The organism is Shewanella seohaensis, assembly GCF_023283775.1.
Classification (GTDB): Bacteria; Pseudomonadota; Gammaproteobacteria; order Enterobacterales; family Shewanellaceae; genus Shewanella; species Shewanella seohaensis.
In genome coordinates this window covers 1-57,671 of sequence record NZ_JAKILE010000018.1, presented here as the reverse complement: position 1 = coordinate 57,671, position 57,671 = coordinate 1, and the positions used below count along the sequence as shown (strand labels likewise).

Genomic DNA, 57,671 nt, shown 5'->3' with positions numbered 1-57,671 from the left:
AATGGATATCGTATAAGGTGTTTTAAATCAATTTGTTGAAGTGTTGTTTTGTTGTATCCAATGTCTGGTTTTGGACAGTGTAAGGCTAACACTTTGTCTTTATTGTTTATAATTTTGCGTAATATCGAAGCTATTTTAGCCAGTATTTATGAATTAATAGCGGAAGCGGCTAGCTTGTTACCTCCAGTGAGCTATTTATCACCCCAAAATGCTGGCTTTTTTGTGTTTAAAAAATGCGTAAAACGAAAATGTTATAGCAATATGCCGTTTTATATATTGAGAAAATAACACGATAAGTGCCGAGAGGGCTTTGAACAAAATCAGTAAAGAAAAGCTAAAAAAACGCTGATAAAACTCGTAGATAAAAGCGGCTTAGTGTTAAGCCGCTTTTGGTTGGATTACTCAAAGTTGGATATCTAGTGGCTCAAAGTGTTACTGATAGCCCAAGCTTGGATCCAATGAGACTAAGACTTGAGTCTGAGTGAGAGATCGAGGGCGCGAACGTGCTTTGTGAGTGCGCCGACGGAGATATAGTCAACCCCAGTTTTAGCAAATTCTGCCAAGGTATCTAAGGTGACATTGCCAGAAACTTCCAGCTTGGCGCCGCTGCCTTTAGCCTTGTATTGATTATTGAGTTCGACGGCTTCAACCATCATGGTGATGTCAAAGTTATCTAACATGATGATATCTGTGCCTGAATCAAGCGCTAATGCGAGCTCTTCTAGCGATTCAACTTCAACTTCTACGGGTTTATTGGGGTGCAAGCTGCGCGCAGCATCCACTGCTTGGCGAATGCCACCGCAGGCCATAATGTGATTTTCTTTAATTAAGAAGGCATCAAACAAACCGATTCGATGGTTTTTACCGCCGCCACAGGTGACCGCGTATTTTTGAGCTGTGCGAAGTCCTGGGATGGTTTTGCGAGTATCGAGTAAGCGTGTGTGAGTGCCCGCTAACTTATCCACATAATGTTTTGTCAGTGTCGCCACTCCTGACAAGGTCTGAATAAAGTTCATCGCAGTGCGCTCGCCCGTAAGGATAGTGCGGGCAGGGCCTGATAGTTCACATAACACTTGGTTTGGTAGCACGAGATCGCCATCATCAACATGCCAGTGCAGTGCGACTTCGCCACCTAATTGATTGAAGACTTGTTCGGCCCAAGCTTTTCCGCAAAAAACTCCTTCTTCGCGGGTGATTAAGGTCGCTTCGGCATATTTATCAGCAGGAATAAGTTGGGCGGTAATATCGCCGTAGGCAATGGCTTTGCTGTGCTCATTGATCTCTGTTCCACCAAGGTCTTCATTGAGGGCGGTTTTTACGGCGTGGCGAATATCGTTCTCTAGCATGATTGGGTCCTTGCATTCTTGCATGCCACAGATGGCGTGCTTGAAATTGCTTGCTTGCATTTAGGGCTAAGATTACCACCTAGTGCGGGTGATAAAAAGGCACAGGGAGTGGGCCGATTGAGATTATCGTGCTAACTGATGATGGTTTGGGGCTTGGCTGGTTATTTCACCTTTGTCATTGAATTGCATATATTCAGTCACTTAATGCTGATAGAGTAGTGGCATTATGCCTGTAATATAGGAAGAGCTTATGTGCTTTGATGCCGGATGGTTTTCCTCGGCTCGACGCTGTGAGTCACCGCATTTTAACCGTCGCCCATTTGGGGAAATTAGCCTGTTGGTGATCCACAATATCAGCCTGCCTGCGGGATGCTTTGGACTTCCCTATATTGATCAATTATTTCAAGGGTGTTTAGATACTGAGGCCGATGAAAGTTTCGCCGATTTAGCGGGGCTGCAAGTGTCAGCACATTTTTTAATTCGCCGCGATGGTGAATGTGTGCAGTATGTCAGTTGCGAAGATAGAGCCTGGCACGCAGGCGTATCTCGTTATGGAGAAAGGGAAAATTGTAATGATTTCTCTATCGGTATCGAGCTTGAAGGCACAGATACTGAGCCCTATACTGCGGCCCAATATCTGCGGCTTACAGAGTTGACTCTAGCCTTATTGGCGCAGTATCCGGCATTAACAGCGCAGCGGATTGTAGGGCATTGTGATATTGCACCGATGCGCAAGACGGATCCTGGACCAAGCTTCGACTGGGAAAGGTATTTAACCGCGTTAGGCTAGCAGCAAAGAGGAGTAAGCGAAGGGGAGGTTTCTCATCACCCTAAGCGTTTCCGGCTTTTTTACAAGGAGTATTACCGATGGCATTATTTTCATTACTGGTCGCCATTCTTGTGGAACGATTGAAGTTCCTTCCCGCTTCGTGGCAATGCGATCGCGTGCTGCAATCCTATCAATCAACTTTCTTTGGTGACAAAGCCTCGTTAACCAATACCAGTATGTTGCTCGCCTTAGTGTTGCCAGCCTTGGTTGTGCATGTTTTGGGTTGGGTTGCCTCTGGCATGTTCTGGGGGCTGTTAACTCTTGCCCTGTGGGTGGTGGTGGCAATTATTTGCTTTAATCATCAAAAACAGCGCGATAGCTTTAAAAAGTATATGCAGGCGGCGTGTCGCTCCGACGTGCAAGCCTGTTACCACTATGCCGCCGAATTAGATTGCAGCGAGTGTTTAGATGCGGTCTCTGAAAAAGACTTAGGCGCCAAGGTTGGGCAGAGTGTTGCCTGGATTAACTATCGTTATTACGGCGCAGTGGCATTATGTTTTATCTTCCTAGGCCCAGTTGGCGCTGTCTTATATTGCACTGCGCGTTTTTATGCCGAAGAGAATGTGCGTAAATCCCTTAACCTACCGCTTATCGAAGATATTATGTTTGTCCTAGATTGGATCCCGAGCCGGGTATTTTCCTTTGGCTATGCGCTCAGCGGTCAGTTTAGTGAGGGGCTCTCGGCTTGGCGTGACCATGCCTTAAACATCAATGCGAGTGCCAGAAGGGTTGTGACAGAAACGGCGTTAGCCTCCCAGCCGCTGCCAGAGGAGTCGAGTGCACCAGTTTGTGTACAATCGACCTTAGCATTATTAGTCTTAAGTAAACGCAACTTTACTCTGATGGTTGCTGTGTTGTCGCTGTTGACCATTTTTGGTCTAGTGACCTAACCCATCTTCATTATTTAGGGTTAGGGCGTGTTGACGTTTCGAGATTAGATTTTGTTCGTTTTGGCAAGCACGTGCTCGCGAAACGAGGAATGAAGTGTAGTTATTCTACTCAAATGACGAGCGACAAAGAGCAAGGGCTTGCCAGGCGAACCCTTCGGGCAGCATTTGGCTGGCGTTTCTACTGCGTTATCGTCCGTTTATGTAGAATAATTACACTGCACGGACTTTGCCTTGCATAACAGCCAGCCAAATTGCTGCAAAAACAACCCTGAAACGTCAACACGCCCGAATTAATCAGGAATTGGTTTGCGAGTGCGGCCAATTCCTTTTTTGTTTTTGGACGCGGGTAAAACGTCCTTCTGACGAGTTCACAAAATGGGATTCTCAGACTGTTTTTTCGAATGACTTTCGGTGAAAATGCCGTTTACTCAGAGGCTTATTTGGCATCAGCTATTCAATGTCAAATGGTCTGACCCCATAGTGATATTTTTAGGCTATGCTCTCACATCGTGAGCGGTTTTGAATGGGATCACCTTTTAAGGTCGATTTTCAATCTAGACATCAAAAGTGCGATTTGATAAAGTGCGCTCACTCATAAAAATTGGTAAGACCAATTTACAACGGAGCTGAGCGCCTAATGGCCTATAGTAAAATTAATCAGCCAAAAATTTCTGATGTGATCATGGCGCAACTCGAGCAGATGATCCTCGAAGGCAGTTTACAGCCGGGTCAGAAATTACCGCCGGAGCGCGAACTGGCCATCCAGTTTGAAGTGTCTCGCCCTTCACTGCGTGAAGCCATCCAAAAGCTTGAGGCGAAAGGGCTATTAATGCGCCGTCAAGGCGGCGGTACTTATGTCAAAGAACAACTCTGGCAGAGCCTTGCCGATCCTATCGTTGAATTAATGACTGCCGATCCAGAAAGCCAATACGACTTGCTGGAATTCCGTCATGCTACCGAAGGCATGATGGCCTATTTTGCCGCATTACGTGGCACAGACGCCGATATGCAGAATATCAAGCGTATGATCCTTGAGGTGGAAGCCGCCACCAATATCGAACAACAAGCCGCTGCCATTGTGCGTTTCTATCGCGCCGTCGCCGAAGCGTCACACAATGTGGCTATGTTGCATCTCGTACTCAGTTTAACCCCTGTGCTGCATAAGAATGTGGCGCAAAACCTGGAGCTTTTAAGCCGCCGCGAAGAAGCCTCCACTATGGCCAACGATCACAGACGTGCTCTGCTCGCTGCTATCGTTCGTCGTGATCCTGAAGCCGCCAGAGAAGCCTCGAATGAACATTTAAGTTACATCGAAGAGGTGATGTTATCTGTGCGGGAAGAAGATAGCCGGTTGCAGCGAAGTTTGCGCCGTTTAAAGAGTGGCGCTTAAGTTCCCGACTTTAGCACTCGCTAAAGCGGAATATGCCGCAAACACCATTCATCATCATGTATATAGAGAAGGACAGTGTCATGTCTGAAGATATGCTACAAGACTTAGATCCGTTAGAGACTCAGGAATGGGTTGACGCCCTGCAAGCTGTATTAGAACAGGAAGGCCCTGAACGCGCCCATTTCTTATTAGAGAAACTGATCGATAAAGCCCGTCGCAATGGCACGCACTTGCCTTACACTGCGACCACGGCCTATTTGAACACCATTCCAGCGGGTCAAGAGCCGCACATGCCAGGCAACCAAGAGATGGAACGTCGCATTCGCGCCATCATCCGTTGGAACGCCTTAGCTATGGTTCTGCGTGGTTCTAAGAAAGATTTAGAGTTAGGCGGCCATATTTCGAGTTTCGCGTCGAGCGCAACCATTTATGACGTGTGCTTCAACCACTTCTTCCGCGCGCCAAACGAGAAAGACGGCGGCGACTTAGTGTATTTCCAAGGCCATATCGCTCCTGGTATTTACGCGCGTTCATTCTTGGAAGGCCGTTTAACTGAAGATCAACTGGCTAACTTCCGTCAAGAAGTGGATGGCAAAGGTTTATCTTCTTATCCGCACCCTAAGTTGATGCCTGACTACTGGCAATTCCCAACGGTTTCTATGGGTCTGGGTCCAATCCAAGCGATTTACCAAGCGCGCTTCTTAAAATACCTGACTGACCGTGGTCTGAAAGATTGTTCTGATCAAACCGTTTACTGCTTCTTAGGTGACGGTGAGTGTGACGAGCCAGAAGCCTTAGGTGCGATTGGTTTAGCTGCCCGTGAAGAATTAGACAACTTAGTCTTCATCATCAACTGTAACCTGCAACGTCTGGACGGCCCAGTACGCGGTAACGGTAAGATCATCCAAGAACTGGAAGGCGAATTCCGCGGCGCTGGCTGGGAAGTGGTGAAAGTGATTTGGGGTCGTTATTGGGATCCATTATTGGCCCGCGATACCAGCGGTAAGTTACTGCAGTTAATGGAAGAAACCGTTGACGGTGAATACCAAAACTGTAAAGCCAAAGGTGGCGCTTATACTCGCGAACACTTCTTCGGCAAATACCCGGAAACCGCCGAAATGGTAGCGAACATGTCAGATGATGACATTTGGCGCTTAAACCGTGGTGGTCATGACCCAGTTAAAGTGTACGCAGCATTAGACCATGCGCGTAAGACTAAAGGTCGTCCAACTGTGATCCTAGCGAAAACCGTTAAAGGTTATGGTCTAGGTGATGCGGGTGAAGGTAAAAACATCGCACACAACGTGAAGAAAATGGGTATCGAGTCTATCCGTTACTTCCGCGATCGTTTCAATATCCCCATTCCAGACGATCAATTAGAAGATCTGCCGTTCTACCACCCAGGTCCAGATTCGGAAGAAGTGAAGTACATGATGAGCCGTCGTGCCGAGCTGCATGGCAGCGTGCCACAACGTCGTGAGAAGTTCAGCGAAGAGCTGGAAATTCCATCACTGAAGATTTTCGACTCGATTCTGCAGGGTTCTAACGGCCGTGAAATTTCGTCAACGATGGCGTTTGTTCGCGTACTGACAGCACTGTTAAAAGACAAGAAAATTGGCAAAAACATTGTGCCAATTATTCCTGATGAAGCGCGTACCTTCGGTATGGAAGGTCTGTTCCGTCAAGTGGGTATTTATGCTCACGAAGGCCAAAAATACGTTCCGCAAGACTCTGACCAAGTGGCTTACTACCGTGAAGATAAGTCAGGCCAAGTACTGCAGGAAGGTATTAACGAATTAGGTGCTATGTCATCTTGGGTATCGGCAGCGACCAGCTACTCAGTGAACGATGTGCCAATGATCCCATTCTACATCTACTACTCAATGTTCGGTTTCCAACGTATTGGCGACATGGCTTGGGCAGCAGGTGATATGCGTGCACGCGGCTTCTTAGTCGGTGGTACGTCTGGCCGTACAACCTTAAACGGCGAAGGTCTACAGCATCAGGACGGTCACAGCCACGTACTGGCTAACACCATTCCTAACTGTATTACCTACGATCCAACTTACGGTTATGAAATTGCTGTTGTGGTACAAGATGGTATTCGTCGTATGTACGGCGAGAACCAAGAAGATATCTTCTACTACCTGACCACAATGAACGAAAACTACGAGCAGCCAGCCATGCCAGAAGGCGCAGAAGTTGGCATCGTTAAAGGTATCTACAAGTTAGAAACCGTTGCCGGATCGGGTAAAGGCAAAGTTCAGTTAATGAGCTGTGGCACCATTCTTGAGCAAACCCGCAAAGCGGCTCAAGCGCTGGCAAAAGACTTCGGTATCACTGCCGACGTATTCAGCGTAACCAGCTTCAACGAACTGACTCGCGATGGTCAAGCGGTTGAGCGTTGGAACATGCTGCACCCAACTGAAACGCCAAAACAAGCGTATATCAGCCAAGTGATCTCCAGTGATGCGCCTGCAATCGCAGCGACTGACTACATGAAGATCTACGGCGAGCAGTTACGTGCATATATGCCAACCGATTACAAAGTGTTAGGTACTGACGGTTTCGGTCGTTCAGACAGCCGTGACAACCTGCGTCACCACTTCGAAGTGGACGCTAAGTTCATCGTTATCGCGGCACTGAAGTCACTGGTTGATCGTAAAGAGCTGCCTGTTGATGTGTTAGCGAATGCCATCAAGGAATATGGCATCGACGCTGACAAGATCAATCCACAGTACGCGTAAGAGGCAATAAAAATGGCTGAATTAAAAGAAGTTTTTGTTCCTGATATCGGCGGCGATGAAGTACAGGTTATCGAAATCTGTGCTTCTGTGGGCGATACCTTAGCAGCGGAAGAGTCGATTCTGACCGTTGAAAGCGACAAGGCGACCATGGACATTCCTGCGCCTTTCGCGGGTGTGTTAGCCGAATTGAAAGTGGCCGTCGGTGACAAAGTCAGCGAAGGTACTTTAATTGCGATGATGCAAGCAGCGGGCACGGCTAATGTTCAAGCTGCGCCAGTTGCTCAAGCTGCCGCTCCTGCGCCAGCCCCAGCAGCACCTGCTCCAGTACAAGCGGCTCCAGCCCCTGTGGCTGCCGCGCCAGCGACGGGCGCAACCCAAGTGGTTGAAGTCACTGTGCCGGATATTGGTGGTGACACCGATGTGTCTGTTATCGAAGTCTTAGTTGCCGCTGGCGATAAGATTGAGGTTGACGCTGGCCTTATCACGCTTGAAACCGACAAAGCGACCATGGACGTACCATCGCCATTCGCGGGTGTGGTAAAAGAAGTGAAAGTGGCTGTGGGTGACAAGGTTTCTCAAGGCTCATTAGTGATCATGCTCGAAGTGGGCGGCGTGGCACCTGCTGCAGCGCCACAAGCGAGCGCACCAGCAGCCTCTGCACCTGTCGCTCAAGCGGCTCCTGCTGCGCCAGTTGCTCCAGTCGCCGCTGCAGCACCAGTGGTTGCGGTTAAAGAAATCCAAGTGCCTGATATTGGCGATGCGAGCAATGTCGATGTGATCGAAGTGCTCGTGTCTGTGGGCGATGACATTACAGTTGATCAAGGTTTAATTACCCTTGAAACCGACAAAGCGACCATGGAAGTACCAGCGCCATTCGCCGGTAAACTGTTGTCGTTAACCGTTAAAGTGGGTGACAAGGTTTCTCAAGGCAGCGTGATTGCGACGATTGAAACTGTGACTGCTGGTGCAGCTCCTGCACCTCAAGCAGCAGCGCCAGCACCAGTTGCCCAAGAAGCGGCACCAGCGCCTGTTGCAGCAGCTCCTAGCCGTCCACCAGTTCCACATCACCCAAGTGCGGGTGCGCCAGTGGCAACCGGTGTGGTTCATGCATCTCCTGCGGTTCGCCGTTTGGCCCGTGAATTTGGTGTGGACCTCACTCAAGTGACGGGTTCTGGCCGTAAAGGTCGCATCATGAAGGAAGACGTACAGGCGTATGTGAAGTACGAACTGTCTCGTCCTAAGGCGACAGCAGCAACTTCAGTTGCAGCGGGTAACGGTGGTGGTCTGCAAGTGATTGCTGCACCGAAAGTGGATTTCAGCAAGTTTGGTGAAGTGGAAGAGATTCCATTGAGCCGCATCCAGAAGATCTCTGGTCCAAACCTGCACCGTAACTGGGTAACCATTCCTCACGTGACTCAGTTCGATGAAGCTGATATCACCGAAATGGAAGAGTTCCGTAAGCAGCAGAACGACGCGGCGGCGAAGAAAAAAGCCGATTATAAGATCACTCCGCTGGTCTTTATGATGAAAGCCGTGGCGAAAACGCTGCAACAGTTCCCAGTGTTCAACTCAAGCTTAAGCAGCGACGGTGAATCACTGATCCAGAAGAAGTACTACCACATCGGTGTGGCGGTTGATACGCCAAACGGTCTAGTGGTACCTGTGGTACGTGACGTGGATAAGAAAGGGATCATCGAGTTATCTCGTGAGCTGGCCGATATTTCTGTCCGTGCCCGCGATGGTAAGCTCAAATCTGCCGATATGCAGGGCAGCTGCTTCACTATTTCAAGCCTAGGTGGCATTGGTGGTACTGCGTTTACCCCAATCGTTAACTACCCAGACGTGGCGATTTTAGGTGTGTCTAAATCTGAAATTAAGCCTAAATGGAATGGTAAAGAGTTCGAGCCTAAATTGATGTTGCCACTGTCGCTATCATACGATCACCGCGTGATCGATGGTGCTATGGCTGCACGCTTTAGCGTGACCCTGTCAGGAATTCTGTCCGATATTCGTACTTTGATTCTGTAAACAAATAAGGCTGCTCATCTAGAGTGGCCTTTTGTTTATTGTGATCAGTATCAAACACAGGTTAAAATGCGCCCACCTTACGCGCTGGCGCATTTTCGGTTGGCAGGATTACTCTCCTCCAACGGATTGAATGAGAATTAGAGGAAAACATGAGTAACGAAATCAAAACTCAGGTAGTGGTATTAGGTGCAGGTCCTGCGGGATATTCTGCTGCCTTCCGTGCGGCTGACTTAGGTCTGGAAACCGTTATCGTTGAACGTTTTAGCACTTTAGGTGGCGTGTGTCTGAACGTGGGTTGTATCCCATCTAAAGCCCTGTTACACGTTGCTAAAGTCATCGAAGAAGCCAAAGCCGTTGCTGCACACGGTGTTGTGTTCGGCGAGCCAACAATCGATTTAGACAAGTTACGCAGCTTCAAGCAAAAAGTGATCAGCCAGTTGACTGGTGGCTTAGGCGGCATGTCTAAAATGCGTAAAGTAAACGTTGTTAATGGCTTCGGTAAATTTACTGGCCCTAACAGCTTAGAAGTGACCGCTGAAGACGGTACTGTGACTGTCGTTAAGTTTGACCAAGCGATCATCGCAGCGGGTTCTCGCCCAATCAAACTGCCATTCATTCCCCATGAAGACCCACGTATTTGGGATTCGACCGACGCATTAGAACTGAAAGAAGTTCCTGGCAAACTGCTGGTAATGGGCGGCGGTATCATCGGTTTAGAAATGGGTACTGTTTACTCTTCTCTGGGCAGTGAAATCGATGTGGTTGAAATGTTCGACCAAGTGATCCCAGCGGCTGACAAAGACGTTGTTCGCGTATTCACTAAGCAAATCAAGAAGAAATTCAACCTGATCCTCGAAACTAAAGTGACCGCGGTTGAAGCCCGTGAAGACGGTATCTACGTTTCGATGGAAGGTAAGAGCGCGCCAGCTGAGCCAGTACGTTACGATGCAGTGTTAGTGGCTATCGGCCGTACGCCAAATGGCAAGCTGATCGACGCTGAAAAAGCGGGCGTTAAGATCGATGAGCGTGGTTTCATCAACGTAGACAAGCAATTACGTACAAACGTACCGCACATCTACGCAATCGGTGACATCGTTGGTCAACCAATGTTGGCTCACAAAGGCGTGCACGAAGGCCACGTAGCGGCCGAAGTGATCGCGGGTATGAAGCACTACTTCGATCCAAAAGTCATCCCATCAATCGCTTACACAGACCCTGAAGTGGCCTGGGTTGGTCTGACTGAGAAAGAAGCTAAAGAGCAAGGTATTGCTTACGAAACAGCGACTTTCCCATGGGCAGCCTCTGGCCGTGCAATCGCTTCAGATTGCAGCGAAGGTATGACTAAGCTGATTTTCGATAAAGACACTCACCGCGTTATCGGTGGTGCTATCGTGGGTGTGAACGGTGGCGAACTGTTAGGTGAAATCGGTCTGGCAATCGAAATGGGTTGTGATGCTGAAGATTTAGCATTAACCATCCACGCTCACCCAACGCTGCACGAGTCAGTGGGTCTAGCGGCTGAAATCTACGAAGGTTCTATTACTGACTTGCCAAATCCAAAGGCAAAGAAAAAGTAATTTAGCCGAGCTACAAAAAGCGCCTTAAGGGCGCTTTTTTATTGTCTTGCGAAAATTGTAACGCTAATGTGAATAAGCGGGTGAATTGAGGCTTTTGAACTGCTACAGTACAACTATGGTATGAAGTAAGTCGTCAAATGCAAACAAGAATAACTAAAACACTTCTGGCATGTTTCATCCTTTTTGTCTCTGGTCTGAACATGGTTTGGGCTGGTGGATTTGTGCAACGTGTTTTCACCGACCGAGATGGATTAGCCGCCACCAGTATCCGTGGCTTGACCTTAGATGACCATGGTTTTGTCTGGGCGGCGACCGAGCAAGGCTTATATCGCGTGAGTAATTCTAAAGTCAGACGCATAGACAAAACGGGGAGCGAGTCCCGTCTTGCGGATGATTTCCTTAATTCAGTGGTCAACGTAGGGCAAGACAAGCTGCTGGTCAGCACCAACGCGGCGCTGTATCTCTACGATATCCGTGGCAATCAATTTACGCTGTTTGGCTCACCCGATTTGTTCCCGCACTTTCGCGGTGGCGCCATGGTGTCTGCGGCGCGTATGGATGCCCAGCGTTGGCTATTGCTGATTGATAATGGTCAGATTTATCAGTATTCCCCTGCGACTTCTGAACTCACTCTGGTGACTCAACTGGCGGTTAATCGCGATCTGCCTTGGCGCAAGTTATTGGTGCTCCCCAATGAGCAAATCCTGCTGGCTGGGCAATTTGATTTATTGCTGCTGGATAAGTCAGGTAAAACCCTCAGTAAATACCCATGGACTGAGTCTATGGGAAGCATTCTCGATATGCTTGAGGATACGAAACACCGCGTATGGTTGGCGACGAGCCGTGGCGTGTATCGTTTCGAGCCAAGCACACAGCAACTTGAGGCCGTGCCTGAATTACCCGATTGGAGCACTGTGATTGTTGAAGACCCTAAAGGCTCGCTATGGTTTGCCAGTCGTTTTGGCCTATTGAAATGGTCGCCAGAGACTCACCAGATTGAGAATTATCAGGAGGAGCTGAAAAAGCAGGCCAATATGGAAATCCTCAAGGCCATGCTGTTCGATGATTCGGGTTTGATGTGGGTGGGTGGCTCTGGCGATGGCTTGGCGCTGCTGGCATCGCGTCCCGATTTTATCTTAGAGACCTATACCGCGGATAAACCCTACGCGTTGGACGATGCCATGATTTGGTCGGTGTTTGCGGCACCTGAAGGACTCTGGCTTGGCTCATCCAATGTGGTGTTTATTGCCAAGGATACACAGCAAACCATAGATATCCCGATTGAAGGTTTGCTGTCCCACGAGAGCATTTACGATATCAGCCCATTTGCCGAGCACTACTTGCTGATCTCAAGCACCAGCGGCCTGTTTGTGGTTGATAGGACAAGCTTTAAGGGCGAGAGTTTTGCAAAGTGGATCAATGGCCAAGATGAATTTAAAAACAAGCTGGTTTATCGCACTTATGTCGATCCACTGTTAAAGGGGCGGGTGTGGATCGCCAGTTCTACTGGCCTGTATTTCTGGGATCCCGGCTTAAAGGCACCGCAGGCCTTTGACATCGACAAGCCTGCAAAACTTGCTAAAGATGCCGTGGAACCCAAGCGTCCGGCGATTAGAACCTTGTATCGCGCCTCCGACGGTAAGCTGTGGATCGGTGGTAAACGGGTTTTTGGCTATCTGGATGAGGCTAATGAGTTCCACGATCAGCGAAGCCTATTCAATGGCTTGAGTGCCATGCCCACCGTTAGCCATATCGAAGAAATGTCACCTGGAGTGATGTGGTTTGGCTCCTACGAAAAGGGCTTATTTGAGTATCACCTCAACAGCAGTGAACTGGTTTCGCTGACTGCGCTATGGCAAGTGAATTGCAGCTCAGTGTTTTTTATCCAAAAGACGCCTAAAGCTAATCTGGTGGCCTGCGCCGATTCACTGATCCGCCAAGATGTAGCAACCGGCCATATCGCCATGTTTAACCAACTCGATGGGCTGATTTCCGATGAAATGAATGAAGGAGCTTACTTCTATTCGCCCGAGTTTGGTCTATATCTTGGCACCCCGGAAGGGGTCATGCATTTGGATGTGGATAAGCTGGTCAACCGGATCACCGATGACCATGTGATGCTCGAGTCTGTGTCTGTCTATTACGATAACAGCACCGAAGTTTCCCTATTACCCCAGCCCATGATGGTAATTAAACCCGATGCCAACATGGTGAGTTTACAGATCACTAACCTCGATTATCTCGATGATTCGCCGATTCAATTTAAATATCGACTGCGCTACCAAGGGGAAGAAGATAACTATGTACTGCTGCAAGGCGAGTCGCAGATAAACCTCGCTGGACTGGCGGCGGGCGAGTATGGGCTGGAGATTTTAAGTCAGGTGAATGGGATCTGGTCGGATAAACCCTTCGCTTATCCCTTCTATGTTGAGCAGCATTGGTGGTTGACTCAGGGCTTTAAGGGCATCTTGCTACTGATTTTTTCGATCATCGCATTGAGTCTGGCCTGGTATCGTCAGCGTCAAGTTAGGACCTTTATGACGATGAACCAAGCGCTGACCGAGAGTGACGACCGTTTGCGTCAGTCCCTGCGTGGGAGCGATTCCGATCTCTGGGAATGGCATAGAGATACCCAGAGCTTTTACCTCGATAACCGTGGCGCCGTGTTGGGTAACCATGCTAATGAGATTGTGGTTACCCTCGAGACTCTCCCCGTCCACCCTGAGGATAGGGATAAAGCCTTAGGTCAGTGGAATAGTATGTTAGCGGGTGAAGTCGACCGCTTTGAGGCGGAATATCGTTATCAACGCCGCAGTGGTAATTGGGGCTGGTTAAGAGTGAGGGGCCGCCCTGTGTCGCGTAATCGCACTACCCACGAGATTGAACGGGTAGCGGGGATTTATAGCGACATTACCCTGCAGCGTCAGCTAGAGGATGAAATTAATCTTCTCGCCCAAGCCTTTGAGAACACCTCAGAAGGGGTGTTGATCTTGGATGTGGATGAAAATATTCGGGTGGCGAACCATGCGGCGCAGCAAATTATTGGCTCTGAGCAGCATGACCTCGTGGGACAATCATTTTCTCAATTCGTGCAAATGAAGGATGGTCTCTCGACCGAAGTGCATCAGTTGCTCGGCCAAGACAATTCATGGACGGGTGAGCGTGAGTTAGTGGGGCAGAATGGGCTGGTTTGCCCCGTATGGCTTAACGTCTCGGTGATGCAGTCGACGAGTGATAGCTCAGTACACTATGTAATTGTCTTTTCGGATATTACCGAGCGAAAACGTACCGAGGCGGACCTGAGACGATTGGCGAATTATGATGTGTTAACTGGGCTGCCAAACCGCTCACTGTTTTCGAGCAGGTTATTGCAATCGATTCAGACCGCGCAGCAGAGTGGTGAAAAGCTGGCGCTTTTATTCCTCGATCTCGACCGCTTTAAACATGTAAACGACTCCTACGGCCACAGCATGGGCGATGCCTTGCTGGTCGAAGCCTCCAACCGCTTGCAGTCTTGCATCGGCAGTGAGCATTTGCTGTGTCGTTTTGGCGGCGATGAGTTTGTGATCCTGCTGAGAAATGCCAATAACTTAAATGAGATAAACCACATTGCCGAGCGGTTACTCGCGCAAATTGTGGCGCCATTTAAATTGTTTGGTCGCGAGTTTTATATCTCCACCAGTATCGGTATCAGTATTTGGCCCGACGATGCGGTGCAGCCCGAAGCCTTTATTAAAAATGCTGATCTTGCCATGTACCACGCTAAAGAAGAGGGGCGTGGCAACTTTAAATATTATTCGTCGGAGCGTAATGCCCAAGCCTTATACCATTTACGCTTGGAAGCTGATTTACGTAAGGCCATCGAGCGGGAAGAGTTTGAACTCTATTATCAGCCGCAGATTGATATTTTGCGGGGCGATAAATTTATTGGGATGGAAGCCTTAATTCGTTGGCGTCATCCGAAGGAAGGTTATATCCGTCCCGATATTTTTATTAAGGTCGCCGAAGCCTGTGGTTTAGTGGTTGAAATCGACCGCTGGGTATTCCGCCGAGCCTGCTTGGACGGCGCTAAATGGGTGAAACATTGCAACACTCCGTTTAAATTGTCGGTGAATATTTCGGCGGTGCATTTCCGTCAACCTGACTTTATTGATGGGTTAAAGAAAATTTTGGCCGATACACAAATGCCGACCTCATCCCTCGGGTTAGAAATCACCGAAGGGGTGCTAATGAAGGAAGTGCAAGCGGCGAAAACCCATCTGACTCAGCTTAAAGAGTTGGGAATTGAAGTGGCCATCGATGACTTCGGTACTGGGTATTCTTCGTTAGCTTACTTACGTCATTTTGATGTGAATACCTTGAAGATTGATCGCTCCTTCTTAATTGATATCGCCACCAACTCTGCGGATCAGGCCATTGTCAGCAGTATTATTGAGTTGGCCCGCAACTTGAAATTAACCGTGGTGGCCGAAGGGGTCGAAACCGTTGAGCAATTGGAGCAGGTCTTTAGCCGCGGCTGTTACATTGTGCAGGGCTATTACTTTGCCAAACCTATGTCTGTGGTCGAGTTCGAGCGATATTTACTGAAAAAGAGCGTGCTTGGCTCTTAAGAGATTGTGTATTTCATCGGGCCCGTGGGTATTTTTACTTGCGGGCCCTTTGTTGTTATTTTGAGCTGCGTTTGCCGTATTTAGCCTGTGGTTTAACTCAAGGATAAGATGATGCGGTTTATTTTGTATCCCTTAATCACTCATCGGTTCAGATAAAATATCGCTGACGGTTAAATCAATAAATTTGTTAAGATAAGTTGAATTTTTTATCCAATAAAAAGTAGCCCACTATGATGCGTCGAATATTCGCCTCTGTCTTTTTATGTTTACTGTTAACGCCCTTGTATGCGGCAGAACGGCCTAAAGTCGGACTGGTGCTCAGTGGTGGTGGCGCTAAAGGTGCTGCCCATGTTGGCGTGCTTAAAATCCTAGAAGAACATCATATCCCCGTGGACTATATCGCCGGCACCAGTATCGGGGCCTATGTCGCCGGCATGTACTCTTTGGGTTACAGCGCCAGTGAAGTCGAAGCCATTATGATGGGGGTCGATTGGGATAGTGGTTATTCGGATACCATTCCGCGTAACGTCTTGAGTTACCGCGATAAACAGTTACGTGATCGTTACAATATTCCGCTCAATATCGGTTATACCGAGGGCGAAGTCCGTGCACCGAGTGGCTTGCTGCGCGGGCAAACCATGTCGCAGCTATTACGCCAATCCACGGATCTGGTGCAGCAATTTGGTGATTTTGATACGTTGGCCATTCCCTATCGAGCGGTGGCAACGGATTTAGAAACCAGTTTACCCGTCGTCATCGACCACGGCAGCTTAGTCAAAGCCATGCAGGCATCTGCAACTGTGCCTGGGGCGCTGCAGCCAACACTGATTGATGGCAAGTTATTAGTCGACGGCGGGATTGCCAACAATATGCCCGTGGACGTAGTTAAGGCTATGGGCGCCGATATAGTGATTGCCGTGGATATCGGCTCGCCACTGGTGACCAAAGACAAGCTCGACAGCACGATTGCGGTGCTCGATCAGTTATCGAACTTCTTGACCAATGCCAGTACCGAAAAGCAAAAACAGCTGCTTAGCGAGAAAGACGTATTGATCCGTCCCGCCATCGATGCCTTAAGCACCACGGACTTTACCATCATGCCTCTGGCGTTGACGCTGGGCAAAGAGGCTGCCAATGGTCAGCTGGATAAATTACAAAGCATGAGTGTCAGCGCCGAGGAATATGCGGCCTATGTTGAGGCCAAGAAGGCCAAAGGTAAGCAGTTGATGGCGGATGTGGCGCATCCAATCCAAGAAATTGTGTTCGATAATCAGTCGAAGGTGAGCCTTAACTTATTGAAGGAAACCTTAGATCTCAAAGCCGGCCAAGCCGTGACTAAGGATGAATTGAACGATGCCTTAAAACGCATCTATTCCCTCAATAAGTTTGAGCGCGTGGATGCCGAGTTTGTGGAGTCAGAAGAAGGCCGAGTGCTGACGGTGACCACCCGAGCTAAATCTTGGGGACCAAATTACTTCCAACTCGGGTTTAACTGGGAAGACGACTTTAGCACCGAATCGGCCATCAGTTTCGATATGGCCTATACCATGACCGACTTAACCTTTAACGGCGGCGAGTGGCGTAACGAAGTCAAATTAGGTTTTGAAAAACTGTTTGCGACCGAGTTTTATCAACCCTTGGATAGGGATCAAGATTTTTATAGTCGTGCCCGTTATCAATACGATGTCCATAACTGGGATTTATACGATAACAATAACCGCGCCCTGATCTTCGACAAAAAGACCCACACGGTTGAACTGGGGATTGGCTATAACTATGTGTTACAAGGTTTTGTCGAACTAGGGTTAGTGGCCGAAAAGGGCGTTATTGTTAACGATGCTTGGTTGATTAAGGATTTCGATTTTAAATCCTATGGTGCTTACTTAAGAGCGGGTTATGACAGTTTAGACAGTATCAGCTTCCCGACATCGGGTAACCGTATCACCTTAAACGTCTATGTGCGTAACGAAGATTTTGATGATCTCGTCGATAACAATGAGAACGAATATAGCGTGCAGATTGAGGCTGATTGGAAAGGGGCGCTCAGTGTCGGTAATCATGCCTTTGTCGGCAAAGCCTCAGTGGCTACCAACAATAATGATGGCTTTAACACGCTACATTTGTCGGATTTAGGGGGGTTCTTAAATCTGTCGGGCTATCACAAGGACTCACTCACTGGCGCCCACAAGCTCTTTGGTGCCTTTGTTTATCAGTATGATCTTGGCCGTGATGCGCTGGGGATGACGGATTACCCACTCTATTTGGGTTTAAGCTTAGAGGCGGGGAATGTCTGGTTTGAGCGAGATGAAGTCTCACTCTCGGATCTGATTTACGCCTCAAGTTTATACATAGGCACAGATACCTCGATGGGGCCCGCGGCACTGGGCTTTGGTATTACCGATATGGGGGATAAATCCCTGTATTTATTCATCGGTAAGGCGTTCTAGTTAACGCAAGGGCATGACGAAGGTCATGCCCTTTGTTTTATGTGCTGTCCTATGAGCATTTATCTTGCCTTGCACTTGGCAGCCGCTTGATGTGTTTGGCAGCTGGCGATAAGTGTCATAACCTTTTACAAAATCTTGCTACAGCCAGACAGGGCAAAATGCTAAGGTTTTGCGGGAAAAAATAACAACTTTAAACGGAAGCTGAGGAAAACAATGAAGAAGATTAGCACACTGGCGCTGGGGATTGCCCTGAGCCTAGGTTTAGCCGCTTGCAGCAGCGAGCCTAAAACTGAAGTCGCCGCGGTTTCTGGCATTGAATTACAAAACTTTGATGCCTCAGTTCGCCATCAAGACGATTTCTACTACAGCGTGAACGGCAAATGGTTAGCGAATACGCCCATTCCAGCCGACAAATCTAACTATGGCGCATTCTCTGTGCTGTACGATCAAAGCCAAGATGCATTGAAGAAAATCATCGATGCCGCCGCTGCGCAAAAAGATGCAGCCCCTGGCTCGAATAATCAAAAAATCGGTGACTTTAACGCCAGCTTTATGAACACCGATTTGCTCGAAACTTTAGGTGTGACCCCGCTTAATCCACTATTGGCCGATATCGCAGCGGTGAAAACCCATGGCGAATTACCTGCAGTAATGGGCAAATTATTGACCAGCGGCTCAGGCATTCCCTTTGGTTTTTACGTGAACAACGACGCTAAAAACTCTACCCAATATGCGGTGTATTTAAGCCAGTCAGGCTTAACCCTGCCAGACCGTGATTACTACTTAAAAGATGACGCTAAGTTTGTCGCTAACCGCCAAGCGATGGCGAAATATGTGACCGATATTCTGACCGAAGCGGGCTACAAGAATGCCAAACGCGCGGCGAAAAACGTGGCCGACATCGAGATGATGATCGCTAAGAGTCAGTGGAGCCGTGTTGAATCTCGCGATGCGAACAAGGCTTACAACAAGCTGAGCCGTGCTGAGCTGCAAAAGCTGACCGGCAAGTTTGATATCGATGCCTTTGCGACCAGTGCGGGCCTTGGCGATAAAGTGACTGACATCATCGTGCGTCAGCCATCTTATTTCGAAAAATTAGGCGCTAACTTTGATGCCTTCCCCGTTTCTGCTTGGCAGGATTACTTAACGTTCCACTTAGTGGATAGCTATGCCGAGTTGCTCAGCAAAAACTTTGTTGACCTAAACTTTGCCTTCAAGAGCAAAACTTTGATGGGTATCGAAGAGCAACAACCACGCTGGAAAAAGGCTGTGGATGGCGCCGACCAAGTGATTGGCGAGTTAGTGGGTGAAGAGTATGTGAAGCAATACTTCAAGCCAGAAGCCAAAGCCCGCATGGAAACCATGATCAAAAACCTGATCAAGGGCTTTGAAGTCAGCATCAATGAACTCGAGTGGATGACGCCTGAAACTAAGGTCGCCGCACAGGAAAAACTGTCTAAATTTACCTATAAAATCGGCTATCCAGACAAATGGAAAGACTACACTGCGCTAGAGATCAAGCCTGATGAGCTGGTGGGCAACTATATGCGTTACGCCCAGTTTGAATATCAAGACATGATCAACAAGCTTGGTAAGCCTATCGATCGTACCGAGTGGCATATGACGCCACAAACAGTGAACGCCTATTACAGCCCTGTAAGTAATGAAATCGTGTTCCCAGCCGCGATTCTGCAGCCACCATTCTTCAATATGGATGCCGATGATGCGGTGAACTACGGTGGTATCGGTGCGGTGATTGGCCACGAAATCAGCCATGGTTTCGACGACCAAGGCGCTAAGTACGATGGCGATGGCAACCTGCGTGACTGGTGGTCGGATAAAGACCGTGAAGAGTTCCAAAAACGTGGTAAGCAACTGTCTGCGCAGTATTCTGGCTATGAAGCCCTGCCAGGTAAGTTTGTAAACGGTGATTTAACCTTAGGCGAAAACATCGGTGACTTAGGCGGTTTAACGGTAGCGGCGCGTGCCTACGCGATGAGCTTAAATGGTAAGCCTGCACCTGTGCTGGATGGTTTAACGGGCGAGCAGCGTTTCTTCGTTGGTTGGTCACAGGTATGGCGCCGCAATTACCGTGATGAAGAGTTAGGTCGTCGTCTGTTGACTGACCCGCATTCACCTAGCCACTATCGCGCTATGGGTACGCCTCGCAATATCGAAGCCTTCTACAAAGCCTTCGAGATGAAAGAGGGCGACAAGATGTACTTAAAACCAGATGAGCGCGTTAAAATCTGGTAATCCATAGGATGAAAACGAAAAAGCCAGACGGATGTCTGGCTTTTTTATTTGCGTCAATTGTTGCTGTGATTAGCCCAAGATAGCCGGTAAATCTAACAAGCTGTCGGCTTGGTGATGGGCGATAACCCATTTGGCCTGCCCGCGTTGCTCCGGTGCGGGAATGGCGACGGTCTGCATATTGGCGGCGCGGGCGGCGATAAGACCATTGAATGAGTCTTCAATCGCGAGGCAGTAACGCGGATCGACTCCTAATGCGGCGGCGCAATTTAAGTAAACCTCGGGATGGGGCTTGCCATAGGTGAGAGCCTCTGCCGATTCGACTGACATAAATTGCCCTTCAAGCTTAAGCCTTGATAGTACTGCATTAATCAAAGCAGTTGGTGAGGAGGTGGCTAGGCCTATCTTTAAGCCTTTAGCTTGACAGTAATCAATGGCTTGTTGAACGCCTTGCATGGCTTCGCCCGTTCGCAGGATTTCCTCTGCGACTTTATCGACGATGGCGATGCTGACCTTGGCATTGTCGTAATCGGCCCAAGGTGCTTTGTGATACCAATAGTCGACACATTGGTCGATACGTAAACCTGTGGTTTGTTGAATCGTTTCGATAGTGACGGGCACGCCAAGTGCCGATAAGACTTCATACTCAACCCGTTGCCAAAGGGGTTCAGAATCGATTAACACACCATCCATATCAAAAATAACAGCTTGAATACTAAGGGATGTCATTACTACTCCAAGGGATGGGAAGGATTTCTAAGCGCTATGCTCTGGGAACTTGAGTGTATGGTTAAGCTCGGCATCTTCAAAGTCTAAAAGCACAAAGTTTAAAAATATTTACGCTTAACCTGAGGTTGTGAGCAAAAAAATATTCGTTCGATTTTAAATTGATTAACTTATGTTAACTATTTGTCGCTTATGGTTTTTTGTCTGTTTTCAAACTATTGTCTAATTTCCCTTGTTTTATTCTTGCCGTAAGTTGAGCTGCACCTCCGGATTTAGCCCTTATTTCGTCTTTCGCCGAGTGTGACCTGATTCATACTTTTGCAAAGCTGTAGTATACTGCTGGCCGGAAATACGGGTCGATCATGTCGGACTGTCAGCTTCAATTGAGAAGACGTGCAGTTTCGTTGTTAGAGCGCCAAACAAAGAGGAATGTTGCCGTGCTAGAAGCATATCGTAAACACGTCGCAGAACGTGCTGCAGAGGGCGTAGTCCCTAAGCCATTAGATGCACATCAAGTGGCTGAACTGGTTAAATTGGTTCAAAATCCCCCCGCTGGTGAAGAAGCCGTTATTCTTGACCTGCTAGAAAATCGAATTCCCCCCGGTGTTGACGAAGCCGCTTACGTAAAAGCCGCTTTCTTAGATGCGGTTGCCAAAGGCACTGCAACTTCACCTATCCTGTCTGCCGAACGTGCGACTGAGTTATTAGGCACTATGCAAGGTGGCTATAACATCGAGCCGCTGATCGCTCAGCTAGATAACCCAGCTCTGGCGCCTTTAGCCGCTAAAGCCTTATCTCACACGCTGCTGATGTTTGATTCTTTCCACGATGTGGTTGAGAAAATGGAAGCGGGTAATACCTATGCTAAACAAGTGGTTGAAGCTTGGGCAAACGCAGACTGGTACTTAAGCCGTCCAAAATTAGCGGACAAAGTGACCCTGACCGTATTCAAAGTCTCAGGTGAAACCAACACCGACGACCTGTCACCAGCACCTGATGCTTGGTCACGTCCAGATATCCCATTGCATGCTTTGGCTATGCTGAAAAACGCGCGTGATGGTATCGAGCCAGATGTACCTGGCAGCGTAGGTCCAATCAAGAAATTAGAAGAGCTGAAAACCAAAGGTTTCCCATTAGTTTACGTGGGCGACGTTGTTGGTACAGGTTCATCACGTAAGTCTGCAACTAACTCAGTACTGTGGTTCATGGGCGATGATATCCCATTCGTACCTAATAAACGTGCTGGTGGTTTCTGCTTAGGTGGCAAGATTGCGCCGATTTTCTTCAACACTATGGAAGACGCGGGCGCACTGCCTATCGAACTTGACGTCAGCAAAATGGAAATGGGTGATGTGATCGACATTTATCCATACGCTGGCCAAGTGAAGCGTCACGGCTCAGACGAAGTGATTTCTGAGTTCAGCCTGAAAACCGACGTACTGTTAGACGAAGTGCGTGCTGGTGGTCGTATTCCATTGATCATCGGTCGTGGTTTAACTGACAAAGCTCGCGCAGTGTTAGGTTTACCCGCTTCTGACGTATTCGTACGTCCTCAAGACGTCGCTGATAATGGCAAAGGTTATACGCTTGCACAGAAGATGGTCGGTAAAGCCTGTGGTGTTGCTGGCGTACGTCCTGGCCAATACTGTGAGCCTAAGATGACTTCTGTGGGTTCACAGGACACGACTGGTCCTATGACCCGTGACGAGTTGAAAGACTTAGCCTGTTTAGGCTTCAGTGCCGATTTGACTATGCAGTCATTCTGCCACACTGCCGCTTATCCAAAACCAGTAGACGTTAACACTCACCATACTCTGCCTGACTTCATCATGAACCGTGGCGGTGTGTCTCTGCGTCCAGGTGACGGTGTTATCCACTCTTGGTTAAACCGTATGTTATTACCAGACACAGTTGGTACTGGTGGTGACTCACATACGCGTTTCCCAATCGGTATTTCATTCCCAGCAGGTTCTGGTCTAGTGGCATTCGCTGCCGCGACCGGTGTGATGCCTCTGGACATGCCAGAATCAGTATTAGTGCGCTTCAAGGGCAAGATGCAACCTGGCATCACTCTACGTGACCTAGTACACGCGATTCCATTAAAAGCGATTGAAATGGGTCTGCTGACCGTTGAGAAGAAAGGTAAAGTGAACATCTTCTCTGGTCGCGTACTGGAAATCGAAGGCTTAGAAACTCTGAAAGTAGAACAGGCATTCGAACTGTCTGACGCTTCTGCAGAACGCTCTGCAGCGGGTTGTACTATCAAGTTAGACAAAGAGCCAATCATCGAGTACTTGAACTCGAACATCACTATGTTGAAGTGGATGATCGCCGAAGGTTACGGTGACCGTCGCACGATAGAGCGTCGTATCAAAGGCATGGAAGAGTGGTTAGCGAATCCTGAGCTGATGAGCGCAGACGCCGATGCTGAGTACGCTGCGGTGATCGAAATCGATCTGAACGAGATCAAAGAGCCAATCCTGTGTGCGCCAAACGATCCAGATGATGCAGTATTACTGTCATCTGTTGCGCAAACTAAGATTGACGAAGTGTTCGTAGGTTCTTGTATGACTAACATCGGCCACTTCCGTGCGACCGGTAAGATGTTAGACAAGTTCGCTAAGACACTGCCAACTCGTCTGTGGATTGCACCACCGACTAAGATGGACAAAGACCAGCTGACCGAAGAAGGTTACTACGGTATTTTCGGTCGCGTGGGTGCGCGTATCGAGATCCCAGGCTGTTCACTGTGTATGGGTAACCAAGCACGTGTGGCTGAAGGTTCTACAGTGGTATCGACTTCTACCCGTAACTTCCCGAACCGTTTAGGTACAGGCGCTAACGTTTACTTAGCCTCTGCGGAATTAGCGGCAGTAGCAGCCCTGTTAGGTCGTCTGCCATCGGTTGAAGAATACCAAGAATACGCGAAAGAGTTAGATGCAACTGCAGCTGACACTTACCGTTACTTGAACTTCGATCAAATCGATTCTTACACTCAGAAAGCATCACAAGTGATCTTTCAATCAGCTGTATAATCGATTGATATGATAATGAAAAAGCCAGCGAAAGCTGGCTTTTTTGTTTGTAAATTCTATCGCTAATAAGCTGTTGATTAAGAAGTGACTGCTAATCTCAAACACTATTTATCAAGGGTGGCGACTTGACCCATTGAGGCGCAATCATGCGACTCGCGGTGCATAACGGTTAGCGCTAATTAGGCTTGCTGGGCGTGCTCTGAATACTGGTTATGTAGCACTTCGAGCAATTTATCTTCTAACTCGAAACGGGTTTCCATGGTGTGGGCCAGTTCGGAAAGATCTTTATCGAGCTGGTATAACACTTGGTCATCCTGCGCTTCGGCGTACTTATCATTAAAGTCTAACGCCGCGTTGGTCGTTGGGGTGATCTTTGGCAGTACTTGCTGGGCTAAGGTTTTGCTCGAGGCGCCAAACTTTTCACAGGCATTGACCACTTGGTCATAGACTTCGAAATGGCCTTCGGAGACGTAATCGACTAATAAATCACAAAAGGATTTCACATGATCGAAGGAGGGAAGGGATTTTTCGGCTTTCCCATAGGGAGGAAGGCCTGCTATCTGGCAGTAATGCACCAAGAGTTTACGACGATTTTCTAGCCATTGATCTATAAGCTTATTTGAACCGCCCCACTTTTGTTCTGCTTTTTCGAGTTCTCTCAGCATGATGCATTCCATTTAAGTGCCAGGACATGACTCTAATGTAGGGGAGAAATAGCTCTTGGATCAACCCTTTTTATCGGGATTTGCGAGAATTGGCAGATGGACAAACCAGCTGTTTTGTATAAAAAAATGCGGAAATAAAAAGCCCAACGATAGAAACCTATCGTTGGGCGAGTAATGTATATAGCAGGCTCGATGCGACGAGCTTCTTGATTGTTCTTGCTAGCGCAAACTTTTTATACCAAAGGCAGGAAACCAGCGCAACTTTTTTCTGTCTTAGTGTGACTTTGGGTTCGATTACTAAACAGTATGTTATCTTGCTAGCATTTTGACGATAAGTGCTTAAATGGACAGCAATGATGGGGAATAGCTCACATAAATTTGCACTTAAAGGTTACATTATCCGCGTAAATGCTAAACTACCGACCCAGCGGATCTCAATAAGTCTAGGAATCAAGCCAAATGGCAGAATTAAAGAATGATCGTTATTTACGCGCCCTACTAAAACAGCCTGTTGATATGACCCCAGTGTGGATGATGCGTCAAGCTGGCCGTTATCTTCCTGAATATAAAGCGACTCGCGCTCAAGCGGGTGACTTCATGTCTTTATGTAAAAACCATGAATTGGCTTGTGAAGTAACGCTACAACCGCTGCGTCGTTACGAGCTGGATGCGGCGATTCTGTTTTCCGATATTCTGACAGTTCCCGATGCGATGGGTTTAGGTCTGTATTTTGAGGCGGGCGAAGGCCCACGTTTTGAGCGCCCAACAGACACTATCGATGCCATCAAAAAATTAGCCGTTCCCGATCCAGAAGATGATCTGGGTTATGTGATGAAAGCGGTTAGCACTATTCGCCGTGAACTGAATGGCCAAGTGCCATTGATTGGTTTCTCTGGTTCTCCTTGGACGCTCGCGACTTACATGGTTGAAGGCGGTTCGAGCAAAACCTTCGAAAAAATTAAGAAAATGGCCTACGCAGAGCCAGCGGCGCTGCATATGTTACTCGACAAGTTAGCCGATTCTGTGACTCTGTACCTGAATGCGCAGGTTGCTAACGGCGCTCAATCGCTGATGATCTTCGACTCATGGGGCGGCGCGTTATCGCACACGGCTTACCGTGAATTCTCACTGCGTTATATGCAGAAGATTGTCGATGGTCTGACTCGCTTTGCCGATGGCCGCCAAGTACCAGTGACCTTATTCACTAAGGGCGGTGGCTTATGGTTAGAAGCCATGGCTGAAACGGGCTGTGATGCTTTAGGTTTAGACTGGACAGTCGATATTGCCGATGCCCGTCGCCGTGTCGGTCACAAAGTGGCGCTTCAGGGCAACATGGATCCTTCTATGTTGTACGCGCCAATTCCACGTATCGAAGAAGAAGTAGCTCAAATTCTGGCGGGTTACGGTGAAGGTACAGGCCACGTGTTTAACTTAGGCCACGGTATTCATCAGCACGTTGACCCAGAGCATGCGGGTGCCTTTATCAAGGCGGTTCATGCTCAATCTAAGCAGTATCATAAGTAAACGATACTGAAGAAAAACGGACCTAAGGGTCCGTTTTTTTATGTTGTAACTCCATGCTAAACAGTGCGAGCTTAACGTCAACTCGGCTCGAGTTATGCCTTTCTCCCCAAACGTAAAGCCGAGGCATTACAAGGTGTTTACAAGCGGCTTTAGAACATAGGATATTGATTAACATCTAACTTTTTAAAACTTATTTAGCGAATAGCTGCGCTAAATCAAAGGCGTTTAACACAATTAAATGCATGCTATTGCTTACTTTAGCAACGGATAAAGCAAAGTGATATTTAATACTATTTGCAAATGAGATATGTTGCATGACGCTATAAGGGACTATGTAAAGCCGTTTATCTATTCAATGACAAAAGCCGTGGTAAGAGATGCGCATTGGCAACAAAATATTGGTATTTATTGCAGGATTCTGTTTACCAGCGGTTGTGCTCGTGTCCTATTGCCTCGGCTATTGGTTCGACCATCGGGTCGAATTGCTGCGCCAAGATAATGTGCAGCATGAGCTGACCAATATCCAGCAGCAGTTTCTCATCGATATCGACCGTTTAAGTTTTCTCACTAATATCTATGCCTCCCCGCTGTCTCGGGTCGATGGCGAACTGCTGCAATCCATCGAGTCATCATGGCTTGAGAGCGCCATGTCCGCCAATTTACACTGGTTTATTCTGCAAGGCGGGCAGCTGCAAAGTGTTCTCGCCAACACCTCCAGTATTGCCTTAGCGACACAACAGCAAATTGCCGATGCGGTACTTGCCGCTGGTAAACCTAAAGTAGCTGGGGTGTATCTTGCGGGGGATGTTGGGCTTGTTGTCACCGCCGCAGCCGTCGCCCCCGAAGAATACGTGCTCTTGGTACGCCAGTTATCGGCGCAGGATTTATTAGAATATGCCCAAGCGCCATTAGTCACTCAGGTGCAGATGAGTCGCAGCAACACCTCGGCCGCGAAAGATCGCCTCAGCTTTGTGCCAGTCCCGAGTTTGCTGGAAAACTCGCCATTGTATCTGCAGGTACAGTTCTCTTCTGAACCCTTCCAAGAAGTAAAGCTCGACCTCGATTGGGTTTCTGTGGGGATTATTCTACTCGGCGTGTTGATTGTGGCGCTGGGGTACATTTGGCTGCGCGCAGGCCTGTTAAAACCCTTTAAAAGCATGATGAAGCAGCTGGCATTGGTCGACCCTGCGGCCAGCGTGTATCGCCCTGTGAGCGGTGAAGGTAACGTCGAGTTAGAAGTGTTAGCCAGCCGGGTTAACAGCTTACTTGCCCGTATATACCAGCAGAAAGAACGCGGTAAGACTACCCTAGAGTCGATTGCCGAGGCGGTGATCCTGACCGATATTGATGCCAAAGTGATCTATATGAATCCCAAGGCTGAATCTTTGCTCGATGTTGCCAGTTGTTACGCCGTTGGCCAGAGCCTAGCGTCGTTATTAAAAGCGGGGGAGCAGTTAAATCAAGCGGTATTCCATTGCATGCGTTTGGGCGAGACCACGCCGCGAGTCGCCAAAATCAAGCTATTAACCGCCACGCCACGGATTATTGAGCGCAGCATCAGTAACGTGTTGAATCATGATAAAGAAATTACCGGCACTGTGGTGGTGCTGCGGGATATTACCCAGGAAGAGCTACTTAAGCACCAGCTGCAAAAACGCGCCAACTTCGATAGCGTGACAGGTTTGCTCAATCGGCAAGCCTTCGAGGAGCGGTTGCCGCAGTTTGCCAGTCAGGCTAAGCGCCTCGCGGTATGTTACATGGATTTAGAGCAGTTTAAGCTGATTAACGACAGCTGTGGCCATGCCGCCGGCGATCGCATGTTGGCAATAGTGGCGCGGACGATTCAATCGTGCCTTGGGCCGCAGGCATTACTGGCTCGCTTAGGTGGCGATGAATTTGGATTAGTTATTTGCGATAGCACTGCTTTGGCCGTGGCCCAGCAGTTAAAACAAATTATCGCTCAGGTTTCGCTGCAGGTATTGCACGATAAAAACTGTAACTATAAGGTTGGCTTGAGTATTGGAGTCGCCTTTGGCCGTGCACCCTATATCAATGCCTTGGAGCTACTTAAGGATGCGGATATTGCCTGTATTGCCGCTAAGGCTAAGGGAACAAACCAAATCCATTTTTACGACGATAAAGATAAAGAGCTGACCTACCAGCGCAACGCGCCCAAGTGGGCGGTGCGTATCGCGCAAGCGATTGAGGAAAATGAACTGTTGCTCTACTACCAACCGATCCGCGGTTTAGGGGCGAGTTCTAAACGGCAACGGATGGAAATTCTGCTCAGGATCCAAGAACCCTGCGGCCGTATTTTAGCGCCAGCACAGTTTATCGCAGCGGCGGAGCGTTTTAAGCTCATGCCTGAAATTGATAAGGAAGTGATACGTAAGGCCTTCTTATGGCTATCCTTAAATCCACAGTTGTGGCCGGATCACTGTATTTCAATCAACCTTTCAGGCAATAGCTTAGGTGCCGAAGGCATGGTGGAATATATTGCTTTGCAGCAACAGATTTTTGAAATCCCAAGCCAATGTGTGTGCTTTGAAATCACCGAAACCACGGCGATTCAAAATCGTCACCGCGGCATGGAAATGCTCCGGCAGCTGCGTAAACTCGGGTTTTCTTTTGCGTTGGATGATTTTGGTAGTGGCTTTGCGTCCTATGGTTATCTGCGTGAACTGCCGGTGGACTATGTCAAAATTGACGGCTGCTTCGTGAAGAACCTTGCGGTCAACGCCAAGGATTACGCCATCGTCAAATCGATTCAGGACGTATGTCGCGTCATGGGGATTGAGACTGTGGCTGAGTTTGTCGAAAACCAAGACATTATCGATAGATTACAGGCGATTGGGATTAATTACGCGCAAGGTTATGCGATAGGACGACCGCAACCCCTGAGCAGTTATTGCGAGCCGCTTGGCGTGCCGCACGCACAACGCGCATAGGGGATTGCGCTTTTAAGATGATTATGCCAATTTACTTCGGAGCATAATTAACACATTGGTAACAAGGGAATGGTTATGGATGGACTGACGGGTAAAGTGGTCATTATTACGGGCGCTTCGGAGGGAATAGGCCGTGCGCTGGCCATCGCCATGGCACGGGTGGGTTGCCAACTGGTGCTCAGTGCCCGCAATGAAACACGTTTAGCCTCCCTTGCCCTCGAAATCGCGAACTATGGTCCGACTCCCTTTGTATTTGCCGCCGATGTCAGTAGCGCCTCCCAATGCGAAGCCTTAATTCAAGCCACGATTGCCCATTATGGTCGCCTCGATATTCTAGTGAATAACGCGGGTATGACTATGTGGTCGCGTTTCGATGAGCTTAATCAGTTGTCTGTGCTGGAAGATATCATGCGAGTCAACTACTTAGGGCCAGCGTATTTAACTCATGCCGCCTTACCCTATTTAAAGTCGAGCCAAGGTCAGGTGGTGGTTGTGGCCTCGGTAGCAGGGTTAACGGGCGTGCCGACGCGAAGTGGCTATGCTGCCTCTAAGCATGCAGTTATCGGCTTTTTTGATTCGCTACGGATTGAACTGGCGGATGATAATGTGGCCGTGACTGTAATTTGTCCCGATTTTGTCGTATCACAAATTCATAAGCGTGCCCTCGATGGCGAGGGTAAGCCGCTTGGGAAATCCCCAATGCAAGAAGCCAAAATTATCACCGCCGAGCAATGTGCGAACATGATGCTCCCTGTGATAGCGACCCGAGGTCGGCAGCTTATTACGTCGCTACGTGGCCGACTCGGGCGCTGGCTAAAGCTGATTGCACCTGGATTAATCGATAAAATTGCCCGCAAGGCGATTGCGTCGGGCCATTGATGCTTATTTGCCGCGATTAAGGTGTTTCACAATAGCTTGCTCTGCCTCGCTTTGGGTCGCCTTATCGCCATCGGCCTGAATATGGGCGGTGGCCTTGTGGCCGGTGAGATCCTCTGCGATATGTAACCAGTCTGGATGCCAGTAAAAATTCTGTCCCGATAGCGTCTGCCAATTGTGCACGCCAGACTTTTCCCCTTGATAAATAATGTCTTTGATTGAATATCCCATAAATAAGCCCTGATATTTTTGTTGGGTCTAGATAGTGCGCCTGCCAAACGGGGACTTGTGTGCGTTAGCTCACGCTTTGTGGCAAAAATAAACCCCGCATAAGCGAGGTTTATTGGGATTAGGTTGAGGCTATCGACATCTATGACCCATTAAGGTTTAGCGCATTGGCTAGGTGAGCCTGTGCCTTTCCACAGAGTGCTGCCATCGCTAACTGACAGAGGGATAAAGGTTAAGCCTTGGCTCATATTTGCTGGTGGTAAATCGGTTTCAAGCTCATACATACCCATAGGGACCGCACCTTGGCTGGCGTTTACCGTCACCTGCGCCGCGGCGAGGTTTGAGTAACGCAGGCCCAACATATCAAAATGGCTGCGCCAATCTTTTCCTGTGAGCTTACTCAGGGACACAAGCATAAAGTCATTGCCCGGAATATCCCTCACCGTTTTGCCGCCGTAAACGCTATGGCCCTCGTATGGGAAGAGTTCAAAGCCGAGTTTGCTGCGGTTAGCCTCCCAGTCGCTGGCATTATTTGCATATTTACCAAAGATGCGGCTGTGTTGGTACAGCAGGGTGAAGATATTGAAGCCATTGCTTAGGCTGGTACCGTCGTTAAGCGTCATACCATGGGCTTTTAGCGCCATTTGGATGTAAAAGGCCATGCGATAGCCGTTATGTATCGCATAGGCATTGCTGGCCCAAGGGGCTGTGTATCTGTCTTCGCCCACATCGAGCACTTTGCAGTTAGCACCAAAGACCACGCGTTTGCCACTGGTATCCGTGGTGCCTGCTGCATCGGACATAAACACATAGAAGAGATCTTTGTGATTCATATGACCATCGGTGATGCTGCTCGTGTTGCCGTCACGCAGATAATGGGTCTTCCACAACACCACATAGGGGAAAATATTGTTGGAGTTTTCCCCCGCGCGGCTGCCATAGCCAGCCCAATTATCGCGATTGGCAGCAGTAGCGTATTGCACGTTCAGGCGGTTGGTTTGCAGATTGTGGCCGAGTTCGTGGTTATCTCCCCAACCCGTTGGCGAAATATTCCAAGCCGCATCCCATGGATTACCGCTACAACCCGAGCCGCAGTGGGCGTTTTGGTCATAGTTAGCGTGTTGGATGATGCTGCGGGTATGCAAACTGGCATCGGTACAGTCTGCGCCAAAGAGTGCCTGACAGCTTGAAAGCACATCCGAGGGGAGAGATTCACTTAAGCTCTTCCCTTGGATTTTCAGCCCTGCAAGGGTATACACGCTGTTGATATGATCCTCGACAATGCTCTTGAGCAACGCATTGACATCCGGGATCTTACCGCCAATTGCATTCATAAAACGGTCACGGCGCAAATGCTGCTCGGCGCCATCGGTGCGAAGATCAACATGGGGTAGCTCAGTATTTTGGATCTTATCGTTAAAGGCCGTGATTTCAGCAGGATTGGAAAAATCCATAATGCTGGGGTGCTTTGCCACATTCTTGGCTTGCACATCAACACTGAGCGCACCTTCGCCACCGCTGATATAGAGATAAATAGGGCCGCCATAGGGGGTTGAGAATTCAAGACTTTGCCCTTTAGCGAGCTTGAGGCGTTGCTGGGCAAGTTCCAGTGGCGCGCGGTAAACCTTTTGCTCATAGGCGCGGTTAGTATTACGTCTATGATAATTCAGCTTAATTTCAACATTAGTATCAGTATTATCTAAGCGGGTGAGGGTGATGCTCTGCCCAGGTAGGGCGTACCAGCCCGTAGTTGTCCACTGGCCAGAGTAAGGCACTGTGATGCTTTTACGTTCCGTCACTGTGGCAGGGTAGGCGTAATGGGCATTGCTGCCCTTGCTCAGATTGGTCCTGTCGGTGACATACTCACCTAAGTCAGCTTGGGCGAGGTTGTGGGCGCGGGCGTAGCTGACAGTCCAATCGGCAAACAGGGCTTGCTGCCACTGGGCGGATTCGCTGTAGGCGATGGGATAATCGATTTCACTGCGATACTTGTCGGCGAGGAGTAATCCCGCTTTCATCAAGCTAAAATTAGGGCTGTTAAAAGCATCGATATCATTGTTATCTAAGGTTTCTGCATTGCTGCGATACCAATCCGCGCCCGCCTTGAAGGTCTCGACAAAGGCGCTGCTGTTACAGCTTAAATAGTTGCCGCCGCAGTCATTGAGCACTTGCGTATCGAAGCGTTGTTCACGCAAATTTGCCAGCAGGGTGTCGACATCTGCGAGCGTCTTATCTTGGGCTAGGATAGTGTCGATACTCAGGTTATTGGCATTGAGTTTTGACCAATAGTTTCCTGCAGTAGAGAGCCCCATCTCAAGGTAGAGCGGTGAGAGCATAGCGCTTTGTTCGCGTCGATAATTCGACAGCAGCAGCGGGATCCCTGCCGCCTTAGCTTTAGTGATGGCCGCTTGAATGCCCGCGTAACCTAGGTTATCGCGGTCAATATCGCTGATAACGATTAAATCGGGTTTTAAGGTATCGATACAGCTGGCAAGGGCGGTGTAATCACAGCTATTGGCGTCGTTGATGCTGTGGGCATCGGGGTAGTACTTGCTTAGCCAAGTGCGGATCCCTTCGTTATGGGGGAAATACCAACTGTCGGCGCGACTTGGCATCTGTGCCGTGACTATGCTCAAGCCATTCTGCTGATCGCCGCCTTTGGTTAGCCATCCAATAAGGTTTTTCAGCAGCTTATCACTCTGATCCGAATTATTAACCGCAAACAGGTTGCCACCCATGGCGGCATAACGCTGGCCTTGTTGTTCGCCCGCCATCACTAAGCCGCGTACGGCGCTGGCGCCGCTGCCATCAACATTGGATGGCAGTAAGGTAAAAGTATTTTCCGGCATAAAGCTCGAAAAGGTGATGGAATCGTGGGTCGGATGCCAACTGATGCTGTTACCGACACCTTGATAGAGTTCGGTGATTTTCGCTTTGCGGGCAGCGTCCACTTTGGCAAGTTCCGCAGTGCTGAAATCAATCAGTTCGTTAGCGCTGGCAAGGGTATGGTCTTGATGGCGAATGGCATTTTCAGCATTGCTGATAAAGCTTGGGGTGATAGTGCAATCGGCACTTATCGCCGCTGTGGTGTAGGTCAGTTCGGTCAGCGCGCCGCCACAGCCACTAATACTATCCAGCACGAAACCGTTGTCGGCTTGAATGCTAAAGCTGGCACTTTTACCCGCATCTACCTTCTGGCTGCTAGGGATGAGCTTGCCACCCAAGACTGAACTAGTACTCGCCGTATATTGAGTCACCGCAGGAGGTTGGACTGGCGGCTCCGGCGGAGGGGTTGTGCTACCCGAGTCCTCTGAGCCTCCGCCACAACCCGCGAGTATCAAGGCGATGGCGGCAGAAATGAGTCTAATCTCCATGGAGAGTCCTTAGCATTTGTAGGTAGTTAACATTTGCGTAGCATTGTATAGGAATAATGCGGGTGAAAGTAGGTTTTGATTGCTTAAAATTGATATAAATCATTAACTTAAAATTGACGTTCGTCAAATTTAAGTCATAAAAAAACCGGCGCATAGCCGGTTTTTTTTAATGAATTAAAGCTTAGCCCTGTTGTTCGCGGGCAATGGCGCGATAGCCGATATCGGTGCGGAAATACACGTCATCCCAGTGGATTTCATCAACCAGCAGATAAGCAGCTTTTTGTGCTTCGGTCACTGTGTGTCCTAGGGCTGTAGCGCATAGTACGCGGCCACCGTTAGTAACTACATGGCCGTCTTTCATCTCAGTGCCTGCGTGGAAGACTTTGGCATCGTGATTACCTAGGCTTAAACCTTGGATCACATCGCCCTTGCGGTAGTCGTCTGGGTAACCGCCTGCGGCTAATACAACACCGACTGCGGCGCGTGAATCGTACTCGGCGGTAACTTTATCCAGCTCGCCACGGGTCGCGGCTAAACACAGCTCAACCAGATCTGACTTGAGGCGCATCATAATAGGTTGGGTTTCTGGGTCGCCAAAGCGGCAGTTGTATTCCAGTACTTTGGCGCTGCCGTCTGGTGCGATCATCAGGCCCGCATACAGGAAGCCAGTGTAAACATTGCCTTCAGCCGCCATGCCATCAACCGTTGGGCGGATAACGTTAGCGATTGTCCAATCGTGCACGCTTTGGGTAACGACAGGTGCAGGGGAGTAAGCGCCCATGCCGCCAGTGTTTGGACCGTGATCGGCATTATCACGGGCTTTATGGTCTTGGCTGGTTGCCATGGCGAGGATATTTTTACCATCGACCATCACGATAAAGCTGGCTTCTTCGCCTTTTAAGAATTCTTCGATAACCACGCGAGAACCGGCATCGCCAAACTTGTTGCCCGCGAGCATATCTTCGATGGCGGCATCGGCTTCGGCTTGATCTTGGGCGATGATCACGCCTTTACCTGCGGCTAAACCGTCGGCCTTGATTACGACTGGGTAACCTGTCTTGCCCGTCAGTTCACGCACGAAGGCTTTAGCGTCTTGGATTTCGGTACAGTTTTTATAACCCGCCGTTGGGATATTGTGGCGTGCTAAGAAGTCCTTAGTGAACGCCTTAGAGCCTTCTAACTGTGCTGCCGCTTTGGTTGGGCCGAAAATGGGTAGACCCGCAGCGTTAAAGGCATCGACCAGGCCTAATACCAGCGGCGCTTCTGGGCCAACGATGGTGAGTTCGATCTGATTGGTTTGAGCAAAATCGAGCAGGGCAGGAATGTCCGTCGCGCTGATGTTGAGGTTTTCTAACTTCGGCTCGAGGGCTGTGCCCGCGTTACCCGGTGCAACATAAACCAGCTCTACCTGTGGGGATTGTGCCGCTTTCCAAGCTAGGGCATGTTCGCGGCCGCCGCCACCAATAACTAATACTTTCATGTTAAGTCATCCCTTTGAGTTTTAAATTCTTGTGGTTAGATTTTTAGCGCTACAGAGTGCGATAAACGAAACAGCCAGCACATGGCGTGCTGGCTGTAGGTGGCATTAGTGACGGAAGTGGCGCATGCCCGTCATTACCATGGCCATGCCGTGCTCGTCGGCAGCGGCGATGATTTCAGCATCGCGCATTGAGCCACCTGGCTGGATGATGCAGCTGATGCCCGCCGCCGCTGCGGCATCGATACCGTCGCGGAATGGGAAGAAGGCATCGGACGCCATCACAGAGTTAACCACTTCTAAGCCTTCATCGGCCGCCTTGATACCGGCAATCTTGGCGCTGTAGACGCGGCTCATTTGGCCGGCGCCGACACCGATGGTCATGCCGTCTTTAGCATAAACAATGGCGTTAGATTTAACGAACTTGGCCACTTTCCAGCAGAACATTAAGTCCTTCAGCTCGCTCTCGGTCGGTTGACGCTTAGTCACGACTTTAATGTCATCTAAGCCAACCATGCCTTGGTCGCGGTCTTGCACCAGCAGACCACCGTTCACGCGCTTGTAGTCTAAGGTTTTGGTCTTAGTATCCCATTGACCGCACTCTAACAGACGCACGTTGGTTTTCTTGGCCACTACATCGCGGGCAGCTTGGCTCACGACTGGCGCAATAATCACTTCAACGAATTGACGCTCAACGATAGCGCTAGCGGTTGCTGCATCTAACTCGCCGTTGAAGGCGATAATGCCGCCAAAGGCTGACGTTGGGTCAGTTTGATAGGCGCGGTTATAGGCATCGAGCAGATCTTTACCCAGTGCAACACCACATGGGTTAGCGTGTTTAACGATAACGCAAGCCGGTTCGCTGAACTCTTTTACGCACTCAAGGGCGGCATCGGTATCGGCGATGTTGTTGTAAGACAGTGCTTTACCTTGCAGTTGAACTGCCGTTGCGACTGAGGCTTCATCGATCTTAGTGTCAACGTAGAAGGCTGCAGTTTGGTGGCTGTTTTCACCGTAACGCAGATCTTGCTTCTTCACTAATTGAGTGTTGAAGGTGCGTGGGAACTTAGAGTCTTCGAAGCACTCATCAGTGCTATGCGCAGGAACCATAGTGCCGAAGTAATTGGCGATCATGCCATCGTAACCGGCAGTGTGTTCGAAGGCGGCAATCGCTAAATCGAAACGGGTCGCGTGAGTCGTGCTGCCATTGTTGGCGGCCATTTCGGCTAATACGCGGTTATAGTCGGCCGCATTTACCACGATAGTCACGTCTTTATGGTTTTTCGCCGCAGCGCGCACCATAGTCGGGCCACCGATGTCGATGTTTTCAATCGCATCTTCTAAGGTGCAACCGGCTTTAGCAACGGTATCGGCAAAAGGGTAGAGGTTAACCGCAACCAGATCGATTGCATTGATGTTGTTGGCAGCCATGACATTTTCATCAAGACCGCGACGCGCCAAAATGCCGCCATGCACTTTAGGGTGCAGGGTTTTAACGCGACCATCCATGATCTCAGGGTGTCCTGTATAGTCAGATACTTCGATAACAGGCACGCCGTTATCCGCTAACAAGCGAGCGGTGCCGCCCGTTGACAGCAGTTCAACGCCTTGGGCGTGTAATGCTTTGGCGAATTCGAGAATTCCGGTTTTATCTGAAACGCTTAACAGCGCGCGACGAATGGGTCTGGCATTATTTGCAACAGTCATTTGGGTACAGGGTCCAGTTATTTTAGTTTCAAGGATCTTTCGGAAAACAGAACAACTTCTATCGGATTCTGCTTTCCAAAAGCCCCTTGGTCCTACTTATATTTTTTGTCCCAGCGTCAGGCGCGCGTATTCTACCGTAAAACTGGATTTACGGGTGTTTTTTCTGCGCGATTTCACAATATTGATATCAGAACAAAGTGCCGTGGTTTTTGACTGAAGGATAAATTTAAAAATAGCCCTTGACCTTGGAGTAGGCTCTAAGGTTTATACTCGCCCTATGATGTTGATTGTCAGCGAAGGTTGGCATGAGGCAAGCTAAGCTGCAAAGGATAGAACTATGTACCGCATTGGTGAGTTAGCCGATTTATGCGAAGTGAAAGCCGATACCCTTAGATTTTATGAGAAACACGGCCTGCTTTCGCCTTCGAGCCGCACCGACTCTGGCTATCGGGTCTATACCGATGCCGATGCCGCACGGCTGCGTTTTATTCTACGGGCGAAGGCGGTAGGTTTTAGCTTGAGTGAAATTAGCGAGCTGCTTTCTATCGAGTTGGATAAATCCAATTGGGCTTGTGCCGATGTGAAGGGCATGGTCGACGTTAAGTTGGCTCAGGTGCAGACTAAGATTGCCGAGTTGCTGCATTTTCAAACCAGTTTGCAAAAACTGTCGGATGCCTGCTGCGGCGGGCCGCGTAGCGCCGAACATTGCTCGATTTTAGAAGCGCTGGAGTCGAGCACAGAGCGAGTGCGTGTGGAGCACGACCATGGCCAAACTCCAGATGCGACAACCCTAGATAAGTCAGGGAATTAACTATGTTATTGAAGAATTTTATCGATCTGTTTTTAGATTCCGCCCCTTGGCTGTTGCTCGGCTTGATTCTGGCGGGCCTACTCAAAGTGTTTGTGCCCATGGCTTGGATGCAAAAGCAGCTCGGCGGGCATGGCTTTAAAACCGTGGTGAAGGCGGCGTTGTTAGGCGCGCCATTACCTCTGTGTTCCTGCGGTGTCATCCCCGCAGCCGTTGGGCTGCGCCGCTCAGGGGCATCGAAAGCGGCAACGACTTCCTTTTTAGTTTCCACCCCTGAAACTGGGGTCGACTCTGTAACGGTTTCTTACGTTTTGCTCGGCCCTTTTATGGCGATAGTACGGCCGATTGCGGCGATCACCAGCGCTATTGTTGCGGGCCTTTTAGTCGGGCGAGATGATGACGATGGCAAACCTGCTGTTAAGGCCGAGGCCCTGTCAGACTCGGCTCAGTCAGACAAGGCATCAGCTAGCACTGCGCCAGTCGCTTCATGCTGTGCTTCAAAATCTTTGTCGGCGGAGAAAGTGGTAAAAGCCGAAGCGGTAAAAAGCTGCTGTTCATCGACTAAGGCGCCGGCAATCACGCCAGTTAAGTCTTCCTGCTGCGGCAGTGATAACGCGAAAACGCCAGCAGCCGAGCCAAAAATCAAAATGACGCCGATGGCGGCGCCAAGTCTAATGGCAACTGGCGGCTCAAGCATGGGCGCTGTCACTATGGTTAATGCTGCTAAGGTTAATGCTGCTAAAGCCCATTCCGTAAATGCAGAGACTGCGGGATCATGCTGTGGCACTCAAACTGCCGCGCCTGAAAAAATAGTCGTAGTGAAAAAGGGCGCTTGTTGTGGTAGCTCAAGCGCGAAAACGGCTGACAGCCATCAAGTCGAAGGCGAGAGCTGCTGCGCATCTACACAGGATATGGCAACCGAGCTTAAGTCTGAGTCTGTTATTGCACGAGTAGGCATAGGGCTTAAATATGCGGCGACGGATCTGGTGCGTGACACCACACTTTGGTTGCTGGTGGGCTTATTCTTCGCAGCCATAGTGCAAACCTATGTTCCTGCTGACTTTTTAGCTAAGTGGGGCGATGGATTGCTTGCTATGTTGGTGATGGTGCTAGTGTCTGTGCCTATGTATATCTGCGCTACAGCTTCAACGCCGATTGCAGCGGGCTTGCTACTGGCGGGTGTCTCCCCTGGCGCCGTGCTAGTGTTTATGATGGCAGGTCCTGCAACCAATATCGCCACCTTAGGCGTGGTGACTAAGGAGCTGGGTAAGCGCGCGCTCTATGGCTATCTTGGTGGTGTCTTGGGGGTTGCCTTAGTCGCTGGCGCTTTAGTGAACTATCTGGTTGCTAACTTTGGTTTTGAGGTGATGCCACAGATTGGTGAGCAACATCAAATGTTGCCAGAGTGGCTAGTCGCGACCTCAGGCATAGTGCTCGCACTACTGATGGCGAAAGTGGTATTTGAGAAAATTCCAAGAAGTTGGCTGCGCCGCAGCGACTGCTGCTCATAGTGCTAACGCTAACTAAAAATCCCCAGCAATGACTGGGGATTTTTTATTGTGACACTTTAATGGTGCTGGTCACGCGGCAGAGCGACGCGTGATGCTCAGTCGTTTATTAGTTCGACTTTTTAGCATCGATAAACGGCAGAGTGCCCGTTGGTAGCACTGTGGTGGGCAACTTGCCATCCCACTTTTCGGCCTTGGTCAGTTCGACAAGGTTTTGATTTTGTGCCAGAGCTTCGGCGCGGCTCTTAATGGCAGACGCCTCTGCATCCCCTTTGATCCTAATACTCTCGGCCTCGGCCTTAGCGCGGGCGAGTTGCGAGTCGGCTTCTGCCTGCGCTTGGGTCACGGCGATTTGTGCGCTCACTCTTTCTTTCTCGAGGTTTTGCAGCTGGGTTTGTACCTCAACTTCGGCGCGCATTCTGTCTTCTACCGACTTTTCATAGGCATTGGAAAAGTCGATATTTTCAATCTGCACTGAGGTGATTTCGATGGGGCCTTTGACCGAGTTAGTGATGGCGCTGGTGACATCGATACCGAATTTGATCCGCTCCTGCACGACCGAAATCGCAGTGTATTTACCAAAAATGTTCTCAACTTGCGTTGGCACTTGGCGGTCGAGTAGGCGAGCCACCATGGCATCGATACTCTTAAAGTTGGCATAGACTTCTTCGACACGATCCGGCGGCACGTTGAAGGTGACTGAAGCGTTGAGGGTCGCGGGTTGCTGATCGCGGCTATAGGCTTGTAATGAGCTGTAGCTGGTGGTGTGGGTTTGGGTTGAGATTTTCACGACCGTATCGAACAGTGGCATTTTAAATCCGAGCCCTGGCTCGGCGGTGCCGATGATCTTACCGTTACGCAGAATCACTCCGCGCTCACCTTGGTCGACCGTGTACCAACTGCCAAAGAGTGAAATAAAGAGGATCAGTAAAATCACCAGGGGGATGATTTTAGAGAGGCCAATAGAGCTTGGCAGGTTAAGTTCAGTTTTTATCATGTCGCGTCCTTTGCTGATATGTTGCGATGGCGAATTTATTGGGGCGGAATACGGTTTAGTTTTAATCACTTGGCGTTACATTTTGCAGCAAAATGTATCTTAATGGTTAACGTGAGGCAACAAGACTGCATTGGACTTGTCGATGTGTGACCCAGATGTCATTGCTTATCCTTACAGTGTAAATGTTATTGCGAACTATTCTCACCAAAGTTAGAGTCCCGAAATTAACCCAATTTTCTATCATTTCGCCCCGTTGTTACTTTGCGGAAATCAGGCGAAAAGGCGATAGATTTCAGTGGGTTTAATTGTGCTAACACTTTGTCGTGAGAGGATAAATCCCCGTGTTGCAACTCATCTTTTTGTTGTCGACGCTGACGGCTTGCCTGTTGTGTTATTTGACCAATAAGCAGCAAAAACGATTAGCTCGCCCTTTGCCTAAGCGGCCTTGGCGGTTACTCGCCTATGGGCTTGCCCTCGCCAGCTTGATTGGTTGGCTGAGTCTGTTCACCTTCAGTGCCGCAATGTTTATCTGGATAGCCCTGTTGATGTTGCTTTCGGGCTTAGTGCCTTTTATCTCTCTTATCGGTCGGAAATAAGCCATGACGCGTTTAGCTGAACAGGACAAGTTACAACCCGACTGGTGGACTAAGTCACTGGCAGGGTTAGTGTTAGGTTTTACCTTAGCCCTAGGGCTAGTGGGATTATTTGCTTGGTTTGGTCCGGGCGGAATCGATGCCGATACTAAGGTGCAGGTCAATATGTGGCTGATAACGCCTATCTGGTTATTGATCTTAAGTTTTAGCTTTCTGTTTAAAACCGGACTCAGGGCAATCGGCTACTTGGGCCTATTTAACATTTTGACTTATATAGTTTTATATACCTTTAGGTGATAAGGGATGAAAGTGCGCAGTGATGTGTTACGGGTGTATCAGTCTATCCATATTTGGACTGGGATCATCGCCGGAATAGTGTTGTTTATCGGTTTCTATGCCGGATCGCTCACGATGTTTAAAGGCGCGATTGACGCTTGGTCAATGCCGCCCTCAGTGACTTTACCGCAAGTCTCTGCCGATAGGCTCGATGAGCTAGTGTCGCAGGTGTTAGCGCGGGACGATAAGGCGAAAAATGGCTTTAGTTTGCATTTGAATGATGAACATCAGTCGCCGATGACTTGGTATGAGCAGGGCTCGGAGCGTGAACTCAGCATGAGCAACCAGCTTTGGCATGCCAGCCTCGACGAGCAGGGGCAATTAGTGACTCAACTGAGTACCCCAAGCGAGCTGGCCGAGCTGATTGACCAATTACACCGCACTGCGGGGATTGCTGGTGAAGTGGGTCACGATCAAGCGGGCGTCTATGTGCTCGGCGTCGCCGCCTTCTTATACTTCTTGGCGCTGGTTTCTGGAGTGATTTTCTTACTGCCCACCTTAACTAAAAGCTTTTTCGCTCTACGTAAAGATAAGGGCGAGAGTCGTTTCTGGCTCGATGCCCACAACTTAGTCGGCATCACTAGTTTGCCATTTCATCTGGTGATCAGTTTGACCGTGATAGTGTTTGCCTTCCATGATCAGCTTTACGATGGGCTTAAGCAGGTGGTTTACGGTGAAAAACCGCTGTTTGCCCAACCCGCACCCGACAGAACGCCCTATACGCTCGCCGATTTGCCCAAGGTCAGCACAGTTCTGACTAAGGTGCAGGAACTCGCCCCCGAGTATCAAGTGCATGAAATGACCTTTATGAACTTGAATAATCCCCGTGCGACCTTGCGTTTAGGCCTGTACAACCCTAACGGCTTTATGCGCGGGCCAGTTACCGATTACTTATATCTGCATCCCTATAGCCTCAAGATAACCAACAGCACCATTGACCAGAGTGACAAGGGCATTTGGGCCAGAACGGTCGCGGTATTCTTTGGGCTGCACTTTGGCAGTTACGGGGGCGATCTTGGGCGTTGGGTGTATTTCTTTTTAGGCTTGAGTGGCGCTTTTTTATTTTACAGCGGCAACTTGCTTTGGCTGGAAAAGCGACGTAAAAAACAGGCGAGTGAGCAGACGCGTGCTTGCCGATTAATGGCGAGCGCCACCGTGGGGATTTGCTTAGGTTCGGTTGCCGCTCTGGCGGTGAGCATGTTGCTGGGCAAATGGTTCTACTCACAGGTGAGCAATATTAATCATCTCTATCTGTGGTTGTACTATGTCGTCTTCGCCGCCTTAGTGGCCTATGCCTTTTGGCGCGGCGCGGCGAGGGCGGCACTGCTGATTTTACCTCTGTGCGCCTTGGCGAGTCTGGCAATGCCTATTACCTCTGTGATTGGGCTGTTAGTGCCGAATCTTGGCTTATGGGCGCCCCATTCGGCGGCAACGCTCGGGGTCGATCTGGTGGCGCTCGGCTTTAGCGGCGTATTCTATTATGGATACCGACTCACGCGCCATCGCGTATTCAATGGCCCGCAGGACAGTGTCTGGGCCATTCCCAACAAGGAGCCTGTGGCTGAAGAAGCCAGGTTAAAAACGGTCTAAAAAATGGGCGCCCTTATCGGCGCCCTTTTTGTTATTTAGCAATAGGCCTTAAGCTTTTGCCGTCGGCAAGCGAGGTTTGCTTCGCACCAGTAAGTGCGCGCCAAGGTAACAAGAGGTCAGCACAAAACTGGCGGCTAAGTAGAGCAGTAGGCCATGTTCGATATGATTAAAGCGACTCGCAGCAACCGGGCCGATAACCGAACCGACGGAATAACTGAGCAACATAATCTGAGTTGCAGACACAATTTGGCTGCTGGGCAGATGATCGCAGGCCAGACTGATGGCGATAGGGTAGAGGGCAAAGGCGCAGGCGCCCAGCAACACAAAGCCTAACCAGAGTCCAACGAGGGATTTCTGTGTCAGTAAAAAGAGTGCCGCTGCACCAATTAAGCAGAAGGCGGCCATTAATGCACTCTTCTGGAAGCGTGGAGATAAATAGCTCACTAAGGGCTGGACAATCATGCCGCCCATAATGATCAGCGCCATAAATTGCCCTGTCTGCTGGGCAAATCCCATGTCCTGCGACACATAAACAGGTAATAGGCCGTAAATGGGGCCGAGCAATAATCCCGAGACCAAACAACCGACTACGGCGGGTTTACTCAGGTTTTTAAGATCCGAGAGGGCAATCGAGTGTTGCTCGCTCGATTGTGGTTGACCGCGTTTGACTAAGAGCGCGGGTAAACTGGCGGCGGCCAGTAAACCTATCACCACTAAATAGGGAAGGTTGCCCGTGGTACCTAAGTAATCGACCGCGAGTTGTCCGATTGCCGTGCCGCCGTAGAGGGCGGTCATATATAGGCCTAAGCGTTTGGCCCGTTGTTTTTGGGTATCGGCCATCAGCAACCAAGATTCGACGACCACAAAAATCCCTGCCACCGCGACACCAGCAACGAGTCGCGAAGCGAGCCAGATATCGCCCTGTGGCAGCAGTACCATGACCACAACGCTGCACAATAAGATATTGAGAAATAAAATAAATGCCTTGCTGTGGCCAATACGTGCCACGATTGGCGCGATGCAAGGTGCGCCCAGCAATAAGCCTAGGTAGAAAATACTCGCGAGCCATGGTGCGAGATCGGAGCTGAGCTCAAAGTAACTGAGAGACAGCGGGATCAAACTCATCAAATAGCCCGAAGCGAGGGCAAATAGGCTTAAGCCAGCAACAGGCACAAACAGCCCTGGCTTTTGAGTCGATGGAGTTAATGCACTATTTTCCACAAGCGGTACCAAAATGGATAAATCATTAGCGGGAGGTGAGATTACGGGCGCGACTTTAGGCCGAATTTTGTGCAGGGTAAAGTGAGTTAGATTGACTGAGATGGTGAATAATATTTGTGTTTATTATTCATAGAGATAATGAGCTTTAAATGTTACAAGCTTGCGATTTTGTTGTGCGTTTTTTCGACGTTGAATGAAGGGTTATTAAACATGTCGGGTAATTATACTTGAGTGCTGTTAAACATCACTACACGATTTCTCCCCGCCAGTTTTGCCTGATACAGCGCCTTATCCGCGCGGCGCAGCAGGGATTCTGGCGCCTCGTCTAATGCGCTCATCGCGGTAAAGCCGATACTGACACTGACGCTGAGCTGTACATCATCATATTCCATGGCGGCCTTGGCAATGGCTTCCCTGATATCGTTAAAAAACTGCAGGGCATCATACCCAGTTTGCTCGAGGAAGATTATCGCAAATTCCTCACCGCCGATCCGAAAGAATTTACCTGGACTCGTCATCAGGGTTTCGGTAATCGCGACAATCCGCTGTAACACATAGTCCCCTGCGGTATGGCCAAATTGGTCATTGAGCATCTTAAAATGATCTATGTCCATCAAAGCAAAGTAAAAGGCTTGTCCCTGTTCATGGAACACCGCGATGGCTTGTTGGATTTTTTGGGTAAACACCCGTCGATTGGCCGCACCTGTTAAATGATCCGTTGAGGCAAGGTATTCGAGTTCTTTCAGCTGTAGACGCAGGCTGATGTTCAGGCTAATCCAATTGGCTAAGCACTGTAACTCTAAGGCGTGTAAATCGGTGTAATAATTGGATTGCTGATGGGCAACATTAAGTGTGCCCAAACAAATATCCCCATAGAGTAATGGGGCGTCCATGCAGGTATTCATGCCGCTCTGGGCAAGCATGATGCAGTCCAGATCTGCGGATGTCGTCAGATCATCGCAAATCAGTACTGTCTTGTTAGTGAATACGCGCCCAACAAAGGTGTTAGCAATCGGGACTCTAAAGTCGAGTGGAATAGCCTTATCGCCACTGATGGAATAGATTTTTAGGTAGTCGGCATCGTCCTTTAAGGTGATGCTGACTCGTTGTGCATCAAAGAGTTGATAGATCCATTGGGAAACCGTATCGAGCACTTCTTGGAGTGAGGTCGCCACGGCAAGCGCCTGCACAAAGTCCACGGGGAAGCTAATCTGATGTTCCTTGGCACTATCAGATAAACTCAAGGGGTTAAAATATCTGTCCATCGCTATCCCCTCCCTTAAACGCCTTTGGTCATTTAAAGCAATATTTTAAATGCCTAAATAAGGTTCTAGCTGCAATATAGAGTGAGTTTGCACGCTCTGCAATCTTTGTTGGTTTTAGGTTAAAGAATCTCTTGTTTGCATTCAAGCTGACACAACTTGATAGGGCCGCGCGAAGGGGGAGATAGCTTGAAAATCCGCATCATCTCGGGGCTCAGACGGTTGTTGTTCGGCGAGCCGTTAAATTGAGTGGTTGTTTAAATGTGAATAAATTGGAAAATATGCAGCGATTGTCTTTGGTGGGATTTTTGGTTGTAAAAGTGTAAATGGTTTAGATATTTTGGTTTTAACTGCTGTTTTTAAGATTAAATTCAGCCTTTATCACTTGGTCGAAAACTAAAGTTTGATGTATGTCACAGTTTTAAACATTTATTCAATTACAGCTTTGGCAAACTTTTGCGGTATTTTTGTACGTTTGAAAATTTTGTACATAAGTTCAGATCAAAAACAGGTGATTTTTATCTCGAAAATGGCATTTTTGCGCCTTTTGTCTGCAGTATTTGTGGTTGCTTGGTGGCAAAAGTACAAAATAAACTGCTTTGCCAAGTGTGACCTATGCCCTAAATTTGCCTAAAAAAATAATGGTATGAAGGTTGTCACCATGTCCTTAGAGCAATCAACGTCGGTTCCCCCCAATCATTCGCCCGCGAATGCCGGGCTTGAAAAGAAAAAAATGCTGATCTTAGTGGCGGATATTCTGCTGCTATTCGCGCTGTATTACGGTTTACCCTTTGACCAAGGGGTCAATACAGGGCTGGCTATCTTAGTGTTCGCCGCCATCTTGTGGTTAAGCGAAGCGATTCACATCAGTATCACGGCGATTTTAGTGCCGATTTTGGCGGTATTCTTTGGGGTGTTTGAAACCAAAGAAGCCATGAGTAACTTTGCTAATCCCATTATCTATCTGTTTTTCGGTGGTTTTGTATTAGCCGCGGCGCTGCACCATCAAAAGATCGATACCCTGATAGCGCAAAAATTATTACTGGCCTCCAAGGGTAAACTCAGTATTGCCTGTTTAATGCTGTTTGGCGTGACGGCGTTGCTGTCTATGTGGATCAGTAACACAGCAACCACGGCGATGATGTTGCCACTCGCGCTGGGGATTTTGCAGCAGCTCGATCGCAAGATGTACCACAGCACTTATGTGTTCTTACTGCTTGGGATTGCCTATTCCGCCAACATTGGTGGCATTGGTACCTTAGTCGGCAGCCCGCCAAACGCGATTGCCGCGGCGCAGGTCGGCCTAAGCTTTAGCGACTGGCTGAAGTTTGGCATTCCTACGGTGATCTTGATGTTACCTATGATGCTTTTGGCACTCTACTGGTACTTTAAGCCGGATCTATCGGCGCAATGTAAGTTGGATGTTGAAGAACAAAAACTGACTTTCCAAGGCAAACTCACCTTAGTTATCTTCCTCGCGACGGTTTGTTGCTGGATTTTCAGTGTGCCGCTGGCCAAAGCGCTCGGTGGGATCACGCAATTTGATACCGTCGTCGCCCTTGGCACTGTAGTGTTGCTGGCAGGACTTGGGCTCGTAGGCTGGAAGAAGATCGAATCGACCACAGATTGGGGCGTATTGATCCTGTTCGGTGGCGGTTTAACCTTGAGTGCCGTGCTCAAAAGTACTGGTACCAGCGTGTTCCTCGCGCACTGGATGACGGATATTTTTGGTAGCACCCATATGTCGCTGTTCGTGTTCGCGGTAATCGCTTTCGTGGTGATGCTGACCGAGTTTGCCAGTAATACCGCGAGTGCCGCGCTGTTAGTGCCAGTATTTGCGGCGATTGCCGAAGCATTAGGGGTATCGCCTGTGATGCTCTCAGTGCTGATTGGTATTGCGGCTTCCTGCGCCTTTATGTTGCCAGTGGCGACGCCGCCTAACGCCATTGTTTACGGCTCTGGCCATATTAAGCAATCGGAAATGGTGCGAGTGGGTATGATAGTTAACTTCCTCAGCATGATAGTGCTGGGCATTATTGCCCACACCTTCTGGGAAGTGTAAACGCGCCTGATTCATTCAAATAAAATACCCAGCTAGGCTGGGTATTTTTATGGGCGAAACTATAGATTCTAGCAATAACGCTGCAGCCATTGGTCGAGCGCCGACTTGGGTAAGGCGCCCGCTTGCTGGGCGATAAGATGCCCCTGTTTGAATATCATCAGCGTAGGGATAGAGCGGATCCCAAATTGCGCCGCCAACGCCTGTTGCTCCTCGGTATTAATCTTGCCGAAGCGAAATTGTGGTTCCCATGCTTTGGCTGCCGCCGAAAAGGTGGGCGCAAAGCTTTTGCAGGGGCCGCACCAGCTCGCCCAAAAATCAACAACGATTGGCAACTCTGACTTGTGAGCATGATTGATAAAATTGGCGCTCGTGAGCTCAATGGGCGCCGCCGTAAACAGATTCTGTTTACATTTGCCGCAGGTAGGCTGCTCAGTTAACCGCTCTTGGGGCACGCGGTTTAAGGTGTCACAGTGGGGGCAGGCGATAATCATGGGATGGCTCCTTAGCTCAATGCATGCTGTAGATATGGGGACGTCGTGGCAAATTTAAAGGGAGTTAAAGGCGTATCGAAACCTGCACCACAAAATGGGTGAGCTGCACCGACAAGCTCGGTTGGCGATGTTAGAATAGGCTCTTTGATGAATCACTTGTATGTAAGTGAAGACGAAGAGATTAATTAAATGACTGAATTAGAAGTTGTCGATCTGGTTATCGGCGAAGGAAAAGAGGCCGTAAAAGGCGCGTTGATCACCACTCAATACCGCGGTTTTTTGCAGGATGGCACTCAGTTTGATTCCTCCTATGACCGTGGTCAGGCATTTCAATGCGTGATTGGCACTGGCCGAGTGATTAAAGGTTGGGATCAAGGACTGATGGGCATGAAGGTTGGCGGAAAACGTAAGTTATTCGTCCCTGCGCATTTAGCCTACGGCGAGCGTCAAATTGGTGCCCATATCAAGCCAAATTCTGACCTCACCTTTGAGATTGAATTGCTTGAAGTGCTCACCCGCGATTAAGCGTTAGCTTGATGGGGTCAGCATCTGGCTGACTCCTTTGTGCGGCTTGCCTGCTCCCCTTTGGCTTTATCCTTTTTACTATGTCCCTTCGGCATTAACTGTTTTACACTGGACGAAAATCCCCCAATTTAACAACAGAGACTTTTCGTGGTAGCGGATTCTGCAGCAGAAATAAAGCAACTTCAGGCCGAAATCGCCGAGCTTAAACGTGAAAATGCGCGGTTAACGGCGCTCAATAATCGCGCCGAAGAAAAACTCTTTGCCGCCCTCGATGGCAATGGCTTGTGTTTGTGGGAGCAGCATGTTCCCAGTGGCAATCTCACCCTTTTCAATGTGAAGTGGGGCGAACTGCTCGGCTTTAGCCGCGAGGAGCTTCGCGCCCATGTCGACAGCTGGAAAAGCAAACTTCATCCAGAGGATAAAGACTGGGTAATCAAAGCCTTTGAAGACCATGTGAATGGCAAGGCCGATTATTATCAGGTCGTACACCGCATGCTGCACAAAGATGGCAGCATCACTTGGGTGTCGGATCGTGGCCGCATTGTTGAGCGTCTACCCGACGGCACGCCGCTGCGGATGATGGGCAGCCATATCGATATCACTCAAGAAAAGCGCTACGAGCTGGATTTAGCAAGGTTAGCCCATAGCGATCCGCTCACCAACCTGATGAACCGCCAAGCCATCACCACTGCCTTCGATGAGCTATTGCAACCCGGCCAGCGCGGGGCGTTATTCTTTATCGATCTTGATGGTTTTAAAGCCTTAAATGATCACCATGGCCACAAGTTTGGCGATAACTTATTGGTGCATGTGGCGCATTCCTTAGTGGAACATTCGGGCGCGCAGGCGAAGATCGCGCGGCTCGGCGGGGACGAGTTTGTGATTGTCCTGCCCACTTCGGATATCGAAGCCTTAGGAATGCTCGCGCAATCCTTATTGGATGTTTATCGACAGCGTTTCTTACTCGATGGTTGCGAGGTGGCGATTAGCCTGAGTATCGGTATCGATATTTTTGAGTATGGTGATCGTTTTGCTCAAAGCTGCGATCGCGCCGATGCCGCTATGTATCGTATTAAACACCAAGGGAAAAACGGCTACAGCTTCTCTCGGAATGAGCGCGCTATTGACCGTTAATCGGCGGCAGATGCGCCTAGCTTGCGCGTCTTTATAAAGTGATATTTCACAGCTGACAGCCCCACACCTCAACGGCGGCATCTTGTTTGTTCGGCGGGCCAATCCAATGACTCATAGCTTGGCACTGCGTCTCCCCCGAAGCCTGAGTGAAGCACAGCTCAAAATCCCCCGCCTCGGGTGTGCGCCCTAGGCGTAATCTCGGCAGCACGGGCAACTTAGGTTGATAATGCCAACTGCCATTGCTAAATACTGCATCATCGGGGATTTCCATTCCCGCGCCCGTGCCTTTGACTCTGGCCTCAGTGAGGCGTAATCCTTGAGTGGTGACTTGATAGTCTTCTTCCCAGCGGATTTTTTCTATACTGTGGTTCCACGCGAGGGTGAATTGCTCTGTGGGCACTTGCGCCCACAGTGTGCCCGCTAGGCCTAAACATAGACCTAGCATCTTATTGCCTTACCTTTGCATACACTCAAAACCTTACCCCTGCTCGGCAAGACGTTTCAGTTTGCGCGCTCTAAGGCTGTGCTGCACGATAAAGAGTAGCGCCAGACCAAAGCCGATTTCATCACTGAGCGGTGTCGCAAGGATTAAACTGGCTCCGGCGAGGAAGCCGATAACACGCTCCCACCAATAGAGTTTTTGCAGTAAGAAACCGGTGAAGATCACGCCCCAGATGCCTATGCCCACGGTGGCTTTTAACATCACAAAGCCGATGGCAAGCCAGCTATCGCTTTGTAGCATAAGCGCCGGATCGTAAACCGCCATAAAGGGGATCACAAAGCCAGCGATAGCGATGCGAATCGCCCATAGGCTGATCTTCAGCCCAGATTCTTTTGCGATTGGCGCGGCGGCAAAGCAGGCCAAGGCGACGGGAGGCGTGAGATCGGCCATAATCCCAAAGTAAAACACAAACATATGGGAGACGATCAGCGGCACACCTAAGTCCAGCAGGGCGGGGGCGGCGATCGAGCTGGTAATAATATAGTTAGGGATACTCGGGATGCCCATGCCCAACACCATGCAGGTAAGCATAGTTAACACCAGCGAGAGGAAAAGGTTATCTTGACCCACGGCGAGAATGTAACTGGCGAAGGTTGAGGCTATCCCCGTCAGCGAGACGATCCCGATAATCACCCCAACAAGGGCGCAGGCAATCCCCACGGGCACCGCATGGCGAGCGCCATCGACTAAAGCGTGCAGGCAGATGGTCAGGGTATCTTTGCCCCCTTTGATAAACCAGCAGACAGCGACAAGTAAGGCGATGACCCCAAAGACGACGGCGATACCCATCTGGAAGAAGCCAGCACACAACACCCCAAGGGCAATCCAAAAGGCAAAGCGCATCGCATTAGAAGGTAGGCGCAGCACAATTGCAGAGCCTAAGATCACAATCGAAGTCAGAGCTAAACCGACCATGCCGGAGAACAGTGGCGTACGTCCCGAAAAGAGCAAGTAAATCAAAATAAACAGTGGGATCAGCAGATACCAGCGCTCCTTCACTGCCGCCCAAGGATCGGGGCATTGGTCCTTAGGCAAACCACAGAGATTGGCGCGTTTGGCTTCCAGATGCACCATCCAGAACACTGAGCTGAAATACAACAATGCGGGGATTAACGCCGCTTTGGCGATTTCAATAAACGGCACGTTAATAGTTTCGGCCATGATAAAGGCCACCGCGCCCATGATGGGCGGCATAATTTGGCTGCCCATACTGGAAGTGGCTTCTACACCGCCGGCAAAGGCGGGGCGGTAGCCAAAGCGTTTCATCAAGGGAATGGTAAATTGCCCCGTGGTCACCACGTTGGCAACGCCCGAGCCTGTAATTGTGCCCATCATCGCCGAAGAAACCACGGCCACTTTCGCCGGGCCGCCGAGCTTATGGCCGAATAAACCCATGGCAAAATCGGTAAACAGACGGATCATCCCCGCCTGCTCTAAAAAGGCACCAAAGAGAATAAATAGGAAGATATAGGTAGCCGACACATAGGTTGGTGTGCCGTAGAGCCCTTCGGTACCGAAGGATAACTGATTGATAATTTGGTCAACGCCGTAGCCACGGTGCATTAAGTCACCGGGGAGATATTGGCCGAATAAGCCGTAGGCCAAGAAAATACAGCAGATAATCGGCAGTGCCCAGCCCATCACCCGCCGCGCGGCTTCAAACACTAAGACAATTAACACAACGCCAATTACCATATCGGCATCGGTGAGTTCACCGGAGCGCTGGATCAAGTCGGCCTCAAAAAACCATTGATAGGCGGCCGTTGCCATGCCCGCAAGACCAAGTACCCAGGCTAAGGGTTGCCAAGGGCGAGACTTGCCCACCGCCGGATAACTTAAAAATACGATTAACAGTAAAAAGCCTACGTGAGTTGCCCGCAAAACTTGGGTCGATACGGGATGAAAGGCGGCAGTAATGATTTGAAAAATAGAGAAAAGTAGCGCGGTGTAAAACAGCGCCTTGGGCCAGTCACTGGTCTTAGCGCCTAGTCCTTGTTCGGAATCGCTCATATTTATGCCTCACAGCATTAGACTACAGAGGGCGACGCAGCACTTGAGTGACGTTATCACTCAAGTGCTTAGGTGAAAAACGGGTCGCACAGATTGAGGTTACACCCTTAGAGTGCGCCAACTTCTTTGAAATAACGCTCAGCACCTGGGTGCAGTGGCGCAGGCAGGTTTTTGGTTGCCTTGTCTAATTGAATGGCTTTCGCCGCTGAGTGGGCGTTGCCGAGGCGGTCTAAATGCTCAAACATCAGTTTAGTCATCTGATAGGCTAAATCGTCAGACACACCGGCTTGAGTCACAAAGAGGTTTTGAATCGCAACCGTAGAGACATCGGCGGTTTGGCCTTCGTAGGTGGCTGCTGGGATCACCCCATGTTGATAGGCTGGGTTATTGATTTTGCCGATCACATCTTCGGGAATTTCCACAAAGTTGATTGGCATAGTCGCGGCTAAATCGCGGATCGCTGCCATACCTAAGCCCGAAGATTGTAGGGTCGCATCTAACTGACGGTTCTTAATCAGCTCGACCGATTCGGCATAGGGTAAAAACTCCACTTTGCCCATGTCTTCGTAGCTTAAACCCGCGGCTTTAAAAATGGCGCGCGCGTTGAGTTCAGTACCTGACTTAGGCGCACCGACAGAAATACGTTTACCTTTCAAATCGGCTAAGGTTTTGATACCAGATTCCTTATTGGCCACAATTTGAATGTAGTTAGGGTAAGCGGCTGCGAGCACGCGCACCTTATCTAATGGCTTTTTAAAGCCTGCATCGGCATCGCCTTGATAGGCTGCTGCTACCGAATCGCCTAAGGCTAAGGCCAATTCACCACGGCCCGCTTGCAGCAAGTTGAGGTTTTCAACCGAGGCTTTAGTGGCCTGCACTGAGGTTTTGGCGCCTTCAATGCCTGAGCCATAGAGCTGCGACAGTGCCACACCAATGGGGTAATACACGCCACTGGTGCCGCCAGTTAAGATATTGATAAAGGCAGGTGCGGCCGCCATTGAGGCTGCGCTGAGTGAGAGCGTTAATGCTGCGCCAACGGCGATAAAACGTTTGTTGATTTTCATGCTGAAATATCCTTATTTTTTATTGTGTTATATAGGGTAAGGTAAATCGGACTGTTTGATTGCTACTTTAGTATCACTACTTATATACCCAAATCTGCTCAAAATACAGGCTTTGTCACGAGTTTATATGCAGTCTAAATCGTGATTTATTAGGCGTATAACCAATATTCCAATAGGGCTAACGAGCGTCGGGTGCTGTGATGGCTAAAATGGAATAAGCTGATAAATCGGTAACTTAGCTGCGATTGTGGTTCTGGGTGATCTAGGTAAATAAAACCTTAGCAAAAGACTCAAGCAATGTGCATGTTGCTTTAGTCTAGGTGACATTTTCAGTTTAGGGCTTAGGCTAATTAAATCATCACCTTATTGATAACTTAATCTGTGTTGTTTGCGGGATAAATAACCAAAAACCGAGAGCGAGCCAATAAAAAGGGCTAACCGCAGTTAACCCTTAATTGTCGATATTGGAGGCGCACCCTAAAGTGCCACAATATTATTTAACGTTATCGAGGAGACCTTTAGACGCGTTTTTGGCGTGTTTTGCGGCACGTTTTTCCTTCATCGTCATTAACGGCTGTTTCTTGGCCTCTTTGCGATTTTTTTGCTCTTTACTCATAGTTAACTCCATGTACTTTCAGTGGTTGTTCATCAGGCTAATCATGTAAGCCATTTGCGTAAAACCCGTTCCATGATGTCCTGATTAAAGCGAAACGATTAAACTCGAATTACACCATTTTTAAATCACAACTATTTAAAACTATTGGTAAATTACTTGAATTTATTTGCCTCTCTGAGCGGTACTCGCAAAATAATCTTATCACCTAAATCCTAACTAAGATCCACCCACTACTTAGAATAATTCACGCTAATGGTAGTGCCAATGTGTATATAAAATATGCGGTTTAGCGCACGGTTTTAGCCCCGCGCCATTACCTGCGGGTCGACTTGCCGAGTATGCCGCCGAGTAGTCCGCGCAATATTTGTTTGCCGAGTTGATTACCCACGGTTCGCGCCGCTTGTTTGGAGAGTGTCTCGGCCAATCCTTGGCGGCGTTTATTGCCAAAGATCAGTTCGCTAAACCAGCCTTGATCCGCTTCTTGGGCGGTGGGCGTATTTGCGGTTTTGGTGCTAGTAGCGCCATTGGCCGCTTCGGCGTGCCGTTGATTGAGCCGCTCGTAGGCGGACTCTCGGTTGATTAAAGTGTCGTACTTGCCGCCAATGGGACTCTTGGCACGAATGGCGTTTAACTCCTCTGCACTTGCGGGCCCCATGCGACAGCGGGGCGGTGCAATCAGGGCGCGTTCCACCATAGTGGGCACACCTTTCTCGGCGAGTGTCGAGACTAAAGCTTCGCCCACGGCAAGTTGTGAAATCACCTCGCTGACCACCAATTTAGGGTTGGGCACAAAGGTCTCCGCCGCGGTTTTAACGGCTTTTTGATCCCTTGGGGTATACGCCCTGAGGGCATGCTGAATCCGATTACCGAGCTGACCTAAGATCTCGTTGGGAATATCGTCAGGAAACTGCGAGCAAAAATACACCCCGACGCCTTTGGAGCGGATAAGCCGCATAATCTGCTCTATGCGTTTAAGCAAATTTGCCGGGCAGCCTTCAAACAATAAGTGCGCCTCATCGATAAAGAAGACTAACTTGGGTTTATCGAGATCGCCGACTTCGGGTAGGTTTTCAAACAGTTCTGATAGCAGCCAGAGTAAGAAACTGGAATAGAGGTTAGGGGTCAGGATTAACTTATTGGCGGCTAACAGGTTGATAATGCCGCGCCCTTGTAAGTTAGTGCGCATCAAGTCTTCGAGTTGAAGCGCAGGTTCGCCGAAAAAGTCTTTGCCACCATCGCGCTCTAAACCGAGGACAGAGCGTTGAATGGCGGCGAGGGACTGGGCGCTGATAAGCCCATATTTGGCGGAGATATCTTTGCGCTCATCGGCGACTAAGTTCAGCATGGCGCGAAGATCGTCGAGATCGAGTAACAATAAACCTTGGTCGTCAGCCAGTTGAAACACTATGTCTAAAATACTGCTTTGGGTGTCATTGAGTTCGAGAATGCGCCCGAGCAGGGTCGGCCCCATCTCGCTCACGGTTGTGCGTAAGGGGTGCCCTTGCTCTCCAGCTAAATCCCAGAAAACCACAGGATTGGCCTCGGTTTGATATTCCTCAATCCCGATTTCGGCGGCCCGCTGGAAGAGTTTGTCGTTTGGTGTGCCCGCGACGCCAAGCCCAGAGATATCGCCTTTAATGTCGGTGATAAATACTGGCACACCTTGGCGGGAGAAGCCTTCGGCGAGGGTCATCAGCGAAACGGTTTTCCCCGTCCCGGTAGCGCCTGCGATCAGTCCGTGGCGGTTGGCATATTTAAGATTTAAGTGAACCTGTTGCTCACCTTTACCTAAGAGTAGAGTATTCAAGCGCAGTCCTTGTCTTAATTAGCCCCGTGATCAACCAATGGGGCGTCGGTCATGAGTGGATAAAAAAACATCACTCAGTGTTTGCCTTTCGTGGATCTGTGTCAATATCGTTGAGCACATAATCGATACAGCTCAAGTCAAGCTTGCCAATGTTAGCTTGGTTAAGTGTAGCTATTTTGTTGAGGAGCCTAAGATGAAAACCCCTTTGATTATGTTAGTCTTGTCCGCATCACTGTTGACCTCCGCCTGTGCCGAGTTAGCCTGTTCTGCCCGGACGGATGTTGACCCCTATGAACCCATGCTAGATAAACAGCGCTGCGTGGCCGAGGCGGATAAACAGTTGGCAGCCCACGAGAAAGCCAAAAAAGCTGCAGAGGACCAACAGCTTAAAGAAGCTGTAGATAGAGCGATTCAACAACGTCAATAGAAAGGATTGGTATGAAGGGAGCGGGAGGAACACAGGGCGGTATTGGCCAATTTTTTATTGGACTTGCCATGATGTGTGCAGGATTTTATCTGTTATTCAATGCGATACAGGTAAGTTCCAGTTTTGGACTGGGCTATGGACTCTACCGCATGAATGCCTTTGGACAGGGATTCTCGATCACCACAGGTATGGTGATGCTGCCGTTTATCCTCGGGATAGTGATGGTGTTTTTTGATGCCAAGACCAAGCTCGGTTGGCTGCTCACCTTAGGCTCCTTAGTCGCCTTAATTGTCGGCGTAATAAGCTCGATTCAGTTTCACTTTAGGGCCATGTCGGCCTTCGATTTGATCGTGATTTTAGTGTTAGCCTTTGGTGGGCTGGGGCTGTTTTTACGCTCGTTAAAAGCGGCGCCCGCCGAGCAGAATGATCCCAAATAACGGCTACACTGAAATCTAGTTCCCATACCCATAGCCTAGGAAATCCAATGCGTTGGCGTGACAGTGACCGCAGCTCCAATATCGAAGACAGACGTGACCAACAGATGGCGTCCGCGGGCGTGCCCAGCGCGCTCCTGCTGCGCTTGCTGCCTTTTCTACTTCGCACCAAAATCGGCCGAGTGATATTGCTGCTAGGCGGATTGTATTTTGCGTTTCAATATTTTACTGGCGGATTATCCCTAGACCCGAGCAATCAAGCGGGGTTCAGCCAATCACAATCGGCCAGCAATACGGCCGCTCAAGATGAAAATGCTCAGTTTGTGGCGGCAATCTTAGGCACCACCGAAACCGTCTGGAATCAATTGCTGCAGGGGCGATATGTCGAGCCCAAACTGGTGCTTTATCGCAATATGACCTCAACGGGATGCGGTATGGGACAGGCGCAATCAGGGCCTTTCTATTGCCCCGCTGATAGCAAAGTTTATATCGACTTGAGTTTTCTCGAGGAGCTGAAAAAACTTGGGGCGCCGGGGGATTTTGCCTTCGCCTATGTGATTGCCCACGAGGTGGGTCACCATGTGCAGAACCTACTCGGGACCAGCACTAAAGTGCGTCAGGCGCAGCAAGCCGTCGGCAAGGCGCAGGCCAATCAATTGAGTGTTGCCCTTGAATTGCAAGCCGACTGTTATGCTGGCGTGTGGGGGCATTATGTCGACAGGCAGCTCAATTTGCTCGAAGCCGGAGATGTAGAAGAGGGCATTGCTGCTGCGAGTGCCGTGGGGGACGATCGCTTGCAAAAAATGGCTGGCCGAGCCGTACAACCCGAAGCTTTTACCCATGGCAGTTCGGTTGACAGGGTAAAATGGTTTAAGACGGGTTTTGCCTCAGGCAAGCTTGCCAGCTGCAATACATTTAATGGCAAATAGCGAACCAGTAATCGCGTCAACGTAGGATGGGTCGATGGCATTTGAAGATAGGTTTCGGCTCAGTAGCCATGGGGTGATCACTAACGATGCAGGCCAAGTGTTACTCCTTAAGGCAAATTACGGCAATTGCGCCTGGGGCTTACCCGGCGGCGCCTTAGAACCAGGAGAGACCATTCACGAAGCGCTGCTGCGCGAATGCCAAGAGGAACTGGGGCTGGCGGTGAACGTCCACTACCTAAGCGGCGTGTATTATCACAGCACCTATCAATCCCAAGCCTTTATCTTTCGTTGTGAGTTTGCATCTGCCGATGCGGTGATTCGCTTGAGCCATGAACACTCAGAGTTTGCCTTCCATGATATCGACACGCTTAGCGCGGTTCAGCTGCAAAGAATTAAAGATTGTCTTAATTTCAATGGTGTTGTCGTGAGTGCAAAGTTTTAAGGCTTTGTCAGCAAGCACGGGTGGTTGCTTTTAAAAGCAAAGTCAAAGTCGTGGGGCTTCACCCCACACCCGACCAAGAGGGGATCAACAGCAATTCCCTCTTGGATCTCCCTTGCCGCGCCTAACGGAGTTGAAAGCCCCTTGTGCTCATTGCCAAATTTGCTATCGCTTCCGAAGGATGCGTCCCTGCACCTGCGAAAGCTAGCTCGCCATATATGGACCCATCCGGTTTGCAA

Annotated in this window: 41 protein-coding genes; 25 read left to right on the top strand and 16 right to left on the bottom strand. The window is 49.4% G+C overall.

Features of this window, described 5'->3' with window-relative positions; genetic code table 11:
- Window positions 1–464 precede the first annotated feature (464 nt).
- Window positions 465–1,346, bottom strand: a complete 882-nt coding sequence (gene nadC, locus L2713_RS18310) for a carboxylating nicotinate-nucleotide diphosphorylase (protein WP_088211949.1) — start codon at window positions 1,344–1,346, stop codon at window positions 465–467.
- Between the two features lie 250 nt (window positions 1,347–1,596).
- On the opposite strand from nadC, the gene ampD reads away from it, so the two are divergent.
- The 9 genes from ampD (at window position 1,597) to L2713_RS18265 (ending at window position 20,120) form a co-directional block, all read left to right on the top strand.
- Window positions 1,597–2,136: a 1,6-anhydro-N-acetylmuramyl-L-alanine amidase AmpD gene (gene ampD, locus L2713_RS18305; RefSeq protein ID WP_248968871.1), complete on the top strand. Its 540-nt coding sequence runs from the start codon at window positions 1,597–1,599 to the stop codon at window positions 2,134–2,136.
- Window positions 2,137–2,213: 77 nt separating this feature from the next.
- Window positions 2,214–3,065: a beta-lactamase regulator AmpE gene (gene ampE / locus L2713_RS18300; RefSeq protein WP_011627384.1), complete on the top strand. Its 852-nt coding sequence runs from the start codon at window positions 2,214–2,216 to the stop codon at window positions 3,063–3,065.
- 637 nt (window positions 3,066–3,702) lie between these two features.
- On the top strand, window positions 3,703–4,455 hold the full coding sequence (gene pdhR / locus L2713_RS18295) for a pyruvate dehydrogenase complex transcriptional repressor PdhR (RefSeq protein ID WP_011070781.1): 753 nt from the start codon (window positions 3,703–3,705) through the stop codon (window positions 4,453–4,455).
- An 80-nt stretch (window positions 4,456–4,535) separates the two neighbouring features.
- Window positions 4,536–7,202: a pyruvate dehydrogenase (acetyl-transferring), homodimeric type gene (gene aceE, locus L2713_RS18290; protein ID WP_011621230.1), complete on the top strand. Its 2,667-nt coding sequence runs from the start codon at window positions 4,536–4,538 to the stop codon at window positions 7,200–7,202.
- Window positions 7,203–7,214: 12 nt separating this feature from the next.
- Window positions 7,215–9,230, top strand: coding sequence for a pyruvate dehydrogenase complex dihydrolipoyllysine-residue acetyltransferase (gene aceF / locus L2713_RS18285; protein WP_248968870.1), 2,016 nt, complete (start codon window positions 7,215–7,217; stop codon window positions 9,228–9,230).
- Between the two features lie 149 nt (window positions 9,231–9,379).
- A complete protein-coding gene (gene lpdA / locus L2713_RS18280; RefSeq protein WP_011627382.1) occupies window positions 9,380–10,807 on the top strand; it encodes a dihydrolipoyl dehydrogenase in 1,428 nt (475 codons plus the stop codon).
- A gap of 137 nt (window positions 10,808–10,944) precedes the next feature.
- Window positions 10,945–15,417 carry an EAL domain-containing protein gene (locus tag L2713_RS18275; protein WP_248968869.1) on the top strand — a complete coding sequence of 1,491 codons (4,473 nt, stop codon included), beginning with the start codon at window positions 10,945–10,947 and terminating at the stop codon, window positions 15,415–15,417.
- 230 nt (window positions 15,418–15,647) lie between these two features.
- Window positions 15,648–17,864 carry a patatin-like phospholipase family protein gene (locus L2713_RS18270; protein ID WP_248968868.1) on the top strand — a complete coding sequence of 739 codons (2,217 nt, stop codon included), beginning with the start codon at window positions 15,648–15,650 and terminating at the stop codon, window positions 17,862–17,864.
- Window positions 17,865–18,077: 213 nt separating this feature from the next.
- Entirely contained in the window at window positions 18,078–20,120 is a 2,043-nt protein-coding gene (locus L2713_RS18265) for a M13 family metallopeptidase (protein ID WP_109286820.1), read from the top strand.
- 69 nt (window positions 20,121–20,189) lie between these two features.
- Here the strand turns inward: L2713_RS18265 and hxpB are convergent, their stop codons facing one another.
- Window positions 20,190–20,846, bottom strand: coding sequence for a hexitol phosphatase HxpB (gene hxpB / locus L2713_RS18260; protein ID WP_248968867.1), 657 nt, complete (start codon window positions 20,844–20,846; stop codon window positions 20,190–20,192).
- Between the two features lie 434 nt (window positions 20,847–21,280).
- Here hxpB and acnB point away from each other — a divergent pair, with 434 nt between their 5' ends.
- A complete protein-coding gene (gene acnB, locus L2713_RS18255; RefSeq protein ID WP_248968866.1) occupies window positions 21,281–23,878 on the top strand; it encodes a bifunctional aconitate hydratase 2/2-methylisocitrate dehydratase in 2,598 nt (865 codons plus the stop codon).
- 179 nt (window positions 23,879–24,057) lie between these two features.
- Here acnB and rsd read toward each other — a convergent pair whose 3' ends face one another.
- Window positions 24,058–24,543, bottom strand: coding sequence for a sigma D regulator (gene rsd, locus L2713_RS18250; RefSeq protein ID WP_086017236.1), 486 nt, complete (start codon window positions 24,541–24,543; stop codon window positions 24,058–24,060).
- Window positions 24,544–25,002: 459 nt separating this feature from the next.
- Here rsd and hemE point away from each other — a divergent pair, with 459 nt between their 5' ends.
- The 3 genes from hemE to L2713_RS18235 all read left to right on the top strand — a co-directional run bounded on the left by hemE (window position 25,003) and on the right by L2713_RS18235 (window position 29,894).
- Window positions 25,003–26,067 (top strand): uroporphyrinogen decarboxylase, encoded by a 1,065-nt coding sequence (gene hemE, locus L2713_RS18245; RefSeq protein ID WP_011621241.1) that lies wholly within the window; start codon window positions 25,003–25,005, stop codon window positions 26,065–26,067.
- A gap of 377 nt (window positions 26,068–26,444) precedes the next feature.
- Window positions 26,445–29,015, top strand: a complete 2,571-nt coding sequence (locus L2713_RS18240; RefSeq protein ID WP_248968865.1) for a putative bifunctional diguanylate cyclase/phosphodiesterase — start codon at window positions 26,445–26,447, stop codon at window positions 29,013–29,015.
- 75 nt (window positions 29,016–29,090) lie between these two features.
- Window positions 29,091–29,894, top strand: coding sequence for an SDR family oxidoreductase (locus L2713_RS18235; RefSeq protein ID WP_086903796.1), 804 nt, complete (start codon window positions 29,091–29,093; stop codon window positions 29,892–29,894).
- A gap of 3 nt (window positions 29,895–29,897) precedes the next feature.
- Here L2713_RS18235 and L2713_RS18230 read toward each other — a convergent pair whose 3' ends face one another.
- From L2713_RS18230 to purH, 4 genes are all read right to left on the bottom strand, one after another.
- Entirely contained in the window at window positions 29,898–30,122 is a 225-nt protein-coding gene (locus tag L2713_RS18230) for a hypothetical protein (protein ID WP_088211897.1), read from the bottom strand.
- 149 nt (window positions 30,123–30,271) lie between these two features.
- Window positions 30,272–33,493 (bottom strand): ImpA family metalloprotease, encoded by a 3,222-nt coding sequence (locus L2713_RS18225; RefSeq protein ID WP_248968864.1) that lies wholly within the window; start codon window positions 33,491–33,493, stop codon window positions 30,272–30,274.
- Between the two features lie 181 nt (window positions 33,494–33,674).
- Window positions 33,675–34,973: a phosphoribosylamine--glycine ligase gene (gene purD, locus L2713_RS18220; RefSeq protein ID WP_248968863.1), complete on the bottom strand. Its 1,299-nt coding sequence runs from the start codon at window positions 34,971–34,973 to the stop codon at window positions 33,675–33,677.
- Between the two features lie 105 nt (window positions 34,974–35,078).
- On the bottom strand, window positions 35,079–36,677 hold the full coding sequence (gene purH, locus L2713_RS18215; protein WP_086903799.1) for a bifunctional phosphoribosylaminoimidazolecarboxamide formyltransferase/IMP cyclohydrolase: 1,599 nt from the start codon (window positions 36,675–36,677) through the stop codon (window positions 35,079–35,081).
- A 337-nt stretch (window positions 36,678–37,014) separates the two neighbouring features.
- Here purH and zntR point away from each other — a divergent pair, with 337 nt between their 5' ends.
- Window positions 37,015–37,488, top strand: a complete 474-nt coding sequence (gene zntR, locus L2713_RS18210; protein WP_011621248.1) for a Zn(2+)-responsive transcriptional regulator — start codon at window positions 37,015–37,017, stop codon at window positions 37,486–37,488.
- Window positions 37,489–37,490: 2 nt separating this feature from the next.
- Window positions 37,491–38,996 (top strand): permease, encoded by a 1,506-nt coding sequence (locus L2713_RS18205; RefSeq protein WP_248968862.1) that lies wholly within the window; start codon window positions 37,491–37,493, stop codon window positions 38,994–38,996.
- Window positions 38,997–39,102: 106 nt separating this feature from the next.
- Here the strand turns inward: L2713_RS18205 and L2713_RS18200 are convergent, their stop codons facing one another.
- The gene (locus L2713_RS18200; RefSeq protein WP_086903802.1) at window positions 39,103–39,990 is read right to left on the bottom strand and encodes a prohibitin family protein; all 888 of its coding nucleotides are present in this window, start codon (window positions 39,988–39,990) and stop codon (window positions 39,103–39,105) included.
- Between the two features lie 341 nt (window positions 39,991–40,331).
- Between L2713_RS18200 and L2713_RS18195 the strand changes: the two genes are divergently transcribed.
- From L2713_RS18195 to L2713_RS18185, 3 genes are read left to right on the top strand one after another with little or no spacing between them, the layout of a single operon-like run.
- Window positions 40,332–40,586, top strand: coding sequence for a hypothetical protein (locus L2713_RS18195; protein WP_248968861.1), 255 nt, complete (start codon window positions 40,332–40,334; stop codon window positions 40,584–40,586).
- Window positions 40,587–40,589: 3 nt separating this feature from the next.
- Window positions 40,590–40,880: a hypothetical protein gene (locus L2713_RS18190; RefSeq protein ID WP_248968860.1), complete on the top strand. Its 291-nt coding sequence runs from the start codon at window positions 40,590–40,592 to the stop codon at window positions 40,878–40,880.
- Between the two features lie 6 nt (window positions 40,881–40,886).
- The gene (locus L2713_RS18185; protein ID WP_248968859.1) at window positions 40,887–42,509 is read left to right on the top strand and encodes a PepSY-associated TM helix domain-containing protein; all 1,623 of its coding nucleotides are present in this window, start codon (window positions 40,887–40,889) and stop codon (window positions 42,507–42,509) included.
- A gap of 48 nt (window positions 42,510–42,557) precedes the next feature.
- Here the strand turns inward: L2713_RS18185 and L2713_RS18180 are convergent, their stop codons facing one another.
- Window positions 42,558–43,730 carry an MFS transporter gene (locus L2713_RS18180; RefSeq protein ID WP_248968858.1) on the bottom strand — a complete coding sequence of 391 codons (1,173 nt, stop codon included), beginning with the start codon at window positions 43,728–43,730 and terminating at the stop codon, window positions 42,558–42,560.
- A 221-nt stretch (window positions 43,731–43,951) separates the two neighbouring features.
- On the bottom strand, window positions 43,952–44,995 hold the full coding sequence (locus tag L2713_RS18175; RefSeq protein WP_248968857.1) for a sensor domain-containing diguanylate cyclase: 1,044 nt from the start codon (window positions 44,993–44,995) through the stop codon (window positions 43,952–43,954).
- Between the two features lie 658 nt (window positions 44,996–45,653).
- Between L2713_RS18175 and L2713_RS18170 the strand changes: the two genes are divergently transcribed.
- The gene (locus L2713_RS18170; RefSeq protein WP_109286831.1) at window positions 45,654–47,054 is read left to right on the top strand and encodes a DASS family sodium-coupled anion symporter; all 1,401 of its coding nucleotides are present in this window, start codon (window positions 45,654–45,656) and stop codon (window positions 47,052–47,054) included.
- Window positions 47,055–47,122: 68 nt separating this feature from the next.
- On the opposite strand, the gene trxC is transcribed toward L2713_RS18170, so the two are convergent.
- Window positions 47,123–47,545, bottom strand: a complete 423-nt coding sequence (gene trxC / locus L2713_RS18165; protein WP_248968856.1) for a thioredoxin TrxC — start codon at window positions 47,543–47,545, stop codon at window positions 47,123–47,125.
- A 189-nt stretch (window positions 47,546–47,734) separates the two neighbouring features.
- Here trxC and L2713_RS18160 point away from each other — a divergent pair, with 189 nt between their 5' ends.
- Complete coding sequence (locus L2713_RS18160) at window positions 47,735–48,070, top strand: FKBP-type peptidyl-prolyl cis-trans isomerase (protein ID WP_011621259.1); 336 nt, start codon at window positions 47,735–47,737, stop codon at window positions 48,068–48,070.
- 147 nt (window positions 48,071–48,217) lie between these two features.
- The gene (locus tag L2713_RS18155) at window positions 48,218–49,204 is read left to right on the top strand and encodes a sensor domain-containing diguanylate cyclase (protein ID WP_248968855.1); all 987 of its coding nucleotides are present in this window, start codon (window positions 48,218–48,220) and stop codon (window positions 49,202–49,204) included.
- 46 nt (window positions 49,205–49,250) lie between these two features.
- On the opposite strand, the gene L2713_RS18150 is transcribed toward L2713_RS18155, so the two are convergent.
- The 5 genes from L2713_RS18150 to L2713_RS18135 all read right to left on the bottom strand — a co-directional run bounded on the left by L2713_RS18150 (window position 49,251) and on the right by L2713_RS18135 (window position 55,203).
- Window positions 49,251–49,649 carry a DUF1850 domain-containing protein gene (locus L2713_RS18150; protein WP_248968854.1) on the bottom strand — a complete coding sequence of 133 codons (399 nt, stop codon included), beginning with the start codon at window positions 49,647–49,649 and terminating at the stop codon, window positions 49,251–49,253.
- A gap of 33 nt (window positions 49,650–49,682) precedes the next feature.
- Window positions 49,683–51,716 carry a TRAP transporter permease gene (locus tag L2713_RS18145; protein WP_011627360.1) on the bottom strand — a complete coding sequence of 678 codons (2,034 nt, stop codon included), beginning with the start codon at window positions 51,714–51,716 and terminating at the stop codon, window positions 49,683–49,685.
- Between the two features lie 107 nt (window positions 51,717–51,823).
- Window positions 51,824–52,780 carry a TAXI family TRAP transporter solute-binding subunit gene (locus L2713_RS18140; protein WP_011627359.1) on the bottom strand — a complete coding sequence of 319 codons (957 nt, stop codon included), beginning with the start codon at window positions 52,778–52,780 and terminating at the stop codon, window positions 51,824–51,826.
- A gap of 493 nt (window positions 52,781–53,273) precedes the next feature.
- Window positions 53,274–53,396 carry a hypothetical protein gene (locus tag L2713_RS20555; protein ID WP_041408679.1) on the bottom strand — a complete coding sequence of 41 codons (123 nt, stop codon included), beginning with the start codon at window positions 53,394–53,396 and terminating at the stop codon, window positions 53,274–53,276.
- A gap of 313 nt (window positions 53,397–53,709) precedes the next feature.
- On the bottom strand, window positions 53,710–55,203 hold the full coding sequence (locus L2713_RS18135) for a helicase HerA-like domain-containing protein (protein WP_248968853.1): 1,494 nt from the start codon (window positions 55,201–55,203) through the stop codon (window positions 53,710–53,712).
- A gap of 193 nt (window positions 55,204–55,396) precedes the next feature.
- Between L2713_RS18135 and L2713_RS18130 the strand changes: the two genes are divergently transcribed.
- The 4 genes from L2713_RS18130 to L2713_RS18115 are packed head-to-tail and all read left to right on the top strand — an operon-like array spanning window position 55,397 to window position 57,435.
- Window positions 55,397–55,630 (top strand): hypothetical protein, encoded by a 234-nt coding sequence (locus tag L2713_RS18130; RefSeq protein ID WP_109286837.1) that lies wholly within the window; start codon window positions 55,397–55,399, stop codon window positions 55,628–55,630.
- A gap of 11 nt (window positions 55,631–55,641) precedes the next feature.
- A complete protein-coding gene (locus L2713_RS18125; RefSeq protein ID WP_089068603.1) occupies window positions 55,642–56,067 on the top strand; it encodes a hypothetical protein in 426 nt (141 codons plus the stop codon).
- Window positions 56,068–56,114: 47 nt separating this feature from the next.
- Window positions 56,115–56,993: a KPN_02809 family neutral zinc metallopeptidase gene (gene ypfJ, locus L2713_RS18120; protein WP_248968852.1), complete on the top strand. Its 879-nt coding sequence runs from the start codon at window positions 56,115–56,117 to the stop codon at window positions 56,991–56,993.
- Between the two features lie 34 nt (window positions 56,994–57,027).
- The gene (locus L2713_RS18115; RefSeq protein ID WP_248968851.1) at window positions 57,028–57,435 is read left to right on the top strand and encodes an NUDIX hydrolase; all 408 of its coding nucleotides are present in this window, start codon (window positions 57,028–57,030) and stop codon (window positions 57,433–57,435) included.
- Window positions 57,436–57,671 lie beyond the last annotated feature (236 nt).

Coding starts and splice junctions, on each gene's coding strand:
- nadC (WP_088211949.1), bottom strand. CDS start 1,346: ATGCTAGAGAACGATATTCGCCACGCCGTAAAAACCGCCCTCAATGAA.
- ampD (WP_248968871.1), top strand. CDS start 1,597: ATGTGCTTTGATGCCGGATGGTTTTCCTCGGCTCGACGCTGTGAGTCA.
- ampE (WP_011627384.1), top strand. CDS start 2,214: ATGGCATTATTTTCATTACTGGTCGCCATTCTTGTGGAACGATTGAAG.
- pdhR (WP_011070781.1), top strand. CDS start 3,703: ATGGCCTATAGTAAAATTAATCAGCCAAAAATTTCTGATGTGATCATG.
- aceE (WP_011621230.1), top strand. CDS start 4,536: ATGTCTGAAGATATGCTACAAGACTTAGATCCGTTAGAGACTCAGGAA.
- aceF (WP_248968870.1), top strand. CDS start 7,215: ATGGCTGAATTAAAAGAAGTTTTTGTTCCTGATATCGGCGGCGATGAA.
- lpdA (WP_011627382.1), top strand. CDS start 9,380: ATGAGTAACGAAATCAAAACTCAGGTAGTGGTATTAGGTGCAGGTCCT.
- L2713_RS18275 (WP_248968869.1), top strand. CDS start 10,945: ATGCAAACAAGAATAACTAAAACACTTCTGGCATGTTTCATCCTTTTT.
- L2713_RS18270 (WP_248968868.1), top strand. CDS start 15,648: ATGATGCGTCGAATATTCGCCTCTGTCTTTTTATGTTTACTGTTAACG.
- L2713_RS18265 (WP_109286820.1), top strand. CDS start 18,078: ATGAAGAAGATTAGCACACTGGCGCTGGGGATTGCCCTGAGCCTAGGT.
- hxpB (WP_248968867.1), bottom strand. CDS start 20,846: ATGACATCCCTTAGTATTCAAGCTGTTATTTTTGATATGGATGGTGTG.
- rsd (WP_086017236.1), bottom strand. CDS start 24,543: ATGCTGAGAGAACTCGAAAAAGCAGAACAAAAGTGGGGCGGTTCAAAT.
- hemE (WP_011621241.1), top strand. CDS start 25,003: ATGGCAGAATTAAAGAATGATCGTTATTTACGCGCCCTACTAAAACAG.
- L2713_RS18240 (WP_248968865.1), top strand. CDS start 26,445: ATGCGCATTGGCAACAAAATATTGGTATTTATTGCAGGATTCTGTTTA.
- L2713_RS18235 (WP_086903796.1), top strand. CDS start 29,091: ATGGATGGACTGACGGGTAAAGTGGTCATTATTACGGGCGCTTCGGAG.
- L2713_RS18230 (WP_088211897.1), bottom strand. CDS start 30,122: ATGGGATATTCAATCAAAGACATTATTTATCAAGGGGAAAAGTCTGGC.
- L2713_RS18225 (WP_248968864.1), bottom strand. CDS start 33,493: ATGGAGATTAGACTCATTTCTGCCGCCATCGCCTTGATACTCGCGGGT.
- purD (WP_248968863.1), bottom strand. CDS start 34,973: ATGAAAGTATTAGTTATTGGTGGCGGCGGCCGCGAACATGCCCTAGCT.
- purH (WP_086903799.1), bottom strand. CDS start 36,677: ATGACTGTTGCAAATAATGCCAGACCCATTCGTCGCGCGCTGTTAAGC.
- zntR (WP_011621248.1), top strand. CDS start 37,015: ATGTACCGCATTGGTGAGTTAGCCGATTTATGCGAAGTGAAAGCCGAT.
- L2713_RS18205 (WP_248968862.1), top strand. CDS start 37,491: ATGTTATTGAAGAATTTTATCGATCTGTTTTTAGATTCCGCCCCTTGG.
- L2713_RS18200 (WP_086903802.1), bottom strand. CDS start 39,990: ATGATAAAAACTGAACTTAACCTGCCAAGCTCTATTGGCCTCTCTAAA.
- L2713_RS18190 (WP_248968860.1), top strand. CDS start 40,590: ATGACGCGTTTAGCTGAACAGGACAAGTTACAACCCGACTGGTGGACT.
- L2713_RS18185 (WP_248968859.1), top strand. CDS start 40,887: ATGAAAGTGCGCAGTGATGTGTTACGGGTGTATCAGTCTATCCATATT.
- L2713_RS18175 (WP_248968857.1), bottom strand. CDS start 44,995: ATGGACAGATATTTTAACCCCTTGAGTTTATCTGATAGTGCCAAGGAA.
- L2713_RS18170 (WP_109286831.1), top strand. CDS start 45,654: ATGTCCTTAGAGCAATCAACGTCGGTTCCCCCCAATCATTCGCCCGCG.
- trxC (WP_248968856.1), bottom strand. CDS start 47,545: ATGATTATCGCCTGCCCCCACTGTGACACCTTAAACCGCGTGCCCCAA.
- L2713_RS18160 (WP_011621259.1), top strand. CDS start 47,735: ATGACTGAATTAGAAGTTGTCGATCTGGTTATCGGCGAAGGAAAAGAG.
- L2713_RS18150 (WP_248968854.1), bottom strand. CDS start 49,649: ATGCTAGGTCTATGTTTAGGCCTAGCGGGCACACTGTGGGCGCAAGTG.
- L2713_RS18145 (WP_011627360.1), bottom strand. CDS start 51,716: ATGAGCGATTCCGAACAAGGACTAGGCGCTAAGACCAGTGACTGGCCC.
- L2713_RS18140 (WP_011627359.1), bottom strand. CDS start 52,780: ATGAAAATCAACAAACGTTTTATCGCCGTTGGCGCAGCATTAACGCTC.
- L2713_RS20555 (WP_041408679.1), bottom strand. CDS start 53,396: ATGAGTAAAGAGCAAAAAAATCGCAAAGAGGCCAAGAAACAGCCGTTA.
- L2713_RS18130 (WP_109286837.1), top strand. CDS start 55,397: ATGAAAACCCCTTTGATTATGTTAGTCTTGTCCGCATCACTGTTGACC.
- L2713_RS18125 (WP_089068603.1), top strand. CDS start 55,642: ATGAAGGGAGCGGGAGGAACACAGGGCGGTATTGGCCAATTTTTTATT.
- ypfJ (WP_248968852.1), top strand. CDS start 56,115: ATGCGTTGGCGTGACAGTGACCGCAGCTCCAATATCGAAGACAGACGT.
- L2713_RS18115 (WP_248968851.1), top strand. CDS start 57,028: ATGGCATTTGAAGATAGGTTTCGGCTCAGTAGCCATGGGGTGATCACT.